The following is a 56,973-nucleotide window of genomic DNA, read 5'->3' as shown; positions in this document are numbered from 1 at the left end:
GCGCAGCTCGAACAGGCTCAGCCGCAGCTCGGTGATCACCCGGGTGACCTCGCCGCGCAGCGTCCGTAGGTCCTCGGCGGTCTCGTCACTGCCCTCCGGCAGGGTGGCCAGGGCGTTGTCGATGCCATAGCCGACCATCACCAGCTCCTGGGCCACCCCGTCGTGGATCTCCCGGGCCAGCCGTTGCCGTTCCTCGTTGGTGGCCAGCGACCGGACCTCGTCGAACAGCAGCGCGGCCTCCAGCCGAAGCGCCGCCGGGCGGGTCAGCGCGGTGATCCGGCCGACCACCGGCGGCGGGTAGGCGTTGGCGCTGTCCGTCTCCAGGATCACCAGACCGACCGTGCGCACCCCGGCGACCAGCGGCACCACCAGCGCCGACACGTCACCGCCGGGATGCGACCGGGCCTGCGAGCGGGCCGCGGTCTGCGGCAGTTGGCTGGCCCAGGCGTCGGCGATGGCCGAATCGGCGTCCAGAGTCGTCTCCCAGTCGACCCGATCCAGACCGGCCTGGGCGAGCACCACCAGCCGCCCTCCACCGCTGCCGGAGAGCACCGCGGTGCGACCGGTCGGCGCCACCGCCCGCAGCTCCTCGATCAGATGTTCGGAGATGCTGCCGGGGTCGAGCGTGGCACCGGGCAGCTGCCGCGCGACGCTGCGCAGCTGGGTGAGCAGCCGGGTGGCCTCCGCGTACGGGGCCGGCTTGCTCTCCCCACGGGCCTGCATCACCTGCTGCAGCGTGCCGGCGGCCACGATGCCGAGGCTGGCCAGGATCAGCCACTGCGTGCAGACCGCGACGTAGCCGAGCTGGGCCAGCTGCGGTCGGCCGTCGATCGTGGTGAACAACCCGCTGAGGGCCAGGGTGAGCGCGGTGACGCCGAGCAGCGCGGTCGCCTCGCGGGTCCGCCGTTGCAGCACCGCCACGGTCAACGGCACCGACAGGTACGGCAGCATCGCCGACGCGCCCAGCCCGGCACCGATGGAGCCGCGCAGGTTGGCGGCGGCGGCCACCTCGCTCGTGGCCAGGCCGACGATGACGACCTCGGCGAGGCGGCCGAGCATGGCGATGACCGGGTGACGGGGGACGAGCACCGCTGGGGCGCCGGCGACCGCCAGCAGCGCCACCCAGCGCAGTTCGCCGAGGTCCCGGGTGGTGACCAGGGTCAGCACCGCGACGAGCGCGAGCATGACCAAGCGCGCCACCGCGGCGAGTGGATGCGGACGGGGCGCGTCGGATGTCGGTGCGGACACGTGACGGATGGTAGTCAGCCCCCGTAGATTTCGGCGATCTCGGCCTCGTAGTTGGCGTGCACCACCGCCCGTTTCACCTTCAGCGACGGGGTCAACTCGCCGCTCGCCTCGGTGAAGTCGCGGGCCAGCACCCGGAACCGCCGGATTGACTCGGCGGCCGAGACGGCGCGGTTCGCCTCGTCCACGGCCTGCTGGAGTTCGGCCAGCAGCGTCGGATCGTCGCGCAGATCGGCGACGGTGCGACCGGCCGGGTGACCGTTGCGTTCCAGCCAGCCCGGCCAGGCGTCCTCGTCGACGGTGAGCAACGCGGCGATGAACGGCCGTCGGTCGCCGACCACGACGCACTGGCTGACCAGCGGGTGGGCGCGCAACTGGTCCTCCAGCACGGCGGGCGCGACGTTCTTGCCGCCGGCGGTGACGATCAGCTCCTTCTTGCGACCGGTGATGGTCAGGAATCCGTCGTCGTCGAGCTGGCCGAGGTCGCCACTGCGGAACCAGCCGTCGTCGGTGAGCACCTCATCGGTCTGCTGCCGGTTGTTCCAGTACCCCTGGAACACCAGGTCGCCGCTGATCAGCACCTCGCCGTCGTCGGCGATCCGGACGCTGACGCCGGGCAGCGGCCGGCCGACGGTGCCGATCCGGATCGCGTGCTGCAGGTTGACCGACACCGCCGGGGAGGTCTCGGTCAGCCCGTACCCCTCGTAGACGGTCACCCCGACGCCGCGGAAGAAATGCGCCAACCGGGCGCCCAGCGGGGCGCCGCCGGAGATCGCGGTGCGGCACCGGCCGCCGAGCGCGGCCCGCAGCTTCCGGTAGACCAGCCGGTCGAACACCGCGTGCCGGGCGCGCAGCCCGAGCCCCGGCCCGCCGGGGGTGTCCAGCGCCTCGCTGTAGGCGACGGCCACCTGGTCGGCCCGGTCGAAGATCGCACCCTTGCCGGCGTCGTAGGCGCGCTGCCGGGCCGCGTTGTAGACCTTCTCGAAGACCCGGGGTACGGACAACACGAAGGACGGGCGGACGCTGGCCAGGTCGTCGACCAGGTTCTTCGGGTCGGCCGCGTGGGTCATCGTGGCCCGGGCGTGCACCGCGCCGATCTGGATCAGCCGGGCGAAGGAGTGGGCCAGGGGCAGGAACAACAGGGTCGACGCGCCCTCGTGGAACAGGTTCGGCAGACCGGGGATCGCGTTGGCGATGTCGGCGTACATGTTCCGGTGGCTGAGCACGCAGCCCTTCGGCCGTCCGGTGGTTCCACTGGTGTAGATGATCGTGGCGATGTCGTTCGAGGTCAGCTGCTGGCGGCGGTGCTGCACCTGGGCGGCGTCGACGGTCCCGCCCCGGGCCAGGATCTCGTCGAGACCACCGGTTTCCAGCTGCCACACCTCGCGTAGCGCGGGCAGCCGGTCGCGGACCGAGGCCAAGGTGATCGCGTGCCCGTTGGTCTCCAGCACGCAGGCGACCGCTCCGGAGTCGGCCAGGATCCAGCTGACCTGCTCGGCGCTGGACGTCTCGTACACCGGCACGGTCACCGCGCCGATCGACCAGATCGCGTAGTCGAGCAGCGTCCACTCGTACCGCGTCCGGCTCATCAGACCGACCCGGTCGCCGGCGTTGATTCCCGCGCCGATCAGGCCGCAGGCGACCGCCACCACCTCGTCGCGGAACTCCCGGCAGGTCACCTCCTGCAGCCCGTCCGGTCCGGGCCGGGTGAACTGGACCGCGTCCGGTGCGGTCTCGGCGTTGTCCCAGACCGGATCGGTCAGGTTGGCGGCATCACCGACCGTGACGACCGGTGGTACGGAGAACTCGCGCACCTGCACTCCTTGTGCTCGCGGGCTGAGGCGGACCGGACCGGCGGTGCACGTCCGGCTACCCGCAACCTACCGGGCGACCGATGACCTGCGCGGTCAGCCCGCTGCCGGTGGCGGCCGGACGGTTGTCGGCCACTGGCTTGATCTTGGCCCGGCACCGGGTAGCCTGCCCCACATGGCGGAGTCCTCCACCAAGTCGATCGTCGTCGCCGCGCCCGCGTCCCGGGTGACGGCGGTGATCTGCGACTTCGTGCGCTACCCCGAGTGGACCGAGGCGCTGGACCGAGTCGAGGTGCGCCAGGAGTACGAGGATGGATACGCCCGTGAGGTCCGCTTCGTGCTGGACGCCGGAGTGCTCACAGACGAGTACACGTTGATCTACGAGTACTCCGAGGACCTGTCCCGGATCGAGTGGCGGCTGGCTGAGCCGTCCCGGATGCAGCGCCGGCAGGACGGTGCGTACGACATCGAGGACAACGGGGACGGAACCACCACGGTGACCTACACGCTGGAGGTGGAGCTCTCCGTCGGGATGCTCGGGATGTTCCGCCGCAAGGCCGAAAAAATGATCATGGATGCTGCCCTGACACAGCTCAAGCACCGAGTGGAACAGCTCGGTGCGACGGAGACAGGCTAGGGGGCGGGCCGACGGTGGGCACAGATCCTCGCTCCGCGCGGGCGGAGGCGGAACGGTTGGTGGCGACCGCGTTGGCGATGGCGCAGCTGGCGGCGCGCGGCCAGCGGCTCGGCGCCGGCGCCGCCGGCGGCCTCGGCCTGCTGCGTGACCTGCTGGGCGGCACCGGGCCGGTCGCCACCGGCGACCCGGCCTGCTGCGTCTGCCCAATCTGCCGGGCCATCACGGCACTGCGTGACCCCAGCCCGGAGCTGGCCGACCGGCTGGCCGCCGGTGCCGGGGACTTCGCCGCCGGAGTCGCCAGCCTGCTGCGTGCCCTGGCCCCGGAGCGTCCGGCAGACTCCGCCGGGCAATCGGAGCGTCCGGCTGACCCCGCCGCGCCGCCGGAGCCGGCGGCCGGTTCGCCGGCTGCGGATCCCGCCGGCCCGCCGCCGGACCGGCACGATCCGCCGACCGGCCGGATGACCTCGGACGACGAGGTCTGGCGCCAGGCCACCTGGACCATGGATGATTCGGACTCAGCGGGTGATCGGGACGTCTGGTCGGCCGCGACGAACGCCCCCGTCGACGTCGCCGGGACAGGCGCACCACCAGCCCAGGGCCGCTCCGGCGGTCCGGCGGTGACCGCCCCGGCGACACCCGGCGCGGATGCCGCCGGGGCGGAGCCGGACCGGTCGGGTGCCACCCGGCCGGACCACGGCCGGCCGGGACCTGATCCGGCCTGAGCCGGCACCGTCCGGCCGGACGACTGCCCCGGCGGTGGACAGCCGCCGGATCGGACCCGGTGCGGACACCGGCGCGCGAAGAGCACAGCAGAGGGGAGCGGCAGCGGTGACGCTGACCATCGGAGTCGACATCGGTGGCACCAAGGTCGCCGGCGGGGTCGTCGATCCGGACGGAAAGGTCCTGGCCCGGACCCGGCACGAGACGCCGGCCGACGACGTGGCCAAGACCCGGGACGTGATCATCGAGGTGGTGCTCGAGCTGGCGGCGAACCACCCGGTCGGCGCGGTCGGTATCGGGGCCGCCGGATGGATCGACGCATGTCGTTCAACTGTGCTGTTCGCCCCGAACCTCGCCTGGCGGGACGAACCGCTGCGGGAGTACGTGAGCGCGGCGGTCGACCTGCCGGTGATCGTCGAGAACGACGCCAACGTCGCGGCCTGGGCAGAGTTCCGACACGGCGCCGGCCGGGACGCCGCCGACTCGATGGTGATGTTCACCGTGGGCACCGGCATCGGCGGCGGCATCGTGTACGGCGGCGAACTCGTCCGTGGCGCGCACGGCATCGCCGCAGAACTCGGCCACATGCTGGCGGTCCCGGACGGACATCAGTGCGGCTGCGGCCGGCAGGGCTGTATCGAGCAGTACGCCAGCGGCAACGCCCTGGTCCGGTTCGCCCGTGCCGGTGCCCGGCAGGAACCGGACCGGGCGACCAAACTGCTCGCCCTGGCCGGTGGCGACGCCGAGGCGGTCACCGGGCCGATGGTCACCACCGCGGCCCGCTCCGGTGACCCGGTCTCCTGCGAGGCGTTCGCGCAGATCGGGCGTTGGCTCGGCATCGGCCTGGCCGACCTGGCGCAGATCCTCGATCCCGAGGTGATGGTGATCGGCGGCGGCGTCGTCGACGCGGGTGACCTGCTGCTCGGCCCCGCTCAACGGGCATACACCGATGCGCTGGCCCAGCGGGTCCGCATTCCGGTGGCCGAGGTGCGGCCGGCCGAACTGGGCAACGCCGCCGGTGTGGTCGGTGCGGCCGACCTCGCCCGGCGGATCTGAGCCGACCCGCCCACCGGATTTGGGCGCCGCCCGCCGGATTCCGGCCCCTTCACATCGTGCCGAGGAGGAGACTGTGACGGCTGACCAGACGACCGCGCCGCAGCGGCCCGGTGTGCGGCTGCGGGTGCTCACGTACAACATCCACGGCCAGCGTGACGACCGGGCCGCGCTGGCCGAGGTGGTCCGCCAGATCGCCCCGGATGTGGCGATCCTGCAGGAGGCACCGCGTCGGTGGCGGTGGCGGACCAGGTCGGCCGCGCTGGCGAACGCGTTCGACATGGTCGTCGGATCCGGTGGGCCACCGCCGTTGGGCAACCTGGTGCTGACCACGCTGCGGGTACGGGTGGGGAGCACCTGGTCGGTCCGGTTCCCGCTGACGCCCGGCCGGCACCTGCGTGGCGCGGTGTTCGCCCGCTGCGCGGTCGGCCCGGCCCGCTTCGTGGTGGTCGGATCGCATCTGTCCACTGATCCGACGGAGCGGCCGGCGCAGGCCCGGCTGCTCCGCCAGGCCTGCGCCGACGTCGACGGGCCGGTGATCCTCGGCCTGGACGTCAACGACCAGCCGGCGGACCCCGACGACCCGTCGCCGACCGACGCGGACGCCCAGGTGGCGGACCGCGTCGGCGAGGCGTGGCGGTTGGCCGCCGCCGGGTTCACCGACGCCGCTGCCGCCGTCGGGGCGGGCCGGGCCGGCACGTTCCCGGGCCGCGACCCGCGCCGCCGGATCGACGCGATCTTCGTCGATCCGCGCATCGAGGTGATCGGCTGCCAAGTGGTGGACACCCCGGCGGCGCGGCGGGCGAGTGACCATCTTCCGGTCGTTGCCGATCTGGTGCTCACCGAACCGGCACCGGGACTGGACAAGCGGGGCGGCTAGCCGGCACGATTTCGCAGCCGTACGAAGGAGATTGCCGGTGTCTACTTCCGCTGACTACGACAGCCCCACCACCGGTGACGACCGGTGGCGGGACGACCGCCCGATCTCCGAACAGGGTGAGAACGTCTGTGTCATCGGTGCCGGGGCGAGCGGGTTGTGCGCGGTCAAGAACCTGCGCGAACAGGGGTTCGGGGTCGACTGTTACGAACGGGAGACGGGCGTCGGGGGTGCCTGGAACTGGCGCCACGACCGCAGTCCGGTCTACGCCAGCACCCATCTGATCTCGTCGAAGCCGTTCAGCCAGTACCCCGACTTCCCGTTGCCGGACAGTTGGCCCGACTACCCGCACCACAGCCAGTTGCTGGCCTATCTGGAACGCTACGCCGACCATTTCGATCTGCGCCGGCACATCTGGTTCGGCACCGAGGTGGTACGGGTCGAACCGGCGCCGGGGGACCGCTGGGACGTGACGACCCGCAGCGCCGGCGGCAACGGTGCCCAACGCACCCAGCGCTACGCCGCCGTGGTCGTCGCCAACGGACACAACTGGGCACCCCGGCTGCCCGACTACGAAGGACTGTCCGATTTCACCGGCCAGGTGATCCACGCGTCGGCCTACCACGACGCGACCCAGCTGCGCGGCCGGCGGGTACTGGTGGTGGGCGGCGGCAACACCGGATGCGACATCGCGGTCGAGGCCGGGCAACAGGCGGCCCGCTGCTGGCACTCCACCCGCCGGGGCTACTGGTACACCCCGAAGTACCTGTTCGGCCGGCCGAGTGACCAGGTCAACGCGGGGCTGCTCGCCCGGCGTCTGCCGCGCTGGCTGCGACAGGGAGTTCTCCACCGGCTGCTCCGGTTGGTCGTCGGTGACCAGACCCGGTTCGGGCTACCGGCTCCGGAGCACCGGGTGTTCGACGCCCATCCGGTGGTCAACAGCCAACTCGTCCTGCACATCGGGCACGGCACGGTCCGCCCGGTGCCCGACGTGGCCAGGTTACGCCGGCACACCGTGCAGCTCGCCGACGGCACCGAGGTGGATCCCGACCTCGTCGTGCTCGCCACCGGTTACCAGCCCCAGTTCGACTTTCTCGACCCTCGGGTGCTCGGCGTCGACGCGGACGGCCGGCCCCGCCTGCACCTGCACACCTTCGCCCCGGGACACCCGACGCTGTCGGTGGTCGGGCTGGTGCAGGCGGAGTTCGGGGTCTTCCCGCTGGTCCACTGGCAGAGCGTGATGGTCGCCCGGTGGCTGCGTGCCCGGTCGGCGGACCCGGCGGCCACCGCGGCCCTCGCCGCCCGGATCGAGGCCGGCGCGGGACGGCCCTGGCACGACGCCAAGGTGACCGACCCGGCCCGGCGCTGGTTCGAGGTCAGCCACGTCACCTACCTGCGCGCGCTGCAGGAGACCCTGGACAGTCTGGAGGTGGCGGCCCGATGAGCCGTACCCTTGCGGCCCCCCGCATCGTCCGTACCCGGGAATGGGCCAGACCAGTCCCAGCGGTGCGCCGCGAGGTGCTGCACGCCGACGTGTCGCGCGACGAGGGCCGACCGCCGCTGCTGTTCGTGCCCGGGTTCGGGCACGGCGCGTGGGTGTTCGCCGAGCACTGGCTGGAGCGGGCCGCCGAGCGCGGGTTCCCGGCGTACGCGGTCAGTCTGCGCGGGCACGGGGACAGCGGGGCGGCGCCGCGGGCCGACCTGCGGGCGTACGTGCACGACGTGGTGCAGGCCGCGGCCGGCCTGCCCCGGCAGGCGGTGCTGATCGGGCACGGCGCCGGGGCGTTGGTGGTCGGTCACGCGTTGGCCCGCTATCCGGCGCGGGCCGCGGTGCTGGCCGCCCCCGTGCTCGGTGGCTGGCCGCTGCTCGGCGCGGCGCTGCGGCGCAATCCGTTCGGCACCCTGCCGGCCGTCTTCGGCGGGGCGTTGCGGCTGCGCGCCGGTCAGCTGTTCAGCCGGGAGCTTCCGGAGGCCGTCGCACTGTCCTACGTGGATCGTTTGGGGCGCGCGTCGGCCCGGGCCCAGTGGCAGCTGCTGGTCCGCCAGCGGGTCGAGCCGCCGGTCGGCGATCCACCGGTGCTGGTCCTCGGCAGCCCCGACGACCGGGTGGTGCCGGCTGCGGTGTTGGACCGCGCGGCCCGGCGGTACGGGGGCGCTCCGTTGCTGTTCCCAGGGATGGGCCACGATCTGATGCTCGACGCCCGCTGGACGGAGCCGGTCGACGCGATCCTCGACTGGCTGGACAAGGGTGCCGGCTGACCGCTGGCGATCGGCCGGTGGGATCAGGCGGTGAGCCGGGCGGCCAGGGAACCGGTGCGGTCCAGCGCGGTGAGGTAGCCGTGCACCCAGGCTCGGATGTCGTGGGTGCGCAGATGCTCGCGCATGGAGCGCATCCGGTCCGCCACGTCGGTCGGTGACGCCTCCAGCGCGTGCATCAGCGTCAATTTGAGTCCGTCGAGATCGTGCGGGTTGACCAGGTACGCCTGCTGGAACTCGGCGGCGGCACCGGCGAACTCGCTGAGCAGCAGCGCACCGTCGTCGTCGACCCGGGCGGCGACGTACTCCTTGGCGACCAGGTTCATCCCGTCCCGCAGCGGGGTGACCGCCATGATGTCGGCGACCCGGTACAGCGCCGCCAGGTCGGCCCGGCTGAACGACTGGTTGAGGTAGTGGATCGCCGGTTCGCCGACCCGGCCGAACTCGCCGTTGATCCGTCCGACCTCGCGTTCCACCCGGTCGCGCAGGATGCGGTACTGCTCGACCCGTTCCCGACTGGGCACCGCGACCTGAACCATCACCGTGTCGCGGACCTTGATGTGCCCGTCGGCGATCAGTTCGCTGTACGCCTTGAGTCGTTGCTCGATGCCCTTGGTGTAGTCCATCCGGTCCACACTGAGGATGACGTGCTGCGGGTCCCCGAGGTCGGACCGCAGCTGACGGGCCCGTTCCAGCACATCCGGCCGGCCGGCGAGGGACTCCATCTCGGACATGTTGATCGACACCGGGAAGGCGCCGATGCGCACCACCCGGTCGTCGATGGCGATTCGCCGGTCGGTGGCCGGCACCTTGAGCACTTTCGTCGCCAGCTGGGCGAAGTTGTGCGCGGCCTGGGCGCGTTGGAACCCCACCAGGTCGGCGCCGAGCATGCCGAGCATCAGCTCGGCCCGGCGCGGCAGCTGCATGAACAGCTCCGGCGGCGGGAACGGAACGTGCAGGAAGAACCCGATCAGCAGGTCGGGCCGCAGCGCCCGGAGCATCCCGGGCACCAACTGCAGGTGGTAGTCCTGCACCCAGACCAGCGCGCCCGGCTCGGCGGCGGCGGCCGCCGCCTCGGCGAAGCGCTGGTTCACCCGCTGGTACGCCTCCCACCACCTGCGGTGGTACGCGGGCTGCTCCACCGAGTCGTGGTACAGCGGCCAGAGCGTGGCGTTGGCGAATCCCTCGTAGTGGTCTCTGATGTCCTCCTGGGACAGAGCGACGGTGTGCATCCGTACGCCGTCGATGTCGGGCAGGCTCGGTGCCGGGCCGGTGCCACCGGCCCAGCCGACCCAGGTGGCCGGGGTGTGCTGCAGGATCGGGTGCAGGGCGCTGACCAGACCACCGGGGCTGCGACGCCATTCGCACGCGCCGTCGCGCGCGACGCTGTCATCCACCGGCAGCCGGTTCGCCACCACGACGAGAGAACTCTGACGCATGAGGGGACCTCGTTTCGCTGCGGCGGTTGCCGCGCATGGCGAGTGATCACGAACTCGTGGGGGATCGGCTACGAGAATTATTCCTACTGAGACCAAGTTACGCGAGTGTTACAGAGTGACCACAGCCGTCAATGAATCCGGATTTTCGCCATCCGTTGGTCAGTTTCAGACGACCGCGCCGTCGTCCAGATCGTCATCCTCGTCGTGATCCGGCCGCAGCCGCCAGATCAACGTGACAAACCCACCGACCACGCCAGCGAAACCGAGCAGGATGGCCAGTCCACGATCCACCGGAAGCACCGTCGGGAAGACGAAGAGGATGAAGCCGGCGATGATCGCCAGTACTCCGAGGACCGCAGCCGACGACAACCGGGGCAACGGGGGCGGCAGGGGAGGCGTGTAACCCTCCTCCGGCTCGTCCGGCAGCCGGGCTCCGAAGGTGTCCAGTCCGTCCAGCAGGGACGGTTCGTCGTCCCGCCGTCCGACGGAGATGTTGGTGTAGCCGACCGCCCACGGCAACGGGTCCGGCGTGCCGGTGGCCGTGCTTTCCGGCTCGGCGCGGCCGTGAGCGTCGTCGCTGTCCCGGCTGGCGCTGTCCCGGCTGGCGCTGTCCCGGCTGGCGCTGTCCCGGTTTGCGCCGGCCCGATCGGCCGGGCCTCGCTCGGTGGCGTCCCGCTCGGTGGCGTCCCGCTCGGTGGCGTCCCGGCCGGCCGGCTCACGGCCGTCGCCCTCGCCTCCGGTCCCGTCCCGGCGCGGACCGGAGGCAAGCGGATCCCGCCTGGTCGACCGGCCCTCGACCGGCAGGTTCTCGACCGGCGGCAGGTTCTCGGCGGCCGGCCAGGGCGCGGCGGTGGGGTCCGCCGGAGCCGGCGCGTGATAGTTGGCGATGATGCCGGCCCAGACGGCGTCGACATCTGCGTCCCGACCGGCCGGCTGCCCCGCGCCGGCCGGAGCAGTCGGGTCCGACGCCGGCGACGCGATCTGCCCGGACCCGGTGGCCGGGGTACCGGGGCGGCTGCCCGGTGCGACCGGACCGTCCTCGGCCAGCTGCACCAGGTAGCCCCGGGCGGTGTCCAGGTGCGCCCGATCGACGAAGAGCCGGTCCACCGGCCGGGCCGGCACGGTGGTCGTGCGGGTGACCGGATTGACGTCCGACGACGGCTGCAGGTATGCCGCGATCCCACCGGCGGCGAGCACGTCGAGCAGGTGTTCGCCGACCCGTGGGTCGACGTCGCCGGCCACGGCGTACTCGGATGCGTCGAGGCCGTTGTCCCGCCGCCCCCGACGCGCGCCACCCGCAGACACCGAATCAACTCCTCACCGGCCGCCGTCGCGTCCTGTCCGCCGGCGGGCCCCCGGCCGGGGGCGTGCCGTGCCCTTGAATCGTGACACGCCGGTAGGTGGTTGTGGGAGTGCGTTGTGCGGTGCCGTGCCCGTCGATCCCACCGCCGGTGGTCACGACGCCAGCGTCGGAGACCAGCGGTAGCCGCCTGTACCCTGGTCGCCGAGGTGCAGCAACCCGGGTGCCTTGTTGCGTAGCGCGAAGCTTCGCACCTCGGCCAGCGCCGCCGCGTCGGCGTCGCGGTCGCCGCCACGCCGCCACGCCGCGACGGCCAGCGCCAACGCGATCATCCGATCGGTGGTCGCGTCGATGTCGGCGAAACCGGCCGCCGCAGCGGCATACAGCTCACCTGCTTGGCGGTCTTCTCCATCGGCCGCCGCCACCGCCCCGGTCACCGTCCGCAGCGCGGCCTCGGCCCACGGGGTCCGATGTTGCACCCGGTCGAGCATCGCCCGTACCTGCACCGCTGGGCCACGCCCGGCGATCGCGGCGGCGAACGCGGCAGCCGCGATCCACTCGCCGCTGGCCAGCGCGGGCACCTTCGACCAGGACCGGTCCAGCTCGTCGAGCAGCGCCGCGGCCTCCGCACCCCGCCCCTGCAGCGCGCGGCACAACGCGCCCAACCCGAGGCTGTTCCAGTACGGCCGGCGGAAGCCGCTGTCCCGGGCCGCGCGCACCGCGTCGGCGACGTCGTCGACCCCGCTCTGGTCGGCCATCGGCACCGGATCGCCGCGCAGCACCCGCAGACACGCCCGTAGGCCCCGTACCTGGATGTCCCACCGCCCACTGGGCGTTGCGACGAAGGCGTCGGCCGCGGCGAGGAAGGCGGCGAAGTCCCCGGCGAAGTAGGCACGCATGGCTTCGCCGGAGTATCCGGTGCTCAGCCCGGAGCCGGACGCGGCACCGGACATCAGCTCCTGGGCGCCGGACCAGTCGCCCTCCTCGCACAACGCGTACGACAGGTTCTGCAGCGCCCGGGGCAGCGCGAGCAACTGGTGTTCGCGACACATCGCGGTGGCCGCCCGCAGCTCGTCCAGCCCGGACCGGTCACCGGCCTGGTACCGGGCCATGGCGACGGTGATCCGGGCGTTGGCCAGCGCCTCGGCCAGCCCCAGCCGGTCGGCGATCTCGGCCGCCGCCCCGGCCGCCGCGACCGCCGGATCCCGTTCCAGGTTGAGCATGTGCAGCCGCCCCAGTTCGGCGTACGCGTCGGCCTTCTGGTCGGTGTCCGGCAGCGCGTCGAACAGTTCCACCGCCCGGTCCAGGCAGCGCAGCGCCTCGTCCCGGTCGGTCCGCAGCCAGGCGGCCCGCCCGAGCAGGGTCCAGGCCCGGGCCGCGCACCCCTGGTCGTTGACCTCGGCCAGCTGGTCGGCGAGCGCCCTCAGCCGGTCGGTGCCGCCGTCGGCGAGGAAGCCCGGGCCGTCGCGCAGGAACGCGAGCTCGGCACCGAGCAGTTCGAGCTGCAACCGCTCACCCAGCCCGTCGGTGCCGGCGACGGTCACCAGGCGCAGCGCGCGTTCCACGTGCCCGCTCGCCACGTCCAGCGCGTGCAGGGCGTACGCCCGGCGGGCCGCACGGTGCAGGGCGTCGCGGGCAGCATCGGCGTACCCGTGGGTCTCCAGACCCAGCGTGTGCGCGATCTCGTGCGCCGCCCACCGGTGGTGGGCCAGCACCTCGGCCAGGTCGGTGTCCCGGTCGCCGGCGAGGGTGTCCAGCCAGTCGGCGGTCCGGGCGTGCCGGGCGACCCGTTCGTTACGGGGCAACCGCTGGTAGCAGACGTCGCGGACCAGCACGTGGCGGAACCGGAATTCGGGTTGCTGCGCCATCGCCGAATCCGGCTGTTCGTGGACGAAGTCGCGCTGCTCCAACCGGCGCAGCGCCCGGTCGACCAGCTCCACCGGCTGGCCGAGGGCAGCGGCGACCGCGCCGGGCCAGAACTGCACGCCGACCACGGCTGCGGCGAGCAGCACTGCCCGGTCGGTGGCGTCCAGCAGATCCATCCGGTTGGCGATCACCCCGTGCACACTGTCCGGGATCGGCAGTTGGCCGCTGCGGGTCAACGCCCAACCACGGCCGCTGCGCCGCAACGCCCCCTGCTCCATCAGCATCCGCACGTACTCGTGGGCATAGAGCGGGTTGCCGTCGGCCACCTCGATCAACGGGCCGAGCAGGTCGGCCGAGAACGGCGCCGCGCCGAACATGTGCGCGTACAGCGCGGCCACCCCGGTGTCGCGCAGCGGCGGCAGGGTGACGGTCAGCGCGCCCGGGGTGGTGCCCGCCCAGGCCGGCTCACGGCTGATCAGCTCGGGTCGGGCGGTGCACAGCAGCAGCAGTGGCACCTGGCGGGCGGAGGCGCCGAGCAGCTCGACGAAGCGCAGCATCGCCTCGTCGGCCCAGTGCAGGTCCTCGAAGACCAGCACGGTCGGCTGCCGGGCGGCCAGGGCGAGCAGGAACCGCCGCCACGCCGACTCGGTCTCCTCGGCCGGCAGGTTGCGGTGCGGCAGCCCGACCAGTGGGCGCAACGCGTCGACCAGCCGGTCCGCCTCCGGCCCGACCAGGGCCTGGACCCCGGCGGCCAACTTCTGCTCGGCGACGGTGGCCAGGTCGGTGTCGAGGATGCCGGCCTCGGCCTTGACGATGTCGGCGAGCGCGGCGAACGTGACGTTCTCCCCGAACGGCGGGCAACGTCCGATCCGCCAGGTGACCGGCTGGTCGACCAGCCGTTCGGTGTGCCGCAGCAGCTCTCGGACCAGCCGGCTCTTGCCGATGCCGGCCTGGCCGAGCACGGTGAGCACCTGGGGGCGCTGGTCGCGGATCGACCGGTACAGCGCGTTGACCAGCAGCCCCAGCTCGTGTTCGCGGTCGATCAGCGGGGTCGCGTCGGTCTGCCGGTCGGCCGGCACCGGACGCAACGGGGCCAGTGCCAGCCACACCTCGGTCGGCGACGACCGGCCGCGCAGCGTCACCGCCGGCTGCGGGTCGTAGCGGATCGCCTCCTTGGTCAGCCCGTGCGTGACGCCGCACACCAGCAACCCGTCGGCCGGTGCCACCGCCTGCATCCGGGACGCGGTGTTGACCACGTCGCCGGCCAGGAACGCCTGGCCGCCGTCGCGGGCCGCGCCGGTGTCGACCAGCGCCTCGCCGGTGGCCACGCCGATGCGGAACCGGAGTCCCTCGCCGGCTGTCGCGGTGAACTCGGTCAGGGCGCGGCGCAGGTCGAGCCCGGCCCGGACGCAGCGCAGGGCGTCGTTCTCGGTGGCCACCGGCGCACCGAACAACGCCATCACCGCGTCGCCGATGTACTTCTCCACCACCCCGCCGTACTGGCCGACGACCCGGCGCGCGATGGAGAAGAAGTTCGTCTGCATCCGCCGGACCTGCTCGGGATCGACCCGTTCCACGTACGGCGTGAAGTTGATCAGGTCGATGAACAGGACGCTGACCCGACGTCGGTCCTCCTGACTCGGCTCGGTCGGCCGTCGGCCACCCTGCGGCTGGCCGCAGGAGGTGCAGAAGCTCGCGTCGGCCGCCAGCGGGCGGTCGCAGTGCGCGCAGACAGGGATGAGCGCCGTACCGCAGCCGCCGCAGTAGCGGTCGTCGTCGGCCGCGGTCCGGCCACACTTTTCGCACGGGGCAGCGATGCCAGCCTCCTCGCGGGAACGTCGAGTCGGGAGCCTACTGTCGCATCTGGCCACCTGCCCTGGCCAGCGGCTATGCCCGGCCGGGCGTGGCGGTGCCGGACCCGACCTGCCGGGGTGGCCGGACTCGCAGGTCACGGCGGGTGCGTCAGCCCGAGTATTGCCGGTGCGGTCAACTGTCCATAACCGGGCTGTTGGCTAATGGACAGTCCATCTACCGGTGGTACCGGGATACATTCATCTGGCCAGATCAGACCGAGCAGGGGAGTCCTGACATGGTGTACGCCAAGTTGGAGAAGGACTGGACGGACTCGTCCGGGGTCAGCCACGGCGCGGGGGAGATGATCGATCTCGACGCCGGCACGCTGGCGAAGTTGCAGGAGGAGGGGGTCGTGGCCGAGGAGTGGATCGGCCCGACAGGGGAGAAGGTCGGCACCAACTGGATCGGCCCGACCAGCACCCAGCCCTGACTGCGGCAGACGTCAGGCCCGGCGGTACGCGCGCCACGCGCGTACCGCCGGTATCGACCTCATCGGTCGGCCATTCCGGCCCGGCGGCGCAGCGCGGCCACGTCGGTCACCACGATCCGCCGACCTTCGGTACGCAGCCAACCCCGGTTGCTGAACGATCCGATCGCCTGGTTGACGCTCTGCCGGGAGCCACCGGCCATCTCCGCCAGCTGGCTCTGGTTCAGCTCGATGGTGATCATCGGGGCCTGGCTCTCCCCGGCCAGCCGGACCAGCGTCTTGGCCACCCGACCGGGCAGATCGAGGAAGACGTGATCGGCGTTCTGCTCGGTGAGCCGGCGGATCAGCGCACCGAGTGAGCGCATCACCGCGTCGAGAATGCGCGGGTTGGAGTGCACCAGATCCATGAACGCGCCCCGGGACAGCGCCAGCGCGGTGCAGTCCTCGATGGCCTCCGCGGACGCCGACCGGGTCGACGCGTCCAGCAGCGACACCTCGCCCAGCACGTCGGGCGGGCGGACGACGGACAACACCGCCCGTTCGCCGGTCGGCGCGGTGCGGAAGACCGCGACGGCGCCCCTTTTGAGCACGATGAGCGACTCGCCCGGGTCGTTCTCGACGAAGAGCAACTGACCCCTGCGGTAGGTGCGGGGCACGGCGGCAGCGATGACCCGTTGCCGGACCTCGGGTTCGAGCCCGGCGAACATGTCCACGCCGGTGAGCGCGTCACCCGGCTCCGGCAGGCGCATCTCCACGGTCCAACCCCTCCCCACCAAGGGCACCATCCCACCGGGGGCACCATCGTGCCCGTCCGGGGTGCATCACCCGACCCAGGCGAACATGAAATAGATACCGTTCGGAGAACGGTGTCAACATCAGATCATGGCTGCCGTGTCGCGTGGTGTACACCCCCACAATCATTTCTGTGACAGTCCTGTGCCCGACAAACCGGCAGGCTAGCGGCCAGATCCACCGGCGGGTGGGGGCCGACACGGGGCCCGGCGGATCCGGCCGTGGGGATGCGGTACCGGTCGGAGCGAGCCGGTCGACGGCGACGCTCCGGCCGGTACCCCGATGGGGGTCTATCTCCGGTATCGGCGAGGATGGCGGTAATGATCTACCGCTACTTCTACGACTGCGAGTTCATCGAGGACGGGCGCCTCGTCGACCTGGTTTCGATCGGTGTCGTCGACGAGCACGGCCGGGAGTTCTACGCGGTCTCCACGGAGTTCGACGGTGCCCGGGCGGTGCCGTGGGTGCGTCGCCACGTGCTCGACAAGCTGCCGTCACCGGCCGATCCGGCCTGGCGGCCCCGGGCGCGGATCCGCGACGAGCTGTACGCGTTCCTGGTCGCGCCGCTGCGCGACGGTTCGGCCACCGAGTTGGAGCTGTGGGCCTGGTACGCCGCGTACGACCATGTGGCGCTGGCCCAGTTGTGGGGGGCCATGCCGGCCCTGCCCCGGGAGATTCCCCGGTTCACCAAGGACCTGCGGCAGCGGTGGGACGACGCCGGTCGGCCGGATCTGCCGGCGTCGGCCGCCGACCGGCACGACGCGCTCGTCGACGCACGTCACAACCTTGCCCGCTGGCAGGTGATCAGCCGGGCCTACCGGCGGTGACCGGGCCAGCGACGGTCCGGTGATCCTCGGGGTCTGCTCGCCCGGTCGCCGGTCGGGCCGATAAAGTGCGCACTGACGGCCCGCCCCGGGCCGGCAACGATGCCGACGGTCTGACCGGACTTCGTTCCTGGGGCTCGAGTGGGTCTACCGCACAGTTTCCTGGAGGATGAGCGGATCATGCGTATCGGCGTGCTCACCGGCGGCGGCGACTGCCCCGGCCTGAACGCAGTGATCAGGGCGGTGGTGCGCAAGGGCGTCGCCAGCTACGGTCACGAGTTCATCGGATTCCGCGACGGCTGGCGCGGACCGCTGGAGGGGCTGAGCCGGCCTCTCGGTATCGACGAGGTACGGGGCATCCTGCCCCGCGGCGGCACCATCCTCGGTTCGTCCCGGACCAACCCGTTCAAGATCGACGGCGGGGTCGAGCGGATCAAGGAGAACCTGGCGTCCCAGGGCGTGGACGCCCTGGTCGCGATCGGCGGCGAGGACACTCTCGGCGTCGCCACCAAGCTGCACGAACTCGGCGTGCAGGTGGTCGGCGTGCCGAAGACGATCGACAACGACCTCGGCGCCACCGACTACACCTTCGGCTTCGACACCGCGGTCAACATCGCGATGGAGGCCATCGACCGGCTGCACACCACCGCCGAGAGCCACCACCGCACCCTGGTGGTCGAGGTGATGGGCCGGCACGCCGGCTGGATCGCGCTGCACGCCGGCCTCGCCGGTGGGGCGAACGTGATCCTGCTGCCGGAGCGCGAGTTCGACGTCGAGCAGGTCGCCACCTACGTCGAGAAGCGGTTCCAGAAGCAGTACGCCCCGATCGTGGTGGTCGCCGAGGGGGCCCACCCGATGGAGGGCCAGATGGTCCTGCAGAACAAGGAGCTCGACTCCTTCGGCCACGTCCGGCTCGGCGGCATCGGCCAGTGGCTCGCCGAGCAGCTGGAGGCCAAGACGGGCAAGGAGGCCCGGACCGTCGTGCTGGGTCACATCCAGCGCGGCGGCACCCCCACCGCCTTCGACCGGGTGCTCGCCACCCGGCTCGGCCTGCACGCGATCGACGCCGCCAACGACGGCGACTGGGGCAAGATGGTCGGTATCCGGGGCACCGACATCGTCCGGGTGCCGCTGGCCGAGGCGACCCGGGAGCTCAAGACCGTCCCGCTGGAGCGCTACACCGAGGCCGAGGTCTTCTTCGGCAGCTGACGACCGGTTCCGGGCCGGGATGAGCGGCTCCCGCCAGGGCGCCGCTCCGCCCGGTCCGTCACGGTCCGGTCCGGCGCGGTCCGGGTCCGGTCGGGCACCGGTCCCGGTTCGGTTCGGTGTGGTTTGGTTCGAGAGAGGATGACGTACGGATGCCTCCCGGCGCGCACAAGGTGGCCGTGATCGGCGCCGGCAAGATCGGCGAGCTGGTCCTCTCCGGCCTGTTGCGGGCCGGCTGGCCGGCCGATCAACTGCTGGCGACGACCCGGCGGCGGGAGCGGGCCGAGGACATCGCGGTGCGCTACGGCGTGTCGGTGGTGGACAACCACACCGCGGTGGCCGAGGCGGAGGTGCTGGCCGTGGCGGTCAAGCCGCAGGACGCCGCCACCCTGCTGGACCAGATCGGCCCCAAGGTGCCGGCGGACAAGCTGGTCGTCTCGCTCTGCGCGGGACTGCCGACGGAGTTCTTCGCCCGCCGCCTACCGGACGGCACACCGGTGGTACGGGTGATGACCAACACCCCGGCGCTGGTGGATCAGGCGATGACCGCCATCTCCGCCGGCCGGCACGCCACCGCCGAGCATCTGGCCCTCGCCGAGGAGATGTTCCAGCCGCTCGGTGTCACGATCCGGGTGCCGGAGACCCAGCAGGACGCGGTCACCGCGTTGTCCGGCTCCGGCCCGGCCTACTTCTACCTGCTGGTCGAGGCGATGATCGACGCCGGAATCCTGCTCGGGCTGCCCCGCCAGGTGGCGCACGACCTGATCGTGCAGACGGCGATCGGTTCGGCGGTGATGCTGCGGGACTCCGGCGAGCATCCAGTCAAGCTGCGTGAGGCCGTCACCTCGCCGGCCGGCACCACCATCTCGGCCATCCGCGAGCTGGAGAACCACGGGGTCCGGGCGGCGCTGCTCGCTGCCCTGGAAGCGGCCCGCGACCGCGCCCGGGAGCTGGCCGCGCAGCACGGCTGAGGTATTCATTCACGCTCACCCTCTTCCGCCGAACGTGTCGGTGTGGCTACCGTTTGCGACATAGGTGGTCGTAGGTGGCTCGACGGGAACGAGGTCCGCCGGCACTGGGCGACCGCCGTACCGGCGTCGTATCGTGACTTCCCCTGCGGCGACGTCGACAGCCGGCCCTGGCTGCCCCCCTGCGGCCGGCTGACGGGCGCGTTCCGCCGACGCGCCCAGTGCCGCCGCCGGCGCACGGCGACCGGCGGCGGCCCGGGGCAGCCGTCCGGGTCAGCGGCCGCGCCGGGTGGTCGGCCGCAGTCCAGCGGCCTCGCGTGACGGTCGGCCGCAGTCCTCCGGCGACCGGTCGACCCACGACGGGTGGTGATGGACCATACTGGCGAACGTGTTCACCCTCGCCCAGGCCCGCCACCTGATGGCAACCCTCCGTCCACGGATCGACGAGTTGGTCCTACTCCGCGCGGACCTGGCTGAGTTGCGGGCGGATCTGGCGGCCGGATCGGACAGCCCGCACGGCGGTCTGGCCGAGGTGAAAGGGCTGGAAGCGCGGATCTACGGGATTCTCGACGAGCTGAACGAGCAGGAGATCCAGGTCAAGGGCGTCGCCCCGGTGCTGCTCGATTTCCCGGGCGAGCTGGACGACCGTCCGGTCCTGTGGTGCTGGCTGGAAGGCGACGGCGAGATCCGCTGGTACCACCGCCTGGAGTGTGGGTTCTCCGGCCGACGCCGGATCTGAGCCCGGCTTCGTCCGCGCGGTTCCCCGGTGCTGCCGGACGACGCCTGGCCGGGGTCGCGCAGCCATCGAGATATCGACATCTTGACGAACTGGTCGATGTGTGAGTAGCGTCTCAGGCACTTTATGGAAAGTTTCCTAACTAAATGGGGAGACGCCTGATGAGAAGATCACTGCGCCGCGCCGTCTGGGCCGGGGCGCTGGCCGTGGTGACGGCCGCGGCGGCGGTGCCGGTCACCGCGGCGTTCGGCGCCGGCACCATCTCCGCCAGCTTCGTCGCCAGCTCCGACTGGGGTACCGGGCACGAGGTCCGGGTGACGGTCGCCAACGGCTCCGACGCCACCGTCGGCACCTGGCGGATCGAGTTCGACCTGCCGGCCGGCACCACCATCAGCAGCTTCTGGGACGCCGACGTGACGCGCAGCGGCAACCGGTACACCGCGGTGAAGAAGAGCTGGGCCGGTGGCCTCGCGCCGGGAGCCGCGTTCAGCTGGGGCTACATCGGCACCGGCGCATTCCGGGCACCGCAGAACTGCACCATCAACGGGGTCTCCTGTGCCGGTGGCCCGGCACCGACCACCGCGCCACCCCCGACGACGGCGCCGCCCACCACGCCACCGCCGACGACTCCGCCACCGCCGCCCGGTGGGCAGAAGGTGGTCGGCTACTTCACCCAGTGGGGGGTCTACGCCCGCAACTACCACGTGCGCAACATCCACACGAGCGGGTCGGCGTCGAAGATGACCCACATCATGTACGCCTTCGGCAACACCGCCGGTGGGCGCTGCGCCATCGGGGACAGCTACGCCGATTACGAGAAGGCGTACACCGCCGCGGACAGCGTCGACGGGGTCGCCGACACCTGGGACCAGCCGTTGCGGGGCAACTTCAACCAGCTGCGCAAGCTCAAGGCGATGTACCCGCACCTGAAGGTGATCTGGTCGTTCGGCGGCTGGACCTGGTCCGGCGGCTTCACCCAGGCCGCGCAGAACCCGGCCGCGTTCGCCGAGTCCTGCTACAACCTGGTCGAGGACCCACGCTGGGCGGATGTGTTCGACGGTATCGACATCGACTGGGAGTACCCCAACGCCTGTGGCCTGACCTGCGACTCCAGCGGTCCTGCGGCGTTCCGGAACCTGATCTCGGCACTGCGTGACCGGTTCGGGTCGAGCGCGCTGGTGACCGCGGCGATCACCGCGGACGGCAGCAACGGCGGCAAGATCGACGCGGCCGACTACGCCGGAGCGGTCGGCGACCTGAACTGGATCATGCCGATGACGTACGACTACTTCGGTGCCTTCAACGCGCAGGGACCGACCGCCCCACACTCGCCACTGACCTCGTACCCGGGAATCCCGCAGCAGGGCTTCTGGTCGGACGCGGCGATCCAGAAGCTGAAGAGCAAGGGCATCCCGGCGAACAAGCTGCTGCTCGGCATCGGCTTCTACGGTCGGGGCTGGACCGGCGTCAGCCAGAGCGCTCCAGGTGGCACCGCCACCGGTCCGGCACCGGGCACCTACGAGCAGGGCATCGAGGACTACAAGGTGCTGAAGAACACCTGCCCGGCGACCGGCACCGTCGGCGGCACCGCGTACGCCAAGTGCGGCAACAACTGGTGGAGCTACGACACCCCGGCGACCATCGGCGGCAAGATGAACTACGCCAGGGGCCAGGGCCTCGGCGGGGCGTTCTTCTGGGAGTTGTCCGGCGACACCGGCAACGGTGAACTGGTCACCGCGATCCGCAACGGTCTCGGCTGAGGCTGAAACCACCACCCGCACGGGTGTCCGGGGGCGGCGGGTACGCCGCCCCCGGACACCCGGCTCGGGTCACCTGCGGTTGGCGTACTCCTGGTAGGCCTTGACCACCTCGGTGCTCGGCCCGTCCATGCGGATCACGCCGGACTCCAGCCAGATACTGCGCTCACAGGTGTCCAGAATCGACTTGTTGCTGTGACTGACCAGGAAGACGGTCCCGGCCTCGGCCCGCAGTTCACGGACCCGTTCCTCGCTGCGCCGCTGGAACGCGGCGTCGCCGGTGGCCAGCGCCTCGTCGATCATCAGCACATCGTGGCTCTTCGCCGCAGCGATCGAGAACCGCAGTCGGGCCGCCATACCCGACGAGTAGGTCCGCATCGGCAGCGACGTGAAATCGTCCCGCTCGTTGATGCCGGAGAACTGTACGATCCCGTCGTACTTCGCCCGCACCTCCGCCGGGCTCATTCCCATCGCCAGGCAACCGAGCACGACGTTACGCTCGCCGGTCAGGTCGTTCATCAGGGCGGCGTTCACCCCGAGCAGGGACGGCTGACCCTGGGTGTAGACCTTGCCCCGGCGCGGCGGCAGCAGGCCGGCCACCGCACGCAGCAGGGTCGACTTGCCGGAGCCGTTGCTGCCGATCAGCCCGATCGCCTCGCCACGGTGCGCCACGAAGCTGACGCCGCGAATGGCGTGCACCTCGCGTACCGTCGGGGCTTGCTTGCGGGTCGCGATCCGCCGCAGCGCCGCGACCGGGCTGTTGCGCCCGCCGCCGCCGGTGTTGATCCGGTAGACGACGTGCAGGTTGTCGACGATCACGGTGGGCACCCGGGTGTCGGCCCCGGAAGCCGGTGCGTCCAGCAGGTCAGCCACGGCCGTACTCCTCCTCGGCACGCCAGAAGTAGATGAAGCCCACCACACCCATCAGCACGGCCCAACCGCCGGCCGCCGGCCACAGGTACCCGGGCGGGCTGCCCATCGAGTCCATCAACGCGTAGCGGACCAGGTCGATGTAGACCGCCATCGGGTTGAACTGCAGCACGGTGACCACCCAGCCGGGCAGGTCGCCGGTGAACCGGTCGATGCTGTAGAACACGCCGGACGAGTACAGCCAGGTCCGCATCACGAACGGCAGCAGTTGGGAGAGGTCACTGGTGCGCGCCGCCCAGCGGGCCACCATCATGGCCAGCCCGCCGCTGAACAGCGTCTGCAGCAGCAGCGCCGGGATCAGCAGCAGCCAGCTGAAGTCGATCCCCTCACCGGTGGCCAGCATGATGACCGCCAGCACGGTCATCGACGGGGCGAGTTGCTGCAACTGCACCAGCACCGAGGTCAACGGCAGGCTGGCCCGGGGGAAGTGCACCGCCCGGATCAGGTTCATGTTGTCGCCGATCGACCGGGCCGAGGTGGTCACCGCCTGCTGGGTGAAGGTGAAGATGAAGATCCCGGTGCAGAGGTACGCGATGTAGTTGTCGATGCCGCGGTCGGTGCCCAGCAGCAGCCCGAAGACCAGGAAGTACACCCCGGCGTTGGCCAGCGGGGTGATCACCTGCCAGATCTGGCCCAGCCGGGCGTTGGTGTACATGGCGATCAGCCGGGCGTTGGAGTACGCCCAGATGAAGTGCCGCCGCGACCACAACTGCTTGACGTAGGCGCCCAGCGACGGGCGGGCACCGCTCACCGCCAGGCCGTGTTGTCGGGCCAGCTCGGCGAGGGTGGGCCCGCTGTCCGGTTCCAGCGTCACGGTCGTGCCACTGGTTGGCTGCCGCATCCGATCTGTCCTTCCATCAGCCAACGCTGCCGCTCGTGCACACCCGCGCCCCTCTCCGACGGGTACCTCTCGTCCCGGACGCCGCGACGACGGTGCCGCGCGACCCGCTGGCACGGGTGGTGCCGGACCGGTGAAGCCGGTTCATGCCCGGCTCCTCATTTTCATGTCCGATGGCACGGAACGATACCGTCGCGTCCTGACGGAAACGGTAGGGGAGGCAACGACGATACGCAACCGTATCGTCGTGCGGTTACACTGGCTCGAATGCAGGGCGACGGGAAGCGACCGCCGGCGGGCGCGGCGGTGCTGCGGGAGGATGTGACGCAGGCGATCCGGGCTGCCGCGTTGCAGGAACTGGCCGCAGTCGGCTACGGCAGGATGTCGATCGAAGCGGTGGCCCGCCGGGCCGGGGTCGGCAAGACCGCCGTCTACCGGCGGTGGGGTTCGAAACTGGAGATGGTCATCGGGATCGTCTCCGAGGTCGCCCTCGGGGTGACCGCCGTGCCGGACACCGGCACCTTGCGCGGTGACCTAGAGCTGGTGCTGACCATCGCGGCCCGGGCGTTGCGTCATCCGTTGGCCGGGCAGATCGTGCCGGACCTGCTCGCCGAGGCGGCCCGCAACCCGGCGATAGCGCAGACCCTGCAGGCAGCCCTGCGGGACAACCAGCGGGGGATCGGCACCCTGGTGACGAACCGGGCGGTGCGGCGGGGCGAACTGCCCGCCGACACCGATCCCGACTTCGTCGTCGACCTGATGGTCGGCCCGCTCTACTGGCGGCTCGCGGTGGCCCGTACCCCGCTGCCGCGCGGCTACGTCGCCCGGCTGGCCGCCTCGGTCGCCGCCGCCCTCACCGCCGGGGCGGCAACCGACCGGGCGGCCAACCCGGCGGGCAGCCGGGCAGCCAACCCGGCTACCGGTCCGTCAGCTCCCCCTGCCACCGGCTGATGTCGGCGGCCACCTCTCGGACCTCGCCGTGGCCGACCAGCTGCACCCGCCACGGCAGGGCCGGCCCGGCGACCCGGTCCGCGGTGACCGCCGTGCCGTGCCGGGCGACCACGAACCTGGCGGCCTCGGACCCGTCCAGCGCCGGCACCGACACCTGCACCTGCTGCCCGTCGGCGAGCTGGTACACCGCCAGGGTCACCCCGTCGGCGTACGAGTAGTCCGGTCGGTCCGCGTTCGCCCCGAGCGGCAGCACCGTGCCGGGACGCACCAGCACCGGCACCTGGTCGAACCCGACCGTCCGGCGCACCCAGCCCGGGCCGGTGAACTCCTCGCCGGTCTGCAGGTGGGTCCAGGTGCCGGCCGGCAGGTAGAAGTCCACCTGCCCGTCGGCCCGGAACACCGGCGCCACCAGCAGGCTGTCCCCGAGCAGGTACTGCCGCTCCAGGTGGGTCACCGCCGGGTCGTCCGGGAAGTCGGCGACCAGCGGGCGCATCACCGGAATCCCATCCCGGTGGGCCAGCACCGCCTGACCGAACAGGTACGGCATCAGCCGCGCCTTGAGCCGGGTGAAGATCCGCAGCACGTCGACCGCCTCCTCGTCGAACGTCCACGGCACCCGGTAGGTCTGGCTGCCGTGCAACCGGCTGTGTGAGGAGAGCAGCCCGAACGGAATCCAGCGCTTGAACACCTCCGGTGCCGGCCGGCCCTCGAAACCGCCGATGTCGTGGCTCCAGAAGCCGAACCCGGACATCGCCAGCGACAGCCCGCCGCGCAGGCTCTCCGCCATCGACTCGAAGGTGGACTCGCAGTCACCGCCCCAGTGCACCGGGAACTGCTGCCCGCCGGCGGTCGCCGACCGGGCGAACAGCACCGCCTCGCCCTCGCCGCGGTGCTCCCGGAGCAGGTCGAACACCGTCTGGTTGTACAGGTGCGTGTAGTAGTTGTGCATCCGTTCCGGGTCGGCGCCGTCGTGCCAGATGACGTCGGTCGGGATCCGCTCCCCGAAATCGGTCTTGAACGCGTCGACGCCCATGTCCAGCAACGCCCGCAACTTGTCGGCGTACCAGCGTCGGGCGTCCGGGTTGGTGAAGTCGACCAGACCCATCCCGGCCTGCCAGAGGTCGCACTGCCAGACGTCGCCGTCGGCGGTCCGGACCAGGTAGCCCCGCGCCGCCCCCTCGGAGAACAGCGCCGACCGCTGCGCGATGTACGGGTTGATCCAGACGCAGACCTTCAGGTCCCGCTTGCGCAGCCGCTCCAGCATCAGCTCGGGTTCGGGAAAGACCCGCGGATCCCATTCGAAGTTCGACCAGTGGAACTCGCGCATCCAGAAACAGTCGAAGTGGAACACCGACAGTGGCAACTCCAGCTCCGCCATGGTGTCGATGAACGAACTCACCGTCTGCTCGTCGTACGAGGTGGTGAACGAGGTGCTCAGCCACAGCCCGAACGACCAGGCCGGCGGCAGGGCCGGGCGGCCGGTCAGGGCAGTGTACTTGCGCAGGATCTCGTGCGGCGTCGGGCCGTAGACGACCAGGTACTCCAGGCTCTGCCCGGCGACGCTGAACGACACCCGGGAGACCACCTCGGAACCGACCTCGAACGAGACCAGCCCGGGGTGGTTGACGAACACCCCGTACCCGCCGGTGGTGAGATAGAACGGGACGTTCTTGTACGCCTGCTCGCTGCTGGTGCCGCCGTCCTCCTGCCAGATGTCGACCACCTGGCCGTTGCGGACCAGCGGGCCGAACCGCTCGCCGAGTCCGTACACCGTCTCGCCGACGCCGAGGCTGAGCTGTTCCCGCACGTACGACCCGTCGTCGGTGTCCAGCGCGGCCATGCTCTTGTAGCCGCTGCCGGTGAGCACCCGGTCGGCGGCCACGAACTCCAGCTGCCAGCCGTCGCCACGGGCGAACCGGGCGGTCAGCTCACCCGAGGTGATGCTGGCGTGCTCGGCGCCGTCGGTCACCTGGACGTCGGTGTCCGGCTCGGTGGCCAGGGCGAAGTCCGGATGCCGGGGCCGTCGGCCGAGGAAGTGCCCCACCTGGACGGATATCACGTCTGGGGCGGGGGAGGTGCAGCGGACGGTGAGCAGCGGCTGGTTGAGGGTGTCGCCGCGACCGGTGATCCGCCGGGTCGGGGCGTACACGGTCAACGCCGCCGGCTCGACCTCGACGTCGTGCACCTGCGCGGGATAGAGCGGCCGTACGCCGTCACGCATCCGCCAGTATCCGTTGCTGAATTTCATCGAACTCTCTCTCGGGTCAGGTCCTACTTGACCGCGCCGGCCAGTACACCCCGGGTCAGGGTGCGCTGGAAGATGAGGAAGAACAGCACCGCCGGCACGATGCCGAGCAGCGCCGACGCGCTGGTGGTGGTGGCGTCCATCATCCGGTCTCCCTGCAGTACGCCGAGCGCCACCGGCACCGTCTGTTTGTCGTTGGAGATCAGGAAGATCAGCGGCAGGAAGAACTCGTTCCAGGTCCAGATGAAGAAGAAGGTGAACAGCACCGACAGGGTCGGCCAGCTGGTCGGAACGACTACTTTCCACAGCACCCGCCACTTGCCCGCCCCGTCCATCGCGGCGGCCTCCAGCAACTGTCGCGGGAAGTCGCGGAACACCGAGGAGAGCAGGTAGGTGCCGAACGCCGCTTGGATCGCGGTGAAGATGATGATGACGGCGATCCGGCTGTTGTAGAGTCCGACCTGTTTGGACAGATAGTAGAGTGGGTAGACCAGCGCCTCCTGCGGCAGCAGGTTGGCCAGTAGGAAGAACATCAGGAAGGCGAGTCGTCCGCGCATCCGACCGATGCCGATCGCGTACGCGTTGAGCACCGAGATCACCACCGCGCCGACGGCGACCGTGGCGCTGATCAGGAAGCTGTTCCACAGCTTCTCGCCGAAGTCGACCCGGAACCAGAAGTCGACGATACCGCGCAGGTAGAGCTCGCCGGGCAGGGAGAGCGGACCGTTGGCGGCGTACTCGGCCGGCGCCTTCACCGCGTTGAGCGCCACGACCAGGAACGGTGCCAGCACCAGCAGGGTGAGTACGGTCAGGCCGATCAGGACGGTCGAGGCGGTCAGCCGGCCGGGCCGGCCGCGCCGGGCAGTTGTGGCGGCGACCATCTCAGCTCCCTTCCAGGCGCTCGTCGCGGGTCTGGATCCGCAGGAACAGGTAGGTCAGCACGACGATGATGGCGGTCAGTACGGTGGCGATCGCCGAGCCGTATCCGGCGTCGGCCTTTTCGAAGAAGTTCTGGTAGGCGAAGTACGACGGCACCAGGGTGGCGTTGCCCGGGCCGCCCCGGGTCAGCACGAAGATCTGCCCGAAGATCTTCAGCGCGGCGATGGTCGTGGTGACCAGTACGACGTAGATCTCCGGCCTGATCTGGTGCACCGCGATGCGGGTGAACCGCTGGAACCAGCCGGCGCCATCGAGGTCGGCCGCCTCGTAGAGCTCCGGATCGACCCGTTGCAGACCTGCCATGAACATCACGACCGGATAGCCGAGCTGGAACCAGACCATCACCGCCATGACGCTGAGCAGGGCGTACGCCGGGTCACCGAGCCAGTTCTGGGCGAGGGCACCCAGACCGACGCGGTCCAGGATCGAGTTCAGCGCACCGTAACTGGGATGCAGGATCCAGCCCCAGACGATGCCGGTCACCGCGACCGGCAGCACCTGCGGCAGGTACAGCCCGGACCGGAACACGCTCGCCGTACGCGGGCCGATCCGCTTGGCCACGTAGTCGAACAGGACCGCGGCGAGAAACAGGCCGAGCAGCGTCGGCAGCACCGCCATCGCGAGGATGATGAAGCCGATGTTGCGAAACGAGATCCAGAAGTTGGTGTCGTGCAGCAACCGGTCGTAGTTGTCGAACCCGATCCACTCCGGCGTCCCGACGCCGGACCACCGGGTGAAGCTGATCCCGATGTTCATCAGCAGTGGCACGACGATCACGGCGAGGAACAGCACGATCCCGGGGAGCAGGAAGGCTACGTATCCGTAGTCCGCTTTCCGGGCGCCTGCGCCTGCGCCGGCGCGGGTACGGGGGTGGGGGCGGGTGAGCGGCTTAGCCATGGAACCTCCCGGAGCGGACCGTGCGCCGGGGACCGGCGTCCCCGGCGCACGGTCGTCGCTCACTCGCCGATGCTGGCCAGGTTGTCGTTGTACGGCTTGGCGATCTCGTCGAGCACCTCGTCCGGCGACTTGCTGCCGTTGATCAGCTGCTGGACCCCGGCGACCAGGACGTCGTAGTAGCCCGGTGCCGGCCAGTCCGGGTAGAAGGCCAGCCCGTCGGAGTCGTTGAGCGTGTTGAAGTTCTCGATCAGCTCCTTGGCCTTCGGGTTGGTGATCGCGGCCGGGTCCGCGGCCAGCGGCACCCCGCCGGACTCACCGAGCAGGTTCTGGATGTCCGGCTGCATGGTGATGTCGATGAAGTCGTAGGCGAGGTCCTTGTTCTTGGCGTTGCTCGGCACCACCCAGATGTTTCCGCCGGAGCCGGGGTGCAGGTCGCTGCCAGGGAAGAGGAAGGTGCCCCACTCGAAGTCGGTGATCTCGTCGCTCATCCGGCCGTACCACCAGCTGCCGGAGATCATGATCGGGAAGCTGCCCTGGGTGAAGGCGACGCCCATGTCCTCGGCCTTGATGCCGGCGGAGTCGGCGCCGATGTAGCCCTTGTCGACCCACTCGGCGAACGTGGTGGCCGCGTAGCTGAACTCCGGACCGTGGAAGTCGACCGGGTTGGCGTAGAGCTGGAAGTCGTCGACGAAGGACCGGTCGGCCTGGGTCAACGCCAACTCGTAGAGGATCTGCTGGGCCGGGTACTCGGCGCCGCCGACCGAGATCGGGGTGACGCCGTTGTCGACGAAGGTGTCCAGGACGCCCTCGAACTCGGCGAAGGTGGTGGGCACCGACAGGTCGTACTCGGCGAACATGTCCTTGTTGTAGTAGACCATCACGAATTCGCCGTAGTTGGGGATGCCGTACCAGGTGTCGCCACCCATCACCCCGTTGGCGTCGTACCGGCAGGTGGTGGCGACGCTCGGCGAGATCATCTCGTCCCAGCCGCGTTCGGCCACCACGTCGCTGAGGTCGGTGAGCAGCCCTTGCTTGGACAGCAGGCCGGCGGTGGCGTTGCCCTTGTTGTACTCCAGGATGTCCGGTCCCTGGTCGGAGTTGAGGATCATGCCGGCGTTCTGCCGGATCTGCTCGAAGCCCTTCTCCTCGTAGACCACGGTGACGCCGGGATGGCTGGCCTCGAACTGCTTGATGGCTTCGGCCCAGGCGATGCCCATGGCGCTGTTGGCGCCTTCGTAGTGCCACAGGCGCAGGGTGCTGCCGTCGCCGCTGTCGTCGGAATCGGCGCCGCAGGCCGACAGGGTCAGGGCGGTGGCGGTGAGTACGGCGGCTATCAGGGTGCGGGTGCTTGTTCTCTGTTGACGGAACATTTCCAGCCTCCTCGCGGGTGTGCCGCAGGGGCGGCGCGGTGCAGGCGCCGCCACGGGGACAGGGGTCGGGTGAAGGTCACGGACCGCGGTGAGGCTGCCCGCTGGCGGCGGGGTCTCGAAACGCGGCTGATCGGTGGAGGGGGAGCCGAATTCGGTGTCGAAACGCTTCGACGAAGCGATTCGACAAGGAAGCTACGACTGTGTCGACGGCATGTCAATCCCTCGACGGATCAGTTACTGCCAGCCCGGTCGTAGACTCGGCGGCTGGTGGTGGCGGCCAGCGGCCACGTCGGCCAGCGGCCACGTCGGCCAGCGGTACGGGAGGAACGGGATGCGGACCAGCGCGCTGCGGATGCGGACCCGGGCGCTACCAGCCCGCGGCATGGCCGTCGGCGCCCTGGCCCTGCTGACATCGACGGCCACCGGCTGCACTGTCAGCCCGCAACCACAACCGGGACCGACCGGGACGGACGTGTCCGTTGGTGCCGAAGAGTCCCGGCGGCTCGTGCAGGACTACCTCGACGCGATGGTCGCCAAGGACCTCGACAAAGGGCGCGCCCAGCTCTGCGCCGCGACGCAGGACATCTTCGACGCGAGCGCCACCGGCCCCAACGGCGACTTCGCCGAGTCGTTGATGGTGGAGCGGGCGGAGATCGTGGCTTCCCGGCCGGTCCCGGTCGGCCACGAGGTCACCGCCACCGTCACCGCTGCCGTCGGATCCACCACGCTCCGGGCCGGGTCGGAGACGCTCCGGGTCAGTCTCGTGTTCACCGTGACGCCGGCCGGCAGCGGCGACGGCGGCTGGTGCATCCACGACGAGACCGCGACGCCAGACCAGCCCGGCGACACCGGTCCGGGTGACGTCGACGTCGATGCCGCTCCGGCAGGTGCGCCGGGTACCGCCCCGGCCGGCGGGTCCGCCGCCGCACCGCCGGACTAGGCTTTGGCCATGGGCCAAGAATGGCATCAGTTGAGCTACCCGTCGGTCGGGCACCCGGGCCTGCAGACCAGCCGTCCCGCCGCCGACTCGGTCGAGGACGAGGCGTTCGGGCTGGACCGGTGGCGCGGCCTGCCCCGGGCACAGACACCGCCCTGGCCGGATCCTGCCGCGGTTGACGAGGTGTGCCAGGTGCTGGGCAACGTCCCGTCGGTGGTCGCCCCGTACGAGGTCGACCAGTTGCGGGAGCGGCTGGCGCTGGTCTGTGACGGCAAGGCCTTCCTGCTGCAGGGCGGCGACTGCGCCGAGACCTTCACCGACAACACCGAGAGCCATCTGCTGGCCAACGCCCGCACCATCCTGCAGATGGCGGTGGTGCTGACGTACGGCGCGTCGCTGCCGGTGGTCAAGGTGGCCCGGGTCGCCGGTCAGTACACCAAGCCCCGCTCGTCGCCGACCGACGCGCTCGGATTGCCCGCCTACCGCGGCGACATGATCAACTCGCTGGACACCACGGCGCAGGCCCGGGTCGCCGACCCGCAGCGGATGATCCGGGCGTACGCCAACTCCGCCGCCGCGATGAACATGCTCCGCGCCTACCTCGCCGGTGGGCTGGCCGACCTGCACGCGGTGCACGACTGGAACAAGGGCTTCGTCAAGCGGTCCCCGGCCGGCGAACGCTACGAGGCGATCGCCCGGGAGATCGACCGGGCGCTGGCGTTCATCCAGGCCTGCGGGATGACCGACGACGAGGCGTTGCGGACCGTCACCCTCTACTGCTCGCACGAGGCGCTCGCGCTGGAGTACGACCGGGCGTTGACCCGGATCTCCGGTGACCGCCCCTACGGACTGTCCGGGCACTTCCTGTGGGTCGGCGAGCGGACCCGGCAGATCGACGGCGCGCACATCGACTTCATCTCCCGCATCGCCAACCCGATCGGCGTCAAGCTCGGCCCCGGCACCAGTCCCGAGCAGGCCCTCGAGCTGTGCGAGAAACTCAACCCCGACAACATTCCCGGCCGGCTCACGCTGATCAGCCGGATGGGCAACCACAAGGTCCGCGACGCGCTGCCGCCGATCGTGGAGAAGGTCACCGCCGCTGGCGCCCGGGTGGTGTGGCAGTGCGACCCGATGCACGGCAACACCCACGAGTCGTCCAACGGCTACAAGACCCGCCACTTCGACCGCATCGTCGACGAGGTGCTCGGCTACTTCGAGGTGCACCGGGGCCTGCAGACCCACCCCGGCGGTCTGCACGTCGAGCTGACCGGCGAGGACGTCACCGAGTGCCTCGGCGGCGCCCAGGCGATCGAGGACATCCACCTGCCGGACCGGTACGAGACCGCCTGCGACCCGCGGCTCAACACCCAGCAGTCCCTGGAGCTGGCCTTCCTGGTCGCGGAGATGCTCCGTGGCTGAGCCGGCGCCGGCCGGCAGCGCCGTCCGGCCGGTGGTCGACCTGCGGTCGGACACCGTCACCCGACCGACGCCGGGGATGCGGGCGGCGATGGCTGCGGCCGAGGTCGGCGACGACGTGTACGGCGAGGACCCGACGGTCAACGCGCTGGAATCCGAGGTCGCCGCGATGTTCGGCCACGAGGCGGCGCTGTTCGCTCCGACCGGCTCGATGGCCAACCAGGTCGCCCTGCAGACCCTGGTGCCGCCCGGCGGCGAGTTGCTCTGCGACGCCGACGCACACGTGGTCACCTACGAGGTCGGTGCCGCCGCCGCGTACGGCGGGATCTCCTCACGGACCTGGCCCGCCGCCGGCGGTGACCCGGACCCGGACCTGGTCGCGGCGATGATCCGGCCGGCCGGGTACGGCGCGGTGCCGACCCGGGCGGTCGCCGTCGAGCAGACCCACAACCGCTCCGGCGGGCAGATCATCGGGCTGGACGTGCTGCGTGGGCTGCGGGCGGTCACCGCCGACGCCGGGGTGGCGCTGCACTGCGACGGTGCCCGGATCTGGCACGCGCACGTCGCCGACGGTGTGCCGTTGGCCGAGTACGGCGCGATGTTCGACACCGTCTCGGTCTGCCTGTCCAAAGGGCTCGGCGCGCCGGCCGGCTCGGTGCTGGTCGGCAGCGCCGAACGGGTCGCGGCCGCCCGCGTCCTGCGTAAACGGATGGGCGGCGGGATGCGTCAGGCCGGGGTGCTCGCCGCCGCCGGGCGGTACGCCCTGGCGCACCACGTGCACCGGATCGCCGACGACCATGTGCGGGCGGCCCGACTGGCGCGGACACTGGAGCCGTACGGTGTGGTCTGCCCGGACCAGGTGCGCAGCAACATCGTCGGTCTCGACCTGACCAAGACCCCGTTGGACGCGCCGGCGTTGGCCGAGGCGGCCCGGGCCGGCGGGGTGCTGGTGTCGGTGCTCGGGCCGACCGCCGCCCGGCTGGTCACCCACCTGGACGTCGACGACGCGGCGGTGGACCGGGCGGGCGAGGTGCTCGCCGCCGTTCTGCGTCGCTAGCGCTCAAGTAGGCGCTGCAGCCCGTCGATGATCCGGTCGAGCCCGAACAGGAACGACCGGTGCGGGTCGCCGATCGCGTTGTACTCCTGGCCGGCGGCGGTGCCGACCCGCGACGAGATCGGGTAGGCGTCGGGGGGCATGACCCGCTCCAGGATCGGCGCGTTGATCTCCCACCACTGGGCGTCGGTGATTCCAGAGCTGGCCACGGCATGTCGCGCCTCGATCGAGGCCCGGGCGGCGCTGGCGGTGAATCCGCTGATCAGGGTGACGACCTGGTCCATCTCCAGGTCGGTGAATCCGGCGTCCTCGATCGCGGCGAGCTGCCACTCGTAGCGATCGGATCCGTTCGGGCCGATCCACGGTCGGCTGTTGTCGACCTGCAGCAGCCACGGGTGACGGTGCGCCTCGTCCCACTGGTGGCGGGCCACCGAGTGCAGGCGCTGGCGCAGGTCGCCGGAGTGCGGCGGCAGCTCCCGCTCGCCCATCACCTCGTCCACCATCAGGCCGATCAGCTCGGCCCGGCCCGGTACGTAGGTGTAGATAGACATCAATTTAAGACCGAGTCGGTCCGCCACCTTGCGCAGGGAGAAGGCGGCCAGGCCCACATCGTCGGCCACCTGGATCGCCGCCCGTATCACGTCGTCCACGCTGACCCGCTGTTTCGGCCCACGGGAGCCCTGTGGAGTGCCCAGGACGCGGCGCCAGAGCAGCGTCAGGGTGCGGTCGACGTCCTGATCAGCCATGTGCGAAGGGTATCCCGTGTGGTGTACGGTGTTGCGGCGATATATTCCGTAACCCGTACGGAGTTAGGAGCGCGAGTGACGACGGAACACGCCCTGACAGCCCACGGCCTCCGCAAGCGGTACGCCGACCTGCCCGCCCTCGATGGGGTGGACCTGCAGGTCCCCGCCGGTAGCATCCACGGTCTGCTCGGTCCCAACGGCGCCGGCAAGAGCACCGCCGTCAAGGCCATGGCCACCCTGATCGACTTCGACGCCGGTACGGTGCGGGTAGCCGGACTCGACGTACGCACCCAGGCCCGACGGGTCCGCGAACGGATCGGCGTGGTGGGTCAGCACCCCGCCGTCGACGAAATCCTCGGCGGCCGGCAGAACCTGGTGATGTTCGGCCGGCTCTACGGGCTCAGCAAGATCGACGCCCGGCGGCGCGCCGACACGCTGCTCGCCCAGTTCGACCTCACCGCCGCCGCCGACCGGGCGGTGGCCACCTACTCCGGCGGCATGCGTCGCCGGCTGGACATCGCCGCTGGAATGATCGTCGCACCGGCGGTGCTGTTCCTCGACGAGCCGACCACCGGCCTGGACCCCCGCGCCCGCAACGAGGTGTGGCGCAGCGTCCGGGGCGTCGCCGAGCAGGGCACCACGGTACTGCTGACCACCCAGTACCTCGACGAGGCGGACCAACTGGCCACCGGGATCACCGTGCTGCACCACGGCCGGATCGCCGCCAGCGGTACCCCGGACGCGTTGAAGCGCCAGATCGGCGGCGACCGGGTCAGCCTCGCCCTGGCCGCGGGCGAACCGCTCGAGCCACTCGCGGATCGACTGCGCAGTGCGGTCGGCGCGCCGGTGACCGTCGACGCCGACGCCCGCCGGGTGACCGTCGAGGTCGGTGCCGTCGTCACCACGCTGGCAGCCGTCGTGCGCACCCTCGACGACCTGGGAATCACCCCAGAGGACCTGCAACTGCGCCGCCCGACCCTCGACGAGGTGTTTCTCGCGCTGACCGACAAGGAGGCCGGACGGTGACGACCCTGCGCGCCGGATGGATCATCACCCAACGGGACCTGGCCCACTGGGCACGCCAACCCTGGACCCCGATCTTCAACCTGCTCTTCACGATCATGCTGCTGCTGGTCTTCGGGTTCCTGTTCGGCGGGGCGATCACCGTCCCCGGCGGCGGCGACTACCTGGCCTTCCTGCTGCCGGGGATGCTCGCCCTGACCATGATGTTCGGCGTCGAGGCGACCAGCATCGCGATGGCACAGGACGCTCGCAAAGGCATCACCGACCGGTTCCGTTCGATGCCGATCGGCGGCGCTGCGGTGTCCCTGGGCCGGGTCGGTGCCGACCTGTCCAACTCGGCGGTCGAACTGCTCGTGCTGATCTGCGGCGGACTGGCCGTCGGCTGGCGGATCGACGCCGACCCGGCGGCCGTCGCGCTGGCCGTCGCGCTGCTGCTGTGGCTGCGCTTCGCCGTACTGTGGCTCGGCATCTACCTGGGCCTGCTGCTGCGCGGCGAGGGTGCGACGATGGCCGTGCAGGTCCTGGTCTGGCCGGTCGGCTTCCTCTCCACCGCGATCGTGTCCGCGCAGACCATGCCCGGTTGGCTCGGCACGATCGCCGCCTGGAACCCGCTGTCGGCCACCGCCACCGCCGCCCGGCAACTCTTCGGTAGCCCGACCGGGGTCACCGACGGTCCGCTGGTCAACGGCGCGGTGTGGCTCGCGATCGGCTGGCCGCTGCTGATCACCGCGATCTTCGCCCCGCTCGCCGCGCGGGCATACCGCAAGCTTCGCACCTGACCTCGGGTCAGCGTGCTGACGACGGTTGGCGGACGGCCACCAGCCCGGCCGGGCCGTCCGCCACCTCGGCCAGGCGACGCAGCGTGGCGATGTCGGCGGCGTGCCCGACGTGCTTCTCGCTCGGCGTCTCCACCAGCACCGGCACGCCGGCGGTGGCCGGATGCCGCATCAACTCGGCGAACGCCGCCTCGCCGATCATGCCCGCGCCGATCGTCTCGTGCCGGTCCCGGGTGGACCCGCAACCGTCGCGGGAGTCGTTGGCGTGCACCAGCCGCAGCCGGTCCGCCCCGACGGCGTCGACCAGCGCGTCGATCGTCGCGGTCATGCCACCCGGGCCGGCCACGTCGTGCCCGGCGGCCCACGCGTGGCAGGTGTCGAAGCAGACCCCCATCCGGGGATGCCAGTCCACCGCGGCGAGGTACGGCCGCAGGTGCTCGACCCGGGACGCCAGTGACCGGCCGCCGCCGGCGCTCGGCTCCACCAGCAGCATCGGTCCGCCGGCGGCCTCGGCGGCGTCCAGCAACGGCAGCAGCGCCTCACGTACCTGACGCATCGCGGTGTCGGCGTAGCCGTCGTCGACGGCGCTGCCGGCGTGGAAGACGACCGCCTCGGCGCCGATCGCCCGGCCCCGGCGCAGCGCGTGCGCCAGGGTCGCGGCGGAGCGTTCCACCGTGGCGGTCGTCGGCGAGCCGAGGTTCACCAGCAGCGAGGCGTGAATGTACGCGCGCAGCCCACGCTCGGCGCAGCCGTCGCGGAACGCCACGTCCTGGGCCGGGTCGCCGTCGGGCATCGCCCAGCCGCGCGAGTTGCCGACGTACACCTGCACCACCTCGGAGGCGGCCGCGTCGGCGTACGGCAGCGCGGCTCGGGCCAGCCCGCCCGAGGTGGGCGTGTGCGAGCCGACCGGCCGGTGCCCGGCGGAACCGTCGACCGGCATCTCAGAGGCAGCCGATCACGATCTCGGTGCCCGGTGGCACCTCGGAACCGTCGTTCGGGGTCTGGTAGCGGACCGTGCCGTTGGGGTTGAAGTCGACCCGGACCGGGAAGCCCAGGCCCTGCAGTTCGGCCAGCGCCTCCTGGCAGGGCCGGTCGATCATCCTCGGCACCACGACCGCCGGCGGGCCCTCGCTCACCCTGAGCTTGATCTCCGTACCCTCTTCCACCCCGGCGCCGTCCGCCGGCTCCTGGCCGATGACCTGGTCCTTCGGCTTGTCCGACTCCTCGGAGGCGACCAGCGGCTCGAGCTTGAGCTCCTCCAGCATCCGCCGGGCCTCGTCGACGTTGAGCCCCACCACGTTGGGCACGGTGATCGGGGCCCGGCCCTTGCTGACCGTCACCTTCACCACGTCGCCGGCCTGCACCTCGGTGCCGACCGGCGGGTCGACGGCGGCCACCACACCGGCGGGCAGGTTGTCGTCGTACCGGTCGGCCGCCTGCTCCAACACCAGCTGAGCCTTCTCCAGGTCGACCCGGGCCAGGTCGAGCGTCTTGCCGACCACATCCGGCACTGCGTAGCGCTCGGGGCCGAGGGAGAAGGTCAGGGTGATCTCGCCGCCGCGGACGATCCGGCCGTTGCTGGGCGGATCCTGGGCCAGCACCAGATCCCGGGCGACGTTCTCGTCGTGCCGGGGGTCGGCGACGCTGATCGTGAGGCCGCGCTGCGCGGCCAGCGCCTGCGCCTGCGCCTGGTCGAGGCCGACCATGCTGGGTGCGACGGTGTACCGGCCGGCCCCGAGCCACCAGCCGCCGACCCCGAGCAGCAGCAGGAACACCAGCGCCCCGGCGATCGCCGCCAGCCGGGCCCGCGGATCCTCCGCCAGCCGGTCCCGCAGCCCGCCGGCACCTGCGCCGCCGGGCTGCTCGGTGCTCTTCGCCCGACTCCGCTCGGCGCCCCGCCGCCGGCCGGGCGCCGGTTCGGCCCCGCCGCTGGCCATCACCGGAGGCCCACCGGCGGCCGCCGAGCGGACCACGGTGCTGGAGGCGGCCCGGCGGCGCGGTGCCGACCGGTCCCGTCGGTCCTTCGGCTCCGGCAGTCGGGCCCAGGACGGGCGCTCGGCCTCCGGCACCGGCGAGACCGCCATCGTGGGCTGCGCCAGTTGGCGCAGCACCGCCGTGTTGGCGCTCGCGTTGCCGAGATCGTCGCGGACCACCTGGACGTCGGACAGCAGCGCCCCGGCGTCGGTGGGGCGCTGACCCGGATCCCGGCGGGTGGCCCGGACGACCAGGTCGTCGACCATCGCCGGGACACCCGGCACCGACTGCGACGGCGGGGGCACGTCCTGGTCGACGTGCTGCCAGGCGACCTCCGCCGGGCGGTCGCCGTCGTAGGGCACCCGGCCGGTCAGCATCTCGAACAGCACGATGCCCGCCGAGTAGACGTCGGTACGCGGATCGGCCCGGCCCTGGGTGACGAGCTCCGGTGCCACGTACGCCACGGTGGCCATCAACTGTCCGCCGCCCGCCTCGGCGCTGGCCTGCACCGCCTGGGCCAGGCCGAAGTCGGCGACCTTCACGACGCTGTCGATCAGGTTCCCGGCGCCGCCGGTCGGTGCCTCGGCCACCAGCACGTTCTCGGGCTTGACGTCGCGGTGCACCAGGCCGGCCCGGTGGGCGGCACCGATCGCCGCCAGCATCTGCTCCAGGATCGCCAGCGCCTCGCCCGGGTTGAGCCGCCGTCGCTCGGCCAGCACGTCGCGCAGCGTCCGGCCCCGGACGTACTCCATCACCAGGTACGGCAGCCCGAGGTGGGTGCCCTGGTCGTAGACGGCGACCACGTTGGGGTGGGTCAGCCGGGCGATGGTCTTGGCCTCGTCGGTGAACCGGTCGAGGAACCCGGCATCGCGGCCCTGCACGTCGTTGAGCTGGGTCGGATGGATGATCTTCAGCGCGACGGTGCGCTCGAGCCGTTCGTCGGTCGCCGTGTACACGGTCGCCATGCCACCCCGCGCCACCCGGGCACGGATCCGGTACCGCCCGTCGATCAACGAGCCCAGCAGCGAGTCGGCGACCTGTGTGTCCATCGGCAGGCAGTCTATGCGGCCGCAGGGGGAGGGTAGAACTCCGATCAGGCCGGGTCCGCCGAACCGGGCCAAACCGTTACCTGCCGGCAGCGCACGGCAACCAACTGGCAACCCGCCCCGGCCCGCCGAACGGCGACCCGTCGCGGTGCAACCGGACGGGCTCACCTGGCGCGTCAGGACGGGGTCAATGGTGCCGGCGGGGCCGGTGCGTGGCAGGGTGGTGACGTGACAGATCCCGCCTCGACCTCAGCGCCGCCGGCCTCCAGTGGGACCGGGCCGGTGACCGTCGGCGAGCCGGCCGGTTGGCTGACCTTGCCCGATGTCGCCGAACGCCTCGACGTGACGATCAGCAAGGTCCACCAGATGATCCGGGACCGGGAGCTGCTCGCGGTCCGGCGCGACGGGGTCCGCCGGGTGCCGGCCGAACTGGTGGCCAACCACACCGTACGCAAGCACCTGCCCGGCATCCTGACCCTGCTGCACGACGCCGGCTTCTCCGACGAGGAGATGCTGGGCTGGCTGTACCGGCCGGACGATTCGCTGCCCGGCACGCCCGCGACTGCGCTCGGCGGGGACCGCGCCCGCGAGGTGAAACGTCGGGCACAGGCCGAGGGTTTCTGACCGGCATGGGTCAGCTCAGCTACCTGGCGGTGCTGGCCGGCTGCCTGTTCGCCGCGATCTGGCTGGAGCCGGTGCTGCGGGTCAACGTGCTCCGCCGCTGGCGGCGGCTGTCCCTGACCCTGCTGGTGGTGGTGGTGGTCTTCGTGGCCTGGGACCTGGCCGCGATCGCCGCCGGGCACTGGAGTTTCGACCCCGCCCAGACGACCGGGGTGCTGCTGCCCGGCCAGCTGCCACTGGACGAGCTGCTGTTCTTCGTGGTCGTGCCGATCTGCACGGTGCTGGGGTTCGAGGCGGTCCGCGCGGTGCGCACCCCGCCCGGCCGCCCACGCCGGCCCGACGACCGCTGGTCGGCCGGCGACGAGGCCGACCACCGGCCGGCGGGCGACGAGGCCGACCGCAGTCGGGCCGGCGACGGGGCCGATGCCGGCCGGCGGCGGGTCCGGTGAGCTACACCGTCGCCGCGCTGCTCGGGGTGGTGGCCGCCGTGCTGGTCGACCTCGTGGTGCTGCGCACCCGGCTGGTGCTGCGGGCGGTCTTCTGGGCGACCTACCCGATCATCGTCGGTTTCCAGTTGCTCTCCAACGGGATCCTGACCGGCCGCGACATCGTGCGCTACGACCCGGCGGCCATCGTCGGGCTGCGGATCGCGTACGCCCCGGTCGAGGACCTGCTGTTCGGCTTCGCGATGGTGCTGTTCACCCTGTCGGTGTGGATGTGGCTCGGGCGACGCGGCGTGCAGCGCACCCCGGTCGCCGGCGAGGGCGACTGGCTGCTCGCCCGGCTGCGGCGGCGCCGGGCGAGCCAGTCCGCAGCCGCCCCTGGAGACGAGCATTGACCAGAAACTGCTATGAATTCGCACCGATTTGTTTACGGCAAAATTCGTCGTGATGTGATGCATTGATCTGCGTCATCTGATCGTTTAGTGTCCGTACCACGGTCGCGCGAACCTACCTATACCCCCGTTCTGTTCTGCCCGAAGGGGAGAAATCTGTCATGGGAAAGGTTCGACATGTTCGCGGCGGGCGGCTCGCCGCCGTCGGTGCGGCCCTGGCGGCGCTGCTGGCGTTCAGCACCGTCGCCGCCGCACCCGCGCAGGCCGCAGGTGAGATCCTCGGCACCGCCAACCCGACCGCCATCAAGGACAGCTACCTGGTCGTCTTCGCCGACCGTGACGCGTCCGCCCGTCGCGTGGACGAACTCACCAGCACGTTGGCCGGCCGGTACGGTGCCCGCGTCGACTACACCTACCGGCACGCGCTGCGCGGCTTCGCCGGCCGGTTCAGCGAGCGGGCCGCCCGCCGGCTGGCCGCGCACCCCGACGTGGCCTACGTCGAGCAGAACGGCGAGGTGCGCACCACCGCCACCCAGACCAACCCGCCGTCCTGGGGCCTGAACCGGATCGACCAGCGGAATCTGCCACTGGACAACGTCTACACTTACCCGAACACCGCGTCCGGTGTCACCGCGTACATCATCGACACCGGCATCCGCACCACGCACAACGACTTCGGCGGCCGGGCGGTGTGGGGCGTCAACACCGTGGGCGGCAGCAACTCCGACTGCAACGGGCACGGCACCCATGTCGCCGGCACCGTCGGCGGCACCTCGTACGGGGTGGCCAAGGCGGTCCGCCTGGTCGCCGTGAAGGTGCTCGACTGCGGGGGCAGCGGCTCGTTCGCCGCGGTGACGGCCGGGGTCGACTGGGTGACCGGCCACCACACCTCCGGCCCGGCGGTGGCCAACATGAGCCTGGGCGGCCAGGGCAGCAACACCACCCTGGAGAACGCGGTACGCAACTCCATCGCCGACGGCGTGGTCTACGCGATCGCCTCCGGCAACTCCAGCTCCAACGCCTGCAACTTCACCCCGGCCCGGGTCAGCCAGGCGATCACCGTCAACGCCAGCGCCAGCAACGACGCCCGGGCCTCCTTCTCCAACTACGGAAGCTGCACCGACATCTTCGCTCCCGGGGTCAGCATCACCTCGGCCTGGCACACCGGCAACACCGCCACGAACACCATCAGCGGCACGTCGATGGCGGCACCGCACGTCGCCGGCGGTGCGGCGCTGCTGCTGGGCGCCAGCCCGAACCTGACCCCCGCCCAGGTCGCGACCGCGATGTCCACCATCGCCACCCCCAACAAGATCACCAACGCGGGGAGCGGCTCGCCGAACCGGCTGCTGTTCGTCAACACCGGCGGCGGTACGCCGGGCACGCCGGCCGTCGACAACCCGGGCGCCCAGAACACCCTGCGGGGTGTCGCGGTCAGCCTGCGGATGACCGCCTCCGGCGGGACCGCGCCGTACACCTGGTCGGCGACCGGGCTGCCGGCCGGGCTGTCGATCAGCTCCTCGACCGGGCTGATCTCGGGAACGCCGACGACCGTCCGGACGTACAGCGTGACGGTGACCGCCCGCGACGCCGCCAACCGGACCGCCGCGACCGCCTTCAGTTGGACGGTCGGCCAGAACCTGGACGGCACCTACGCCTGCTCGGTGCCGGCCGGGTACACCTACGATCTGGTGGTCAGCCGGCTCAACGAATGCAGCCCGAACAACTTCGCCAACAGCTACCGGCTGCGGCTGCCCCGGGACAACATCTCCACCTGCACCGTCCCGTCCGGGTACACCTACGACCTGGTGACCAGCCGGCTCAACACGTGCAGCCCGAACAACTTCGCCAACAGCTACCGGATCCGGGTGCCGGTGGTCGGGATGTGGGCCTGCCGGGTGCCGACCGGGTTCAGCTACGACCAGGTACGCAGCCAGCTCAACGTCTGCAGCCCGAACAACTTCGCCAACAGTTACCGGCTGAGCTGAGCCGTTCTGGGGTGGGCGGCGGTCAGCCGGTACGGGTGGTCGCCGCCACCGCCAGCTCCCGGAGCACCTGCCCGGCCTCGGGCTCGACCGGCACCGGCGCCAACGCGGTCAACGCCCGCTCGGTCAGCTCGGTGATCCGCGCCTCGGTGACGGCCAACGCACCACTGGCCACGATCACCTCGCGCAGCCGCTCGATCCCGTCGGCGTCGAGCGCCGGATCACCGAGCCGGTCGTCCAGCAACGCCCGGCCGGCCGGCGACGTCGTCCGGTACGCCGACGCCACCAGGAAGGTACGTTTGCCCTCCCGCAGGTCGTCGCCGGCCGGCTTGCCGGTGAGCGCCGGGTCACCGAAGACCCCGAGTACGTCGTCGCGCAGCTGGAACGCCTCCCCGAGCGGCAGCCCGTACCCGGAGTAGCCGGCGGCGACGGCGGTCGGCGCGTCGGCCAACGCCGCGCCCAGCAGCAGCGGCCGCTCCACGGTGTACTTCGCCGACTTGAGCCGGGCCACCTTGGTGGCCCGGTGTACCGAGGTGTCACCGGTGAACTGGGTGAGCACGTCCAGGTACTGCCCGACGGTGACCTCGGTGCGCATCTCGTCGAAGACCGGCCGGGCCCGGCGCAGCATCCCGTCGGTCAGTCCGGCACCGTGCAGCAGCTCGTCGGACCAGGTCAGGCACAGATCGCCCAGCAGCACCGCCGCCGAGGCACCGAAGCCGTCCGCCGGGCCGCGCCACCCGCTGCGCCGATGGTGCGCGGCGAACCGTCGATGAATCGACGGCTCGCCGCGACGGGTGTCCGAACCGTCCATCAGATCGTCGTGAATCAGGGCGCTGGCCTGCACGAACTCCAGTGCAGCCAGGGCCGCGACCACCTCGGGTGAGTCGCCGCCGCCGGCTCCCCGGTAGCCCCAGTAGCCGAATGCCGGCCGCAGCCGTTTGCCGCCGCCGAGCACGAAGTCCTCGATCGCCGCGGCCACCGGCAGCAGCGCCTCGTCGACGTCGCCCAGCCAGCGTCGTCGGCCCTGGAGGAAGTCGGCCAACGCCCGGTCGACACGTCGACGCAGGTCTGCCCGGTCGGTCGGCGCGACCGTGATGCTGTCTGCCACTCCCTGACGCTATCGGCTGGTCGATGCGCTGCCCGCAGGCCACCCGGTACAGTCGGCTACGTGGCTCTCGGTCTACCGTCCGTACTCCCCGGCTCGCAGCCGTCGATCGGGGAGCTGATCCGCGCCGGCCAGCCGACCTTCTCGTTCGAGTTCTTCCCGCCCAAGACCCCCGCCGGCGAGCAGCTGCTCTGGCAGGCGATCCGCGAGCTGGAGCCGCTGCGGCCGTCGTTCGTGTCGATCACCTACGGCGCCGGCGGCACCACCCGGGACACCACGGTCGACCTCACCGAACGGATCGCCACCGAGACGACCCTGCTGCCGATGGCGCACCTGACCGCCGTCGACCATTCGGTCGCCGAGCTGCGCAACGTCATCGGCCGGCTGGCCGGTGCCGGGGTGCGCAACGTGCTCGCCGTGCGGGGCGACCCGCCCGGCGACCCGACCGGGGAGTGGGTCGCCCACCCGCAGGGTGTGCGCTACGCCGAGGACCTGGTCCGGCTGGTCCGCGAGTCAGGCGACTTCAGCGTCGGCGTGGCCGCCTTCCCGTACAAACACCCGCGCTCGCCGGACATCGCCACCGACACCCGGTACTTCATCCGCAAATGCCGGGCCGGCGCCGATTTCGCGATCACCCAGATGGTCTTCGACGCCGACGACTACCTGCGGCTGCGGGACCGGGTCGCGGCGGCCGGCTGCGACACCCCGATCCTGCCCGGTGTGATGCCGGTCACCAAGCTGGCCACCATCGAGCGCTCCGAGCAGCTGTCCGGGGCCCCGTTCCCGCCGGCGCTGGCCGCCCAGTTCGCCCAGGTCGCCGACGACGCCGACGCGGTCCGCCGGCTCGGCATCGACCAGGCCAACCAGCTCTGCCAGCGGCTGATCGACGAGGGCGTGCCGGGTCTGCACTTCATCACCATGAACCGGTCGACGGCCACCCGTGAGGTGTGGCTCAACGTCGCTGCCGGCACCCGGGCGTGACCGGCCCGCCACCCGAGCCGTCCCGCAGCGGTTGAGCTGTCGTGGAGACCCGGCTCAACTGGCAGGACTACGCCGTCACCTGGGCACGGCTGCACGGCGGTTTCGACCCCCGCACCGCCACCCCGGTGGTGCGGTACTGGCTGCGCGCCGCGCACGCCGTCGCCGACCTGCTCGGCCGGGCCAAGGTCGGCCCGACTGCGGTCACCGCCGCCGGAGTGCTGCTCTGCCTCGGGGTGCCGGTGCTCGCCCCGCGCGGCGGTCCCGGTCTGCTCGCCGCCGCCGGCCTGGTGCTGCTGGCTGCGGTCGCCGACACCGTCGACGGCGCGTTGGCCGTGGTCACCGGCCGGACCACCCGGCTGGGCTACGTCTACGACTCGCTCGCCGACCGGGCGGGTGAGGCGTTCTGGCTGCTCGGTTTCTGGCTGGCCGGCGCCCCCGGCCCGCTGGTCGTCGCCGCCGGCACGCTGTCCTGGCTGCACGAGTACCTGCGGGCCCGGGCGGCGGCGGCCGGCATGCGGGAGATCGGTGCGGTGACAGTCGGGGAGCGACCGACCCGGGTCAGCATCGCGCTGGTCGGCCTGCTGCTGGCCGGCGCCGCCGCGCTGATCGCGCCGGACCTCGCCGCCGGGGTGCTCACCCTGGCCACCTCGGTCTGGGTGCTGCTCGGCCTGTTCGGGCTCAGCCAACTGTTCACCGCGGTCCGCCGCGCCCTGGCCTGACCCGGTCCGCCGCGCCCTGGCCTGACCCGGCCCCGGGGCTACCGGCTGGCCGGGCCGATCCGGTCGGCGACGATCTGCGCCGACAGGGTCACCATCGGCAGCCCGCCGCCGGGATGTACCGACCCGCCGACCAGGAACAGTCCGGCCGCCGGTGCCCGGTTCGCCGGCCGCAGCAGCCCGCCGGCCGTACCGTAGATCGACCCGCCCGGCGTGCCGGTCGCCGCGGCCAGGTCCGCCGGCGTACGCACCTCGCGGAACAGCAGCCGGTCCCGCACGTCCACCCCCCGGTCGGCCAGCACCCGCAGCACCTGATCGGCGTACGCGTCGGCCAGACCCGGCCGGCGCCAGTCCACCCCGGCCAGCGACAGGTCCTGCCGGGCCGCGTTGACCAGCACGAACCACGCCTCGTGACCGTCCGGCCGGGCAGCCGGATCGTCGGCGACCGTTACGAAGATCGTCGGGTCGGTGGCCGGCCGGGCCGGCCGACCCCGCCCCGGGTCACCGAACACCGCGTCGAACTCGGCGTCGTAGTCACGCGGGAAGAACACCGTGTGGTGGGCCAGCTCCGGGGTCCGGCCGCGTACCCCGAGCAGCAGCACGAAACCGCCGAGGCTGCGGTCGGCCAGTCGGGTCAGCCGCCGGGCGTGCGGCAGCAACTCCCGGTAGACCCGCGACGCGTCCACGTTGGCCACCACCACGTCGGCCGGCACCGGACGGGCCTCACCGGCCACCCGGACGCCGTGCACCCGGCCGCCGGCCGCGTCGATCGCGGTGACCGTGGACCCGGTGCGCACCACCACACCGAGGTCCAGGCAGCGGGACAGCAGCGCGTCGGCGAGCGCACCCAGCCCGCCCCGCACGTACCAGCCGCCGAAGGTCAACTCGGCGTAGGGCACGGCGAGCAGCGCCGCCGGGGCCCGCCGTGGGTCCGCGCCGGTGTAGGTGGCGTACCGCTCCAGCAGGGTCCGCAGTCGCGGGTCGCGGACCTCGCGACGCAGCACCCCGCGCAGGCTGCGGCCGGGCGCGACCGCCGCCAGGTCGCCGAGCCGGTACGCCATCCGCGCCATCGCCAGCGGCGAGCCGACCTCCCGGCGCAGCACGTCCCGCCAGGAGGCGTCCCAGATCCGTCGGGCCCGCCGCCACACCCGCTGCCAGTCGTCGGCGGCCCCGTCGCCGAAGGCCACCGCGATCCGTTCGGTGAACGCCGCCGGGTCGGCGCACGAGTCGAGCCAGCACGGGTCGACCCAGCGCGGGTCGAGCCGCCCCGCCGGCCCACCGGGCCCGGCCGGGAACCGGTGCCGCACGATCGGATCCAGCTCGACCAGGTCGAGGACCTTCTCCAGCGGCTCGCCGGTGTCGTCGAACAGGTCGGCGAAGACCTGCGGCAGGGTCAGCAGGCTCGGCCCGGTGTCGAAGCTGAACGCACCGTCGGGGGTCTGCCGGGTCCAGCGGGCCAGCTTCCCGCCGACGGTGTCGGCCTGTTCGACGACGGTGACGTCGTGCCCACCGTGGGCCAGCCGGATCGCGGCGGCCAACCCGCCGACCCCGGCGCCGATCACCACCACCCGGCTCATCGGTGCTCCTCCTCGCAGCAGTTCCGGTCAGGGCAGGGCCACCGGGCGACCGCGCCAGGCGAGGCGCCGCCGCTTGCGCAGATAGTAGGACCGGATCACGAGCCAGCCGAGCAGCGCGACCGAGACCGGATGTGCCAATCCGTCCGGCATCGCCCGGCCGCCGGTGGCCCGGGCGGTGAGCGTCCGCCCGGCCACCCCGAGCCCGTACCCGACGGCACCGGCCGTGACCAGCACCGCCGCCGCCGGACCGGCCCCCGCTGCCAGCCCGGCCAGCCCGACGACGCCGAGCACCGGCGGGGCCGCGTACAACGTCAACAGTCCGGCCACGACGGCGGCCGCGCCGGCCGGCGACGGCAGCGACGCCCACAGCGACTTGGTGTAGCCGGCGGACAGCTCCCGCCAGGACCCGTACATCCGGCAGGTCGCCAACGCCGAACCGTCGGCCAGGGCGATCCGTCCACCGGCCCGCTTCACCGCGCGGGCCAGCCCGATGTCCTCCAGCACCTGGTCCCGCACGGCGGCGTGCCCGCCGGCCCGCCGGTACGCGTCCCGGTCGATCAGCAGGAACTGGCCACCGGCGGCGGCCAGCGAGGTACGCGGCGAGCGTTCCATCGCGCGCAGCGGCAGGAACGTCAGCCAGCTCCACTGCAGCAGCGGTTGGACCAGTCGCTCGCCGACCGACCCGGCGACGATCCGTGGGTACGGGCTGAGCAGTTGCGCCGGCACCGACCGCAGGGTGCCGACGGCGGCGGCCACCGCCCCGGGGGCGAGGACCACGTCGGCGTCCACGAAGACCAGCACCCCGGCCGGCGCGTCAGGGACCGCGTCGGCGAGCTGCTGGCAGGCGTGCGGCTTGCCCAGCCAGCCGGGCGGCAGCGGCACGCCGGTGATCAGCCGTACCCGGGGATCGTCGCCGGCCACCTCGGCGACCACCTCGGCGGTGCCGTCGGTCGACCCGTCGTCGAGCACCACGATCCGCCAGTCGGTCAACTGCCGCTGGGCGAGCAGCGCCCGCAGGCACGGCGCCACCCGGTCGGCCTCGTCGCGAAGTGGCAGCAGGATCGACACCGGTTCGGTCACCGGTGCCGCCGGGCCGGGCCGGCGCAGCCAGCGCAGCGTGTTGACCAGCGTCGCCGCGGTCAGCGCCAGCAGCACCGCGACGATGCCGAGCGCACCCGTCGCAGCCGCCGTCCACCAGGTCGTCTCGCCCGCCATCGCCGCAGTCCACCCGGTCATGTCGCCCGTCGCGAGCGGATCAGTGTCACCGCGAACGGCACCGCCACCAGCCCCATGCCGAGCCCGCCCCAGCCGGCCGAGGCGGGCAGTCCGAGGAACACCGCGTGGGCGAGCAGACTTGACGCGTACGTCCACAGGTAGAGCGTGTACATCGGGGCGTCCGTTTGCCCATCGGCCCGGCGGGCGTCGACCCCGGCGGTGAGCCGCAGCAGCGTCATCATCACCGCCGCCACGGCCAGCCAGCCCAGGTAGTTGCCGATCGGGACGTCCGGCACCCCGGGCAGCGCCGGGTCGGTGTCCAGCCAGGTCCAGTGGCCCTCGGCGACCATCTGTGGGTCGAGGAAGAGGTCCCAGGCGGCCAGCGCGACAGCGCCGACGGCGATCCGGGCCACCGTCGGGCGGACCAACCGCACCGCGACCAGCCACGCCGGCCAGGCCATCCAGGTCCAGGCCAGCGGGATGACCACCGGTACGCCGAGCAGCTTCGGCCCGAGCGTGCCGGCGTAGTCGTAGCCGCCGAACGGGAACCCGGTCGCCACCCCGCAGGCTTCGACCGCCAGCCCGCCGCCGGTGGTGACCAGCAGCAGCGCGGCGGCGCTGCGCGGCCCCCTGGTCAGCCACGCGTGGCCGACCGACAGGACGAAGCCGATCACCACGGTGGCGACGGTCAACCCGGCCCGGGTGCCGCCGCCGGTCAGCGGGTAGCCGATCTGGGCCAGCACCAGCAGCGCCAGCAACGACCAGGGCAGCACCCGTCGGGCGCTCATGACCGCTGCGGCGCCGGGTCCGTCGACGGCCCGGCCCCCGCAGCCGGTGCGGCCTGCGGGTGGGGCAGCGGCAGGGTACGGCCGAGCACCGCGAAGGCCCGCTCGTCGCCGGGGAAGTGGAAGTTGCGCAGCACGTCGACGTAGCCGAATCGCCGGTACAACCGCCAGGCCCGGGACCGCTGCTCGTCGGCCTCCGGGGTGGACAGCAGGGTGGTCGCGCCAGCAGCCATCCCGAGCAGGGTACGCAGCTGGTGGGCGCCGAGCCCGTGCCCCTGCGCCTGCGGGTGCACGTGCAGCTCCACCACTTCGAAGCAGTCGGTGAGCCAGGTGCTGCGGGCGGATTTCGGCAGCGCGCCGCGTACCTGGTCGTGCCACCACTGCCCGGCGGCCGACCGGTAGCCGTAGCCGAACCCGGCGAGTGCGCCTTCGGCGGTGAGGGTGGCGACCGCCCGGAATCCGGGGCGCCGGACGTGGGTGGCGATGTAGCCGCGGCGTACCTCCAGCAGCTCGGCCCGGTAGTTCATCGCCTCGCCGTACACGGTGACCACGTCGTCGAGCCGCCGCAGCAGGTCGTCCGGCAGCCACGGCACCAGCCTCATCGGGGTCCGCCTCTCATCCGCCGCCAGCACCGCATGTCCCATCCTCGTCCTCTCCGGCCCGGTCCTCTCCGGCCCAGCCCAGCACGGCCCGGTCGCCGGTGACACCGAGCACCTCGAACCGGGCGAAGAGCTCCTCGGCGTACCACTGTGTCACCGGGGTCCGGGTGATGGCCGCCCGGTGCTGCGGGTGACGGTACGCGAACCGGGTCAGATCCGCCGTGTCCCGCCACACGCTGACGGTGCCCTGCCAGCCGAGCGGTGCCTCGCCGACGCCGAACCGGCAGTGCAGCCCGTCGGCGTCGGCCAGGGCGGCGGCGACCGGCGGCACCGCCCGCCAGAAGGTGACCGCCTTCGCCGGTCGCAGCCGCGCCCGGGTCAACGCCAGCACCGGTCGCCCGGCACCGGGCTGCCCGCCGCCCGGCTCACCGAACGGGGCGACGCCGGACCAGCGGCCCCGGCTGTGCAACGGCCGCAGGTCGACGCGGACCCGGGCGGCGGCGATCCGTCGCCACGACCGCCCGACCGGCGAGGTGTCGAACCCGGCCGCCGCCGCCGGGTCGTCCCAGACCACCAGCACCGCCCACCGGGTGGGGTCGACGTCGGTGGGTCCGAAGCCGGTGCCGGTTCCGGTGCCGAGCAGTTTGGCGAACCGTACGCCGTCGACGCGCCGCAGCCGGCGGGCGTCGACGGCCATCCGGGCCAGCACGCGCGGCAGCCGTCGCCGGGGGACCCGCCAGACGTGCAGCGTGACCAGCTCGGGCACCGGGGCCGCGTGGTCGGCGGGGTCGTTCACGCCACCTCGGCGGCGGTGCCGGCGGTGATGCGTAGCAGTTCGGCGTAGGTGGTCGGGAAGACCGCCCGGGGTACGCCGCCGGCCGCCCAGATCTCCGGGTACTGCTCCAGGGCGACGTCGACCAGGGTGCGGACCGGCTTGGGGTGGCCCAGCGGCGCGACCCCGCCGATCGGCTGCCCGGTGTGTTCCCGGACGAACTCGGGGGTGGCCCGGCGCAGCGCGCCGACGCCGAGGTCGGCGGCGACCTTCGCGGTGTCCACCCGGTGTGCGCCCGAGGTGAGCACCAGCAGCGGCTCACCATCGGCATCGAAGATCAACGAGTTGGCGATCTGCCCCACCTCGATGTCGAGGGCGGCGGCCGCCGCGGCGGCGGTGTGCACCGCGTCCGGCAGCAGCCGCACCCGGCAGCTGGCACCGGAGCCGTCCCGGGCGTCGGCGGTGTTCAACGCGTCCTGCACCGCCTGCACGTTCGGATGTGTCTGCATGGCCTCTATCTTGCTCGTGGCCCGGATCGTGTCGCCGCCCGGATCATTTACACCCTATTTGGGAGAGTTATGCTCCTTGTGGCGGATCTAGTGCGGAGGAACGCGAGCATGACTGCCCACCGGCTTCGGGTGGCCGCCTATGCGGTCTGTGTCGACCAGGAGCAGCTGCTGCTGGCCCGCTTCGTCTCGCCGGGCGGCTCGAGGCGGCACTGGACGCTGCCCGGCGGCAAGGTCGAACACGCCGAGGACCCGGTCGACGCGGTGGTCCGCGAGGCGGCCGAGGAGACCGGCTACCAGGTCGAGGTGGAGTCGCTGCTCGGAGTCGACTCCCGTACGGTGCCCGCGCAGCGCCGGCTGCCCGGCCGCAGCGAACGGCACAACCTGGGGGTCTTCTACCGGGTACGGGTCGTCGGCGGAGCGCTGCGGCCCGAGGTCGGCGGCTCCACTGACCTGGCGCAGTGGGTGCCGCTGTCGCAGGTGCCGCAGCTGACCCGGGCGGTGATCGTCGACGTCGGTCTGGAGCTCGACCGCACCCGCCCGCCGAGCGGCCACGTCACCCCGGTCCCGGTACGCGGCCTGCTCCGCCACTGAACGCGGCCGCTACCCGCGTACCCGCCCCGCGCACCGGCTCACCCGCCTCGCTCCGGCCTTCCCCGCTCGCTGTGCTCCGTCTCCACGCCTGCCCGCTGGCCCAGCACTGTTTCCACGCCTGCCCGCTTCGGCACGAGCCGAACGTCAGGTACCTCATCGACGCCGGAACAGGTATCCGGTGTTCGGCTCATGCTGCCGATGAGCCTCTACGCCGGTCAGTCAGGCGGATGCGCGCGGCCGGCCGGCCCGCGCGAGCGGAGTGCCCCGTGCCGGCTCCCGGGGACCCAAGGTGCCTTCGCAGGCTTGATGCCACAGGTGCATCAAGATGCACCTGTGGCATCAAGCCCGACCGGCCCCCAGGGCCGATGAAGGTGACGATGCGTCCGCTGCACGCAGCCACCGTTGTCTTTGACTGGTCGGCGTTGCGACTAACCTGGTCCGGTGACGGCGGAGGGGCGGCTCATCGATCTCGACCGGCCGACCGGCGCGACGGCGCCAGCGGCACCGGCTGGCGACGCGGCGCGGCGACGCTTTCGCGGACCGGGCCGGCTCGTCGGCGTACTGCTGGTCGGTGCGGTCGTGGGCGGCCTCGGTGGCTGGCTGCTCAACGACTACCAGCAGCAACGAGCCGCGGCGGCCACCGCCGGATCGGTGGTGGCGTTCGCAGGCGAGGTGTGGAGCATGGGCGACGGGCAGCTGAACGCCAAGGTGACCGTGGTCAACACCGGAACGCAGCAGGTCACCGTTCGGGTCCTCGACACGGAGTCTCCTGGCCTGGCAGTGGCCGACACGGGCGGGCAGGCCCGCGTACGGCCCGGGGGAGTGGGCTCCGTCGACGTGCGGGTGACCTTCGACTGCGACACGATCATGCACAGGTTGGCAGCGCCACTGCCGATGCGGTTCTCGGCGACCACCGACGCCGGCCGTACCGTGGAGGTCACCTATCCGGTGGCGGTCACCGGCCGATGGCTGCAGGGCACCGGCTTGTCCTGCCAGGATGGGCCGGTCAGCGGTGGCCGCACGGTGATCCTCCTGCCCGGCCGGTGACCGGGCTCGACGGTCTCGGCGTGCGGCACCGGCGCTACAGTGCCGCCATGGCGGAGTTGACCACGCCGCGGCTGGTGCTGCGGCACTGGCGCGGGTCCGACCTGGAGCCGTGGGTGGCGATGAACGCCGACCCTCAGGTGCGGGAGTTCTTCCCGGGCCTGGCGACCCGCGAGCAGAGTGCCACCACCATGTCCCGCTGCCAGGCTGGCCTGGACCAGCGTGGCTGGGGCTGGTGGGCGGTCGAGGTGACGGAGACCGGCGAGTTCATCGGCATGACCGGCCTGAGCCCGGTGGAGGCCAACATGCCGTTCGACGGGGTCGAGGTCGGCTGGCGGCTGCGCCGCGACGCCTGGGGCAACGGGTACGCGACCGAATCGGCCCGCGCCTGCCTGGCGTACGGCTTCGACACCCTCGGCCTGATGGAGATCGTCGCGTTGACCGCCGTCGGCAACCTGCGCTCGCAGGCGGTGATGCGGCGGATCGGGATGACCCGTGACCTGGACGGCGACTTCGACCATCCGAACGTGCCCGACGGCCCGGTGCGCCGCCACGCGCTCTTCCGGATCAGGCCTGGACGCAGACCGTGATCGCGGCGGGCACCACCCGTACCTTCATCTTCTTGGCCTGACCCCGGGCGCCGCCGTCGAGCTCGTATGTCATCGGCTCGGCCAGCCGGATGTCGACCCGCCGGGCCCGGGTCATCCGGACGAACGGGGAGCGCTCCGAGCGCCCGACCGCCATCCGACCCAGCGTGCGCGCCCACTCGGCGGCCCCCTGCGCGGTGGTCACCCCGACCTCCAGCCAGCCGTCGTCGGGCCGGGCATCGTCGAAGGCGTGGATGCCGCCGGTGATCCGGCCGACGTTGCCGACCAGGACGCAGCTGGCCGGCTCGTCGAACCAGATCGTGCCGTCGACCTTGATCCGGGTCCTCGGCGTGACGCCGCCGACGTGGCGCAGACCGGTCCAGACGTACGCGAGTTTGCCGGCCCGGTCCTTCAGGTCCCGGTCGGCGTCGCGGATCAGCCGCCCGTCGAAACCGGCCCCGGCCATCACCGCGAAATGCTCGCCGTTGACCCTGCCCAGGTCGAGCCGGCGACGTTCGCCCTCGAAGCCGATCCGTACCGCCTCGCCGAGGTCCTCCGGCACGCCGAGGTTGCCCGCCAGCAGGTTCGCCGTGCCGGCGGGGACGATCGCCACGGTGGCGTCGCGACCGGCCAGCGCGTCCAGGCACCGCTGCACCATCCCGTCGCCGCCCCACACGAAGACCAGCTCGGCACCCCGCTCGACGGCCCGCCGGGCCTTCTTCGGTGCCTTGCGGCTCTTCGGCACCTCGTACCAGTCGATGTCCTCGGCGCCGTGCCCGGCGATCGCCGCGCGCAACTCGTCGAGGCCGCCGCCGAGGGTCTTCTTGCGGTGGGCGACGACGGCGACCCGCTTCGGTGCACTCATACCGCCGGTCTTACCCGCCGGCACCGGCCACTACGCCGGCCGACGGCGGCCGGCTGTCCGGCTGTGACGGTCCCGGTGACGTCGGGCTGTCCGGCAGCGGCGGTCCGGGGGGCAGCGGACCGTCGGGTGCCGGCGGTACGGCGGGCGGCGCGTCGGTGCCGGTCCGGGCGGTCTCGGCCAGCGCCACCCCGGTCAGCACCAACGCGCCTCCGGCCAGCTGCACCGGGGTCAACGCCTCACCTGCGCCCAGCACCACCCAGGCCACCGTGGCGGCGAACACCGGCTCGACCATGCCGACGATGCCGACGCTGGTCGCCGGCAGGTGCCGCAACGCGCCGGTGATCATCAGGTACGGCACGATCGAGCCGAGGACCACCACGTAGCAGCAGAGCAACGCGACCGGCACCCCACCGTCGGTACGGGTGAGCAGCGGCTGCCAGCCGTTTAGGCCGGCGGTGGCGGCGCGGACGATCAGCCCGGCGATCGCCGACGCGCCGAACGCCCAGGTGGTCAGGGACAGGGTGTCCCGGTCCTGGACGCCCCGGGCGCCGATCAGGAAGTACGCGGCGAGCATCACGGCCGCGCCCAGCCCGGCGGCCACCCCCAGCGGGTCGAGGGTCAGCCCGCCCCACACCTGCGCCACGCAGGCCAGCCCGAGCAGGCTCAACGCCAGCCCGGCCCACAGCCGGGACCGCACCTGCTGGCGCTGCACGGCCCAGGCCCAGACCGCCACCATCAGCGGCGCTGTGTACTCGAACAGCAGCGCGATGCCGACCGGCAGCCGGGAGATGGCCACGAAGTAGAGCATCGGGACCAGGAAGAAACCGGTCAGCCCGTACGCGACGAGCAGCGGAACCTCGCGGCGGCGCAGCCGCACCCGGCGGGCACCGGGCCGCAGCACGACGCTGAGTACCAGCAGCCCGGTGAAGGCGCCGACCGCCCGCAGCACGGTCAGCTGCGGGGCGTCCAGCCCGGCCCGCAGCACCAGCTTGGAAACGGTGCCGTTGATCGCGAACAGGGCGCTGGCCCCGACCACCATGGCCAGGCCGAGCACCGGTCGACGGGCGAACGCAGTCGTCACGGCGGTGAGGCTACCGTCGCCGCTGTCAGTGCCGTACCCGATATCGGCCCTTACCGCATGGTGGTCCACCGGCCGGAAATCATGGTGGTCCACCGGCCGGAAATTCGGTGGGCGGCGACGCCCCGACTACGGCACCATCCGGGCATGGCCTTCATCGAAGCTGATGGCTTGACCAAGCGGTTCCGCCGACCGGTGAAGGACCCGGGTCTGCGCGGCGCGCTGAAACACCTGGTGGTACGCCGGTTCGCCGACCATGTCGCGGTCGACGGCGTCGATCTGCGGGTCGAGGCGGGCGAGGCGGTGGCGTACGTCGGGCCGAACGGCGCCGGCAAGTCGACCACGGTGAAACTGCTCGCCGGCATCCTGGTGCCGACCGCCGGGCAGGTCCGGGTCGGCGGGGTGGTCCCGCACCGGCAGCGGGTCGCCAACGCCCGGCAGATCGGTGTGCTGTTCGGCCAACGTACCCAGCTGTGGTGGGATCTGCCGGTCCGCGAGTCCCTGGCCCTGCTGCGTGACCTGTACGACGTCGACAAGGTCACCTACCGGGAGCAGCTGGAGCGCTTCGACGACGTACTCGGGCTCGGTGAGCTGCTGCCGGTGGTGGCCCGCAAGCTCTCCCTCGGTCAGCGGATGCGCGCCGACCTGGCCGCCGCGCTGCTGCACCGCCCCCGGGTGGTCTACCTCGACGAGCCGACCATCGGGCTGGACATCGCGGTCAAGGACCGGGTCCGGGCGTTCCTGCGGGAGCTGCGCGCCGACGGCACCACGCTGATCCTGACCACCCACGACCTCGGCGACATCGAGGACGTCTGCCAGCGGATCGTGATCATCGACCAGGGGCGGATCATCTACGACGGCCCGTTGGCCGGGGTGAAGGACCAGTTCGCCCGGCACCGGTCGATGCATCTGCACCTGGCCGATCCGGTGCCGCTGGACACGGTCGCCGCCGCCGTCGGCGGCGCACAGGTCGCCGCCGGCGCGACGCCGGGTGAGTTCACCGTCCGGTTCGACCGGTTCGCGGTCACCGCCGGCCAGGTGATCGCGGCCGTGTCGGCGGTGTCCGAGGTACGCGACCTGCGCATCGACGAGCCGGCCATCGAGGACGTGGTCCGCAAGGTGTACGCCGGTGAGCTGCGGCTGGTGCCGGCACCGTGACCACGGTCGCCGCCGACACCGACGCCCCGGCTCGGGCCACACCGTCCACCGGTGTCCGGCCGTACCGGGCGCTGGCCCGGGTGGCCGCCCGCAGCGCCGTCGCGTACCCGTTGAGTTTCGTCCTCGGCATGGCCGGGGTGCTGCTGCAGCTGCTCGCCATGCTGTCCATCTGGGCTGTGCTGCTCGGCTCCGGGACCAGCGTCGGCGGGTTCAGCTGGCCGCAGATGAAGGCGTACCTGCTGATCGCCTACGTCACCGGGTCGTTGATGTCGTTCGGTGACTGGGAGATGGCCGCCCGGATCCGCGACGGCATGGTCGCGGTCGATTTGACCCGCCCGGTCGACTACCAGCGGGCCCGGTTCGCCGAGACGGTCGGGGTCGCCGTCGTCGAGGTCGCGTTCGCGCTGGCGGTCTGTGCCGTGGTGCTGGCGGTCACCGGGCCGGTCCCGGTGCCGCCGCCCGGCCAGGCGGCGCTGTTCGCGGTCAGCGCCCTGCTGGTGCTGCCGCTACGGTTCACCACCGTCTACCTGACAGCCTTACTGTGCTTCTGGACGCAGAACATTTTTGGCGTGTCGTTGGCCCGGGGAGCGATCACCAACCTGTTCTCCGGGGCGCTGGTGCCGTTGACGCTGCTGCCCGGCTGGCTGCAGGCGATCGCCGCGGTGCTGCCGTTCGCCGGGATGACGTTCACCCCGGCGACGATCTACCTGGGGCAGGCGACCGGGGCCGACGCGTGGCTGCTGATCGGCGTCCAGGCGGTGTGGACGGTGGCGTTGTGGTGGGGAGCCCGGCTGGCCTGGCGGTCGGCGGTGCGCCAACTGACCGTACACGGGGGTTGATCATGCGAATGTGGAGCGGCCCGCGTCAGACCGGGCTGCGCCGGGGGGTACGGCTCTACCGGCGCAGCCTCGGCGCCCACCTGCGGTCCACCCTGGAGTACGAGGCGGACTTCTGGATCCTGGTCGCCGGATCGGCGCTGACCCAGCTCGTCGGCCTGGCGTTCCTCGGCGCGGTCTTCTCCCGGGTGCCGCACGTCAACG

53 protein-coding genes and 1 pseudogene (2 of these 54 running past the window's edge) are annotated in these 56,973 nt (G+C 71.9%); 30 read left to right on the top strand and 24 right to left on the bottom strand.

The genetic code is table 11. From position 1 onward, the window contains the following. Positions 1-1,191: the 5' portion of a GAF domain-containing sensor histidine kinase gene (locus ACN27J_RS10090; protein ID WP_278174564.1), read on the bottom strand. The gene continues 450 nt to the left of window position 1, outside the view; 1,191 of the gene's 1,641 nt are visible here — the first part of the coding sequence; its start codon is at positions 1,189-1,191; its stop codon lies beyond the left edge, outside the window. Positions 1,192-1,262: 71 nt separating this feature from the next. Beyond that, on the bottom strand, positions 1,263-3,059 hold the full coding sequence (locus tag ACN27J_RS10085) for an AMP-dependent synthetase/ligase (RefSeq protein ID WP_421365410.1): 1,797 nt from the start codon (positions 3,057-3,059) through the stop codon (positions 1,263-1,265). 172 nt (positions 3,060-3,231) lie between these two features. Between ACN27J_RS10085 and ACN27J_RS10080 the strand changes: the two genes are divergently transcribed. The 6 genes from ACN27J_RS10080 to ACN27J_RS10055 all read left to right on the top strand — a co-directional run bounded on the left by ACN27J_RS10080 (position 3,232) and on the right by ACN27J_RS10055 (position 8,602). Then, positions 3,232-3,693 carry an SRPBCC family protein gene (locus ACN27J_RS10080; protein ID WP_421365408.1) on the top strand — a complete coding sequence of 154 codons (462 nt, stop codon included), beginning with the start codon at positions 3,232-3,234 and terminating at the stop codon, positions 3,691-3,693. A 14-nt stretch (positions 3,694-3,707) separates the two neighbouring features. Next, a complete protein-coding gene (locus tag ACN27J_RS10075) occupies positions 3,708-4,415 on the top strand; it encodes a hypothetical protein (RefSeq protein WP_421365407.1) in 708 nt (235 codons plus the stop codon). Positions 4,416-4,521: 106 nt separating this feature from the next. Next, positions 4,522-5,469 (top strand): ROK family glucokinase, encoded by a 948-nt coding sequence (locus ACN27J_RS10070; RefSeq protein ID WP_421365406.1) that lies wholly within the window; start codon positions 4,522-4,524, stop codon positions 5,467-5,469. A 73-nt stretch (positions 5,470-5,542) separates the two neighbouring features. Further along, positions 5,543-6,346, top strand: a complete 804-nt coding sequence (locus tag ACN27J_RS10065; protein ID WP_421365404.1) for an endonuclease/exonuclease/phosphatase family protein — start codon at positions 5,543-5,545, stop codon at positions 6,344-6,346. Positions 6,347-6,383: 37 nt separating this feature from the next. Further along, on the top strand, positions 6,384-7,787 hold the full coding sequence (locus ACN27J_RS10060; protein WP_421365402.1) for a flavin-containing monooxygenase: 1,404 nt from the start codon (positions 6,384-6,386) through the stop codon (positions 7,785-7,787). Continuing rightward, on the top strand, positions 7,784-8,602 hold the full coding sequence (locus ACN27J_RS10055) for an alpha/beta hydrolase (RefSeq protein WP_421365400.1): 819 nt from the start codon (positions 7,784-7,786) through the stop codon (positions 8,600-8,602). Before ACN27J_RS10060 ends, ACN27J_RS10055 begins: the two co-directional genes overlap by 4 nt. 23 nt (positions 8,603-8,625) lie before the next feature. Here the strand turns inward: ACN27J_RS10055 and ACN27J_RS10050 are convergent, their stop codons facing one another. From ACN27J_RS10050 to ACN27J_RS10040, 3 genes and pseudogenes are all read right to left on the bottom strand, one after another. Then, positions 8,626-10,038, bottom strand: coding sequence for an alpha,alpha-trehalose-phosphate synthase (UDP-forming) (locus tag ACN27J_RS10050; RefSeq protein WP_278170335.1), 1,413 nt, complete (start codon positions 10,036-10,038; stop codon positions 8,626-8,628). An 819-nt stretch (positions 10,039-10,857) separates the two neighbouring features. Beyond that, positions 10,858-11,343: pseudogene (locus ACN27J_RS10045) on the bottom strand (hypothetical protein); the annotation flags it as partial. A gap of 150 nt (positions 11,344-11,493) precedes the next feature. Then, on the bottom strand, positions 11,494-15,075 hold the full coding sequence (locus ACN27J_RS10040; RefSeq protein ID WP_421365397.1) for an ATP-binding protein: 3,582 nt from the start codon (positions 15,073-15,075) through the stop codon (positions 11,494-11,496). A gap of 218 nt (positions 15,076-15,293) precedes the next feature. On the opposite strand from ACN27J_RS10040, the gene ACN27J_RS10035 reads away from it, so the two are divergent. Further along, complete coding sequence (locus tag ACN27J_RS10035; RefSeq protein ID WP_421365395.1) at positions 15,294-15,488, top strand: hypothetical protein; 195 nt, start codon at positions 15,294-15,296, stop codon at positions 15,486-15,488. Positions 15,489-15,547: 59 nt separating this feature from the next. Here the strand turns inward: ACN27J_RS10035 and ACN27J_RS10030 are convergent, their stop codons facing one another. Further along, on the bottom strand, positions 15,548-16,240 hold the full coding sequence (locus tag ACN27J_RS10030) for a Crp/Fnr family transcriptional regulator (protein ID WP_123602718.1): 693 nt from the start codon (positions 16,238-16,240) through the stop codon (positions 15,548-15,550). 357 nt (positions 16,241-16,597) lie between these two features. Between ACN27J_RS10030 and ACN27J_RS10025 the strand changes: the two genes are divergently transcribed. From ACN27J_RS10025 to ACN27J_RS10005, 5 genes are all read left to right on the top strand, one after another. Next, positions 16,598-17,104, top strand: coding sequence for a polyadenylate-specific 3'-exoribonuclease AS (locus ACN27J_RS10025; RefSeq protein WP_421365393.1), 507 nt, complete (start codon positions 16,598-16,600; stop codon positions 17,102-17,104). A gap of 177 nt (positions 17,105-17,281) precedes the next feature. After that, positions 17,282-18,310 carry a 6-phosphofructokinase gene (locus tag ACN27J_RS10020; protein WP_278170326.1) on the top strand — a complete coding sequence of 343 codons (1,029 nt, stop codon included), beginning with the start codon at positions 17,282-17,284 and terminating at the stop codon, positions 18,308-18,310. 149 nt (positions 18,311-18,459) lie between these two features. Next, complete coding sequence (gene proC / locus ACN27J_RS10015; RefSeq protein ID WP_278170324.1) at positions 18,460-19,278, top strand: pyrroline-5-carboxylate reductase; 819 nt, start codon at positions 18,460-18,462, stop codon at positions 19,276-19,278. A gap of 385 nt (positions 19,279-19,663) precedes the next feature. Beyond that, positions 19,664-20,014: a DUF2203 domain-containing protein gene (locus tag ACN27J_RS10010; protein ID WP_123602715.1), complete on the top strand. Its 351-nt coding sequence runs from the start codon at positions 19,664-19,666 to the stop codon at positions 20,012-20,014. 158 nt (positions 20,015-20,172) lie between these two features. Continuing rightward, positions 20,173-21,771, top strand: a complete 1,599-nt coding sequence (locus ACN27J_RS10005; RefSeq protein ID WP_421365390.1) for a glycosyl hydrolase family 18 protein — start codon at positions 20,173-20,175, stop codon at positions 21,769-21,771. A gap of 69 nt (positions 21,772-21,840) precedes the next feature. Here the strand turns inward: ACN27J_RS10005 and ACN27J_RS10000 are convergent, their stop codons facing one another. Together ACN27J_RS10000 and ACN27J_RS09995 are read right to left on the bottom strand one after the other, a co-directional pair. Beyond that, positions 21,841-22,641 (bottom strand): ABC transporter ATP-binding protein, encoded by an 801-nt coding sequence (locus ACN27J_RS10000; protein ID WP_421365388.1) that lies wholly within the window; start codon positions 22,639-22,641, stop codon positions 21,841-21,843. Next, positions 22,634-23,539 (bottom strand): ABC transporter permease, encoded by a 906-nt coding sequence (locus ACN27J_RS09995; protein ID WP_278170320.1) that lies wholly within the window; start codon positions 23,537-23,539, stop codon positions 22,634-22,636. The genes ACN27J_RS10000 and ACN27J_RS09995 overlap by 8 nt, the downstream gene beginning before the upstream one ends. Positions 23,540-23,803: 264 nt before the next feature. Here ACN27J_RS09995 and ACN27J_RS09990 point away from each other — a divergent pair, with 264 nt between their 5' ends. Beyond that, positions 23,804-24,487 (top strand): TetR/AcrR family transcriptional regulator, encoded by a 684-nt coding sequence (locus ACN27J_RS09990; RefSeq protein WP_421365386.1) that lies wholly within the window; start codon positions 23,804-23,806, stop codon positions 24,485-24,487. Here ACN27J_RS09990 and yicI read toward each other — a convergent pair. The 4 genes from yicI to ACN27J_RS09970 are packed head-to-tail and all read right to left on the bottom strand — an operon-like array spanning position 24,453 to position 29,938. Beyond that, a complete protein-coding gene (yicI, locus tag ACN27J_RS09985) occupies positions 24,453-26,735 on the bottom strand; it encodes an alpha-xylosidase (RefSeq protein WP_421365383.1) in 2,283 nt (760 codons plus the stop codon). The two genes, ACN27J_RS09990 and yicI, sit on opposite strands and share 35 nt — an antisense overlap. A gap of 23 nt (positions 26,736-26,758) precedes the next feature. Beyond that, positions 26,759-27,613, bottom strand: coding sequence for a carbohydrate ABC transporter permease (locus tag ACN27J_RS09980; RefSeq protein ID WP_278170317.1), 855 nt, complete (start codon positions 27,611-27,613; stop codon positions 26,759-26,761). A gap of 1 nt (position 27,614) precedes the next feature. Then, positions 27,615-28,568, bottom strand: coding sequence for a carbohydrate ABC transporter permease (locus ACN27J_RS09975; RefSeq protein ID WP_421365381.1), 954 nt, complete (start codon positions 28,566-28,568; stop codon positions 27,615-27,617). A 59-nt stretch (positions 28,569-28,627) separates the two neighbouring features. Further along, complete coding sequence (locus tag ACN27J_RS09970) at positions 28,628-29,938, bottom strand: ABC transporter substrate-binding protein (RefSeq protein ID WP_421365379.1); 1,311 nt, start codon at positions 29,936-29,938, stop codon at positions 28,628-28,630. A 331-nt stretch (positions 29,939-30,269) separates the two neighbouring features. On the opposite strand from ACN27J_RS09970, the gene ACN27J_RS09965 reads away from it, so the two are divergent. The 3 genes from ACN27J_RS09965 to ACN27J_RS09955 are packed head-to-tail and all read left to right on the top strand — an operon-like array spanning position 30,270 to position 33,348. Continuing rightward, complete coding sequence (locus ACN27J_RS09965; protein WP_421365378.1) at positions 30,270-30,878, top strand: hypothetical protein; 609 nt, start codon at positions 30,270-30,272, stop codon at positions 30,876-30,878. 9 nt (positions 30,879-30,887) lie between these two features. Then, positions 30,888-32,294 (top strand): class II 3-deoxy-7-phosphoheptulonate synthase, encoded by a 1,407-nt coding sequence (locus tag ACN27J_RS09960; protein WP_421365376.1) that lies wholly within the window; start codon positions 30,888-30,890, stop codon positions 32,292-32,294. Positions 32,295-32,325: 31 nt separating this feature from the next. Continuing rightward, positions 32,326-33,348, top strand: a complete 1,023-nt coding sequence (locus ACN27J_RS09955) for a threonine aldolase family protein (RefSeq protein WP_421372176.1) — start codon at positions 32,326-32,328, stop codon at positions 33,346-33,348. Here ACN27J_RS09955 and ACN27J_RS09950 read toward each other — a convergent pair. Further along, on the bottom strand, positions 33,345-34,091 hold the full coding sequence (locus ACN27J_RS09950; protein WP_421365374.1) for a TetR/AcrR family transcriptional regulator: 747 nt from the start codon (positions 34,089-34,091) through the stop codon (positions 33,345-33,347). The genes ACN27J_RS09955 and ACN27J_RS09950 overlap by 4 nt on opposite strands. A 75-nt stretch (positions 34,092-34,166) precedes the next feature. Here ACN27J_RS09950 and ACN27J_RS09945 point away from each other — a divergent pair, with 75 nt between their 5' ends. Both ACN27J_RS09945 and ACN27J_RS09940 read left to right on the top strand, forming a co-directional pair. Beyond that, complete coding sequence (locus ACN27J_RS09945) at positions 34,167-35,117, top strand: ATP-binding cassette domain-containing protein (RefSeq protein WP_421365372.1); 951 nt, start codon at positions 34,167-34,169, stop codon at positions 35,115-35,117. Next, the gene (locus tag ACN27J_RS09940; RefSeq protein ID WP_421365371.1) at positions 35,114-35,893 is read left to right on the top strand and encodes an ABC transporter permease; all 780 of its coding nucleotides are present in this window, start codon (positions 35,114-35,116) and stop codon (positions 35,891-35,893) included. Before ACN27J_RS09945 ends, ACN27J_RS09940 begins: the two co-directional genes overlap by 4 nt. A gap of 7 nt (positions 35,894-35,900) precedes the next feature. On the opposite strand, the gene ACN27J_RS09935 is transcribed toward ACN27J_RS09940, so the two are convergent. Beyond that, positions 35,901-36,830, bottom strand: coding sequence for a deoxyribonuclease IV (locus ACN27J_RS09935; protein ID WP_278170310.1), 930 nt, complete (start codon positions 36,828-36,830; stop codon positions 35,901-35,903). A gap of 1 nt (position 36,831) precedes the next feature. Next, positions 36,832-38,913, bottom strand: a complete 2,082-nt coding sequence (gene pknB / locus ACN27J_RS09930) for a Stk1 family PASTA domain-containing Ser/Thr kinase (protein WP_421365367.1) — start codon at positions 38,911-38,913, stop codon at positions 36,832-36,834. Positions 38,914-39,192: 279 nt separating this feature from the next. Here pknB and ACN27J_RS09925 point away from each other — a divergent pair, with 279 nt between their 5' ends. From ACN27J_RS09925 to ACN27J_RS09910, 4 genes are all read left to right on the top strand, one after another. After that, positions 39,193-39,534 carry an Rv2175c family DNA-binding protein gene (locus tag ACN27J_RS09925; RefSeq protein ID WP_278174562.1) on the top strand — a complete coding sequence of 114 codons (342 nt, stop codon included), beginning with the start codon at positions 39,193-39,195 and terminating at the stop codon, positions 39,532-39,534. 5 nt (positions 39,535-39,539) lie between these two features. Further along, positions 39,540-39,980, top strand: a complete 441-nt coding sequence (locus ACN27J_RS09920; protein ID WP_421365365.1) for a lycopene cyclase domain-containing protein — start codon at positions 39,540-39,542, stop codon at positions 39,978-39,980. Next, positions 39,977-40,369, top strand: coding sequence for a lycopene cyclase domain-containing protein (locus ACN27J_RS09915; protein ID WP_421365363.1), 393 nt, complete (start codon positions 39,977-39,979; stop codon positions 40,367-40,369). Before ACN27J_RS09920 ends, ACN27J_RS09915 begins: the two co-directional genes overlap by 4 nt. A gap of 158 nt (positions 40,370-40,527) precedes the next feature. Beyond that, positions 40,528-42,354 (top strand): S8 family peptidase, encoded by a 1,827-nt coding sequence (locus ACN27J_RS09910; protein ID WP_421365362.1) that lies wholly within the window; start codon positions 40,528-40,530, stop codon positions 42,352-42,354. 22 nt (positions 42,355-42,376) lie between these two features. On the opposite strand, the gene ACN27J_RS09905 is transcribed toward ACN27J_RS09910, so the two are convergent. Next, entirely contained in the window at positions 42,377-43,459 is a 1,083-nt protein-coding gene (locus tag ACN27J_RS09905; RefSeq protein ID WP_421365360.1) for a polyprenyl synthetase family protein, read from the bottom strand. A gap of 60 nt (positions 43,460-43,519) precedes the next feature. Here ACN27J_RS09905 and metF point away from each other — a divergent pair, with 60 nt between their 5' ends. Both metF and ACN27J_RS09895 read left to right on the top strand, forming a co-directional pair. After that, the gene (metF, locus tag ACN27J_RS09900) at positions 43,520-44,437 is read left to right on the top strand and encodes a methylenetetrahydrofolate reductase [NAD(P)H] (RefSeq protein ID WP_421365358.1); all 918 of its coding nucleotides are present in this window, start codon (positions 43,520-43,522) and stop codon (positions 44,435-44,437) included. A 41-nt stretch (positions 44,438-44,478) separates the two neighbouring features. Next, positions 44,479-45,156, top strand: coding sequence for a CDP-alcohol phosphatidyltransferase family protein (locus tag ACN27J_RS09895; protein ID WP_278170301.1), 678 nt, complete (start codon positions 44,479-44,481; stop codon positions 45,154-45,156). 38 nt (positions 45,157-45,194) lie between these two features. Here the strand turns inward: ACN27J_RS09895 and ACN27J_RS09890 are convergent, their stop codons facing one another. Genes ACN27J_RS09890 through ACN27J_RS09865 form a run of 6 tightly spaced genes read right to left on the bottom strand, consistent with a single transcriptional unit; the run spans position 45,195 to position 50,610 of the window. Further along, positions 45,195-46,730 (bottom strand): phytoene desaturase family protein, encoded by a 1,536-nt coding sequence (locus ACN27J_RS09890; RefSeq protein WP_421365356.1) that lies wholly within the window; start codon positions 46,728-46,730, stop codon positions 45,195-45,197. A gap of 27 nt (positions 46,731-46,757) precedes the next feature. Beyond that, positions 46,758-47,945, bottom strand: a complete 1,188-nt coding sequence (locus tag ACN27J_RS09885) for a glycosyltransferase (protein WP_421372174.1) — start codon at positions 47,943-47,945, stop codon at positions 46,758-46,760. Between the two features lie 17 nt (positions 47,946-47,962). Then, positions 47,963-48,733, bottom strand: coding sequence for a carotenoid biosynthesis protein (locus ACN27J_RS09880; protein WP_421365354.1), 771 nt, complete (start codon positions 48,731-48,733; stop codon positions 47,963-47,965). Then, on the bottom strand, positions 48,730-49,332 hold the full coding sequence (locus tag ACN27J_RS09875) for a GNAT family N-acetyltransferase (RefSeq protein ID WP_421365352.1): 603 nt from the start codon (positions 49,330-49,332) through the stop codon (positions 48,730-48,732). The genes ACN27J_RS09880 and ACN27J_RS09875 overlap by 4 nt, the downstream gene beginning before the upstream one ends. A 13-nt stretch (positions 49,333-49,345) precedes the next feature. Then, positions 49,346-50,125, bottom strand: coding sequence for a monooxygenase (locus ACN27J_RS09870; RefSeq protein WP_421365350.1), 780 nt, complete (start codon positions 50,123-50,125; stop codon positions 49,346-49,348). After that, positions 50,122-50,610 carry a YbaK/EbsC family protein gene (locus tag ACN27J_RS09865; protein ID WP_421365348.1) on the bottom strand — a complete coding sequence of 163 codons (489 nt, stop codon included), beginning with the start codon at positions 50,608-50,610 and terminating at the stop codon, positions 50,122-50,124. The genes ACN27J_RS09870 and ACN27J_RS09865 overlap by 4 nt, the downstream gene beginning before the upstream one ends. A 108-nt stretch (positions 50,611-50,718) precedes the next feature. Here ACN27J_RS09865 and ACN27J_RS09860 point away from each other — a divergent pair, with 108 nt between their 5' ends. From ACN27J_RS09860 to ACN27J_RS09850, 3 genes are all read left to right on the top strand, one after another. Further along, positions 50,719-51,201, top strand: a complete 483-nt coding sequence (locus tag ACN27J_RS09860; RefSeq protein WP_421365347.1) for an NUDIX domain-containing protein — start codon at positions 50,719-50,721, stop codon at positions 51,199-51,201. A 441-nt stretch (positions 51,202-51,642) separates the two neighbouring features. Then, the gene (locus ACN27J_RS09855; protein ID WP_421365345.1) at positions 51,643-52,248 is read left to right on the top strand and encodes a hypothetical protein; all 606 of its coding nucleotides are present in this window, start codon (positions 51,643-51,645) and stop codon (positions 52,246-52,248) included. 47 nt (positions 52,249-52,295) lie between these two features. Beyond that, complete coding sequence (locus ACN27J_RS09850) at positions 52,296-52,835, top strand: GNAT family N-acetyltransferase (RefSeq protein WP_421365344.1); 540 nt, start codon at positions 52,296-52,298, stop codon at positions 52,833-52,835. On the opposite strand, the gene ACN27J_RS09845 is transcribed toward ACN27J_RS09850, so the two are convergent. Together ACN27J_RS09845 and ACN27J_RS09840 are read right to left on the bottom strand one after the other, a co-directional pair. After that, the gene (locus tag ACN27J_RS09845; protein WP_421365341.1) at positions 52,813-53,697 is read right to left on the bottom strand and encodes a diacylglycerol/lipid kinase family protein; all 885 of its coding nucleotides are present in this window, start codon (positions 53,695-53,697) and stop codon (positions 52,813-52,815) included. The genes ACN27J_RS09850 and ACN27J_RS09845 overlap by 23 nt on opposite strands. 10 nt (positions 53,698-53,707) lie before the next feature. Next, positions 53,708-54,778 (bottom strand): EamA family transporter, encoded by a 1,071-nt coding sequence (locus ACN27J_RS09840; protein WP_421365339.1) that lies wholly within the window; start codon positions 54,776-54,778, stop codon positions 53,708-53,710. A 144-nt stretch (positions 54,779-54,922) separates the two neighbouring features. On the opposite strand from ACN27J_RS09840, the gene ACN27J_RS09835 reads away from it, so the two are divergent. The 3 genes in view from ACN27J_RS09835 to ACN27J_RS09825 are tightly spaced (at most 2 nt apart) and all read left to right on the top strand, a layout consistent with a single transcriptional unit that may run on beyond the window. Beyond that, a complete protein-coding gene (locus ACN27J_RS09835) occupies positions 54,923-55,933 on the top strand; it encodes an ABC transporter ATP-binding protein (RefSeq protein WP_421365338.1) in 1,011 nt (336 codons plus the stop codon). Beyond that, positions 55,930-56,772, top strand: coding sequence for an ABC transporter permease (locus tag ACN27J_RS09830; protein ID WP_421365337.1), 843 nt, complete (start codon positions 55,930-55,932; stop codon positions 56,770-56,772). Before ACN27J_RS09835 ends, ACN27J_RS09830 begins: the two co-directional genes overlap by 4 nt. 2 nt (positions 56,773-56,774) lie before the next feature. Continuing rightward, positions 56,775-56,973, top strand: the 5' end (the start) of a protein-coding gene (locus ACN27J_RS09825) for an ABC transporter permease (protein WP_421365335.1). It continues 653 nt past the right edge of the window; 199 of the gene's 852 nt are visible here — the first part of the coding sequence; it begins with the start codon at positions 56,775-56,777; its stop codon lies beyond the right edge, outside the window.

It is taken from the genome of Solwaraspora sp. WMMB762 (assembly GCF_049179115.1).
GTDB lineage: Bacteria > Actinomycetota > Actinomycetes > Mycobacteriales > Micromonosporaceae > Micromonospora_E.
Note: the sequence above shows the minus strand (reverse complement) of the source record. Positions and strands in the feature narration are given on the sequence as shown.

Coding starts and splice junctions, on each gene's coding strand:
- ACN27J_RS10080 (WP_421365408.1), top strand. CDS start 3,232: ATGGCGGAGTCCTCCACCAAGTCGATCGTCGTCGCCGCGCCCGCGTCC.
- ACN27J_RS10055 (WP_421365400.1), top strand. CDS start 7,784: ATGAGCCGTACCCTTGCGGCCCCCCGCATCGTCCGTACCCGGGAATGG.
- ACN27J_RS10050 (WP_278170335.1), bottom strand. CDS start 10,038: ATGCGTCAGAGTTCTCTCGTCGTGGTGGCGAACCGGCTGCCGGTGGAT.
- ACN27J_RS10035 (WP_421365395.1), top strand. CDS start 15,294: ATGGTGTACGCCAAGTTGGAGAAGGACTGGACGGACTCGTCCGGGGTC.
- ACN27J_RS10025 (WP_421365393.1), top strand. CDS start 16,598: ATGATCTACCGCTACTTCTACGACTGCGAGTTCATCGAGGACGGGCGC.
- ACN27J_RS10020 (WP_278170326.1), top strand. CDS start 17,282: ATGCGTATCGGCGTGCTCACCGGCGGCGGCGACTGCCCCGGCCTGAAC.
- proC (WP_278170324.1), top strand. CDS start 18,460: ATGCCTCCCGGCGCGCACAAGGTGGCCGTGATCGGCGCCGGCAAGATC.
- ACN27J_RS10005 (WP_421365390.1), top strand. CDS start 20,173: ATGAGAAGATCACTGCGCCGCGCCGTCTGGGCCGGGGCGCTGGCCGTG.
- ACN27J_RS09995 (WP_278170320.1), bottom strand. CDS start 23,539: ATGCGGCAGCCAACCAGTGGCACGACCGTGACGCTGGAACCGGACAGC.
- ACN27J_RS09990 (WP_421365386.1), top strand. CDS start 23,804: ATGCAGGGCGACGGGAAGCGACCGCCGGCGGGCGCGGCGGTGCTGCGG.
- yicI (WP_421365383.1), bottom strand. CDS start 26,735: ATGAAATTCAGCAACGGATACTGGCGGATGCGTGACGGCGTACGGCCG.
- ACN27J_RS09980 (WP_278170317.1), bottom strand. CDS start 27,613: ATGGTCGCCGCCACAACTGCCCGGCGCGGCCGGCCCGGCCGGCTGACC.
- ACN27J_RS09975 (WP_421365381.1), bottom strand. CDS start 28,568: ATGGCTAAGCCGCTCACCCGCCCCCACCCCCGTACCCGCGCCGGCGCA.
- ACN27J_RS09970 (WP_421365379.1), bottom strand. CDS start 29,938: ATGTTCCGTCAACAGAGAACAAGCACCCGCACCCTGATAGCCGCCGTA.
- ACN27J_RS09965 (WP_421365378.1), top strand. CDS start 30,270: ATGCGGACCAGCGCGCTGCGGATGCGGACCCGGGCGCTACCAGCCCGC.
- ACN27J_RS09960 (WP_421365376.1), top strand. CDS start 30,888: ATGGGCCAAGAATGGCATCAGTTGAGCTACCCGTCGGTCGGGCACCCG.
- ACN27J_RS09950 (WP_421365374.1), bottom strand. CDS start 34,091: ATGGCTGATCAGGACGTCGACCGCACCCTGACGCTGCTCTGGCGCCGC.
- ACN27J_RS09935 (WP_278170310.1), bottom strand. CDS start 36,830: ATGCCGGTCGACGGTTCCGCCGGGCACCGGCCGGTCGGCTCGCACACG.
- pknB (WP_421365367.1), bottom strand. CDS start 38,913: ATGGACACACAGGTCGCCGACTCGCTGCTGGGCTCGTTGATCGACGGG.
- ACN27J_RS09920 (WP_421365365.1), top strand. CDS start 39,540: ATGGGTCAGCTCAGCTACCTGGCGGTGCTGGCCGGCTGCCTGTTCGCC.
- ACN27J_RS09910 (WP_421365362.1), top strand. CDS start 40,528: ATGGGAAAGGTTCGACATGTTCGCGGCGGGCGGCTCGCCGCCGTCGGT.
- ACN27J_RS09890 (WP_421365356.1), bottom strand. CDS start 46,730: ATGAGCCGGGTGGTGGTGATCGGCGCCGGGGTCGGCGGGTTGGCCGCC.
- ACN27J_RS09885 (WP_421372174.1), bottom strand. CDS start 47,945: ATGGCGGGCGAGACGACCTGGTGGACGGCGGCTGCGACGGGTGCGCTC.
- ACN27J_RS09880 (WP_421365354.1), bottom strand. CDS start 48,733: ATGAGCGCCCGACGGGTGCTGCCCTGGTCGTTGCTGGCGCTGCTGGTG.
- ACN27J_RS09875 (WP_421365352.1), bottom strand. CDS start 49,332: ATGAGGCTGGTGCCGTGGCTGCCGGACGACCTGCTGCGGCGGCTCGAC.
- ACN27J_RS09865 (WP_421365348.1), bottom strand. CDS start 50,610: ATGCAGACACATCCGAACGTGCAGGCGGTGCAGGACGCGTTGAACACC.
- ACN27J_RS09860 (WP_421365347.1), top strand. CDS start 50,719: ATGACTGCCCACCGGCTTCGGGTGGCCGCCTATGCGGTCTGTGTCGAC.
- ACN27J_RS09850 (WP_421365344.1), top strand. CDS start 52,296: ATGGCGGAGTTGACCACGCCGCGGCTGGTGCTGCGGCACTGGCGCGGG.
- ACN27J_RS09845 (WP_421365341.1), bottom strand. CDS start 53,697: ATGAGTGCACCGAAGCGGGTCGCCGTCGTCGCCCACCGCAAGAAGACC.
- ACN27J_RS09835 (WP_421365338.1), top strand. CDS start 54,923: ATGGCCTTCATCGAAGCTGATGGCTTGACCAAGCGGTTCCGCCGACCG.